Here is a 57,671-nt window from a genome sequence, read left to right as displayed (position 1 = left end):
ATTAACGAAGCCGACTTAGCAACAGCGCTTGAGCAAAACCTAATTGCCGGTGCGGGCGTTGATGTACTCACTAAAGAACCTGCTGAAGCTTCAAACCCACTTGCTAGTTACACAGGCAATAACTTATTGCTTACTCCACATATTGCATGGGCAAGTACTGAATCTATTGTGCGTCTAATTAATGAAGTAAGTTTAAATATTGCTGCATTTACTAAAGGTGAATCACGCAACCGCTTGGTTTAGCCATTTTATTGTAGTAATCAAATAAGCTAAAAAATGGCTGTTTTTACTAATATATTTAATATTTTATTAGATAAAAACAGCTTAACTCACTTAACAAACTGATTCATAACAACTTATCAATATGGTCTACTCTTTGCTTTAATACAGTTAATAACCAATTAAAAATCTTATTAAGGTAAATAAAAATGAAAAAATCACTTTTAGCAGCCGCTTTAATCGCTCCATTTTTAACAGGCTGTGTTATTGCCGTGTCAGATGGCGAAGCTGAGACTCATTGGGCAGGGAAAAACTCATCAAGCTGGCAAGCACAGCATAAAAATAATCGTGAAGTGATATCAGAGCTAAAAATGGATAGCAGCTACCAGTCTGTTTTAACGCAATTAAAAACGCCTAATTTCACTGAGCTATTAAAAAAAGATGACGATGTATACCAAGTACTTTTTTATGTAACGCATAGCAAGCATTCAGATTCAAAAACAACAAAAGATGAATGTACGCCACTAGTATTTAAAAATGATAAGTTAGTGGGCATTGGTGACACCGCTTTAGGTATGATCACGCAGTAACCAATAAAAAATGTTTGATACAAAAACGCCAATATATGAATATTGGCGTTTTTTGTATATTAAGTTTTTAGCGTGCGACTATTCTATCTCGTCCTGCGTCTTTAGCGGCATATAAGCCTAAATCGGCCTCTTCTAATAATGCTTGCTCAGCATATACTTTACCACTTTGTGTAGTGGCAATACCTATACTTATAGTGATGTGGTCTGCATTTAATGAAGCTTTATGTTCTATATTCAAAGCATTTACAGCATTGCGTAATTTATTAGCAAACTCCATAGCTTCATGCTTATCAATTCCTGGTAGCACAGCAGCAAATTCTTCTCCGCCATAACGAGCAATAAAGTCACTGCCACGTTCACATTGAGCCGCAAGTGCTTGCGCAACATTCTTTAAACACTCATCGCCAGCACGGTGTCCGTAGCAATCGTTGTAACGTTTAAAGTGGTCTATATCCATAAGTAACACCGATAGCGGTGTTCCACTTCGCTTGCTGCGGCGCCATTCTCGAGATAAGTTTTCATCAAGGTAGCGTCTATTTGGTATTTCAGTTAAGCCATCTATCGAAGCTAGCATTTCTAGCAAATCATTTTTTTGCTTTATGAGGAGTTGGTTGCGCACTCTAACGCGAACAATAGAAGGACTAAATGGCTTGGTTATGTAGTCCATTGCACCGAGCTCTAAGCCCTTTGCTTCATCATCATGGCTACGATTGGCTGATATAAATATAATAGGAATAGACTGAGTTATTGGGTTTTCTTTAAGCTCCACAAGTACTTGATAGCCGTCAAGTCCAGGCATAATTACATCAAGGATTATTAAATCAACTTGCGCTGTTTTTACAAAGGTCAGTGCTTTTTCGCCACTTTCAACTAAGAACACGTCATGTTCTGCTTTGAGTGTTTTTTCAAGTACTAATCTATTGATTGGATCATCATCCACAATAAGTACTTTAGCTCTTTTCGACATCCCTAACCCCTAGCCCTTTTATAAAAACAATTACCTGTTCTAGCTGTATGATAAGCTCTTGTAGTGTAATCTCAATAGGCTTATTAGTTGTTTTAAGCGTTCTTTCACACAATAAAGCACAATGTGATAATCGTCTAAAACCTAAATTACCTGCTACACCCTTGATACTATGCACTAAACGTACCAAATCATCCTTATTGGTTGTTTCTTCTAGTTGCGATAACTGGGTTTCACACAAGCTAGCAAACTTATCAATCATTGTATTAAGTAGCTTTTCATCCATACTAAACTGCGTTAAAGCAAATGATTTTTCAAAAAAGCTTGGTTTAACTAAGTTTAAATCAGCAATTGCATCAATAAGTACTTTAGCAACAACCGGTTTAGTTAAATGTTTATTCATGCCGCACTTTAAAGAACGTTCTACATCAGCAGGTTCACAATGAGCCGTTAAAGCAAAAATAGGCAGTTGCTTTGCGTCAAACTGTTGACGAATCAAAGCGGTTGCTTGACAACCATCTATTTTCGGCATTTGCACATCCATCAATATTAAGTCAGGCTTTAAAACTTGCAATAATTCCATGCCAATTGATGCGCTTAAAGCCGTAACAACATTTACGTTTGCTTGGCGCAGAACACTGCTAATTATTTCTAAGTTAAGCTGATTATCATCAATTGCTAATACAAGTAGACCCGATATATCAGCTTTACTTTCAGTTGCACTGTGAACTGCGGCACTTGTATTAACTATAGGCTTTTGCTGAGAGTTCAAACTAAATAGCCTTTGCCCTAATGCCGATGCTTTAACGTGATGCGCAGCTAAGTGCTCGCTTGTCGGTAAATTAAGTGTGTGCTGATGATTAATAATAATTACCGATGTTTCTTTAGCTGATAACGAATCATTAATCGCTTCAACATTTAAAAGTGCAGGTAAGTCAGCTGCATCAATTATTATTTTTTGAGTATTAGAGAGCTTAATTGGGTATTTTAGTACTTCATCTAAATTAATATTAGCAAGTTCGTTATATGCATTTGTCACCTGCTTAAGCTCTTTACTTTGATCAGATAAAATAGCCAATGTATTAGTCGGTAACACTGTGTTTTTAGTGGTATCAACTAAAAAGCTAATACTGAAATAAAATTCGCTGCCGTGGCCTTTTTTACTCTTTAAAGCAATCTCCCCACCCATTAACGATACTGCATGTTTAACAATAGCTAAACCTAGCCCAACCCCTTGGTGTATGCGGGTTGAAGATTCATCACCTTGAGTAAAAGCGTCGAATAAGCGACTTTGATCGGCTTCATCTATACCCATGCCAGTATCAATTACTTTAAAGCAAATATGCTGTTGCTCTAGGCTATCGCTTTCAATAAGTTCCATTTTTAAAGTAATGGAACCTGTTTTTGTAAACTTAACGGCATTAGTTAATAAGTTACCTAATATTTGCTGCAAACGTATACTGTCGCATATCAAATCAGGTGCTATTAGCGGGTCAATATCAATAAAAAATTCAATACCTTTTCCTTCGCACAATGGAGCCGTTAAGCTTTCACAAATATCTACTAGCTCAACCATGCTAAAAGACGCTTGTTTTAAATCGGTTTGCGAACCTTCAATACGTGCAAAATCAAGCATTCTATTAAGCATTAATAACAAGCTTTGTGCTGCATGCTTAGCTTGATCCGTTTGTTGTAATTGCTTTTGCGTTAAGCCTTGCTCAATTAACATATCAAGCAACCCTAAAACAGCGTTCAAAGGGGTGCGTATTTCATGACTTAAATTGGCTATAAAGCGGCTTTTAGCTAGGGTTGCTCGTTCGGCATCTAGTTTTGATTTAGTTAATGCACTCACATCCTGAATGTGTATAACATAATAAGCTGGATCGCGGTTTTCATCCCAGACAAGCGATACACTTAGTTGCAACCAGCTTGTTAAGCCCCCTTGAGCAAGCGTTAAATGATATACGCGTTTTTTGTCATCTAGCAATTGCGCTAAAGTGCTTTTTATTTGCTGCCATTGGGAGTCATCAAATAATGCTTTTAACTGCTCCCCAACTAGTACTGGCTGATCAGAAAACTGCTTTCTCGCTGCTTTATTTACTTGTAATATGGTGTGTTCAAGCGAGAGTAAAACCACGCAGTTAGCCGCAAATTCAATTGCACTTCTAAATTTAGATTCAGATGATTTTAAGGCCAATAATGTTTGTTGCTGCTCGGTAATATCGCGGCCAATGCCCATGGTTCCTAACAGGTGTTGGTGCTCGTTATAAAAAGGTGCAATAGTAAGTTGATACGATTTTGTATCGGTTTCTATTCGCTGTTCAACACTATTTCTATTTTGTAATACTTGTTTTTCAAGCGCATTTATTTGCTGATCATTGTCACCTAAATCATCTACATATTTACCAACTAATGCAGTTTGATCTTTACCGATATACGCCTCAAATGCTTTATTGCATCCTAAGAATGATCCATCAATGTTTTTAAAGTAAATAAGATCTGGCACACTGTTTAGCATAGTGTTGAGTAAAGCTAAGTGGCGCTCTTTCGCTTCGTAACTGCGGCTTAGTTTTTCTGATTGCAGCTGAACTTGGTCGTCCAGAGCTTTATTTGCACTTTGTAATGAATCAACTAACTGTTTGTTTTTATTAAATACACGCTTCACTTTAGAAAACCAAGGTTGCCAGCTCAATGGTACTTTGTAATTTAGCTGCTCTTGGGGTTGTGTACCGTTACTCTCAAGGTATGACATTAAGTGAGTCATCGGCTTTATAAAAATGCGCTGACTTAACCAAAAAAACACGCCAAACATAATACTTAAAAATAGCGTTAAAAATGCAAACTCTAGTAATATCTCATACTTAATTGAACTTATTAATTGGGGTTTGTGCTCGTAAAATGCCGCGTGAATAGGTAACTCATCCATAGGCTGCATAAAGTAATTACTATCACTAGTTAATACTGTTTTTTGACTCTGATGCTCGGCCAAGTCTGGCCAATAATTTTTTAACGCAGTCGCTTGCTCTATTATCTGTTTAGAGCTGGCGATAATTTGATGCGATTGGTTCATAAAAACGTATTCACCACTGTTCGGTGACACCTTTTTTAACCACCCAGAAATTGCTTGAACATCATAAATTAAAATAATGTAATCGGCTGAGCCAGTGCTTCGTTGTCGACCAATAGCAAAATACGAATTGTCATTCACTTTAACAATAGGGCTTGAAGTAAGTTTGTTTTGCGCAAATTTTGGCTTAAATTTTCCATTTAAAATTTCAGTAAGCATTAAACTTTGGCTTTTGTTGTGCCTGCTTACATAAGCAAAACCATTATCATCAACATATGCTACAGCAGATAACGACTGCATTAACGCAAGCGTTGTATTAAACGAAGGCCCTAATTTAATAGCCTGCTGCCACTGCATTAATGCCTTAGCAGATAACGCAAACTCACCTTTACCTACAATTTCCGTACTTTGATCAATAAAATGACGATAATAGTAACCATCATATTGATTTATGCCTTCGAGCAAATCTTGATTTATTTTGGGATAAGTCACTTGCTCGTATAAGTTAAACATGGTGGTAAGTAGATTACTCACCGAGTCCATCCCGTGAGTAACCTGTGCTGAAACATTTGTAAAATCAGCTTGGCGTTTTTCAACCGTCCGCTCAAGCTTTATATTATATAAGTGCAAGCACAGTAAAAAAGCGACAATCAATGGCACTAACAGCGCAATAAATAATGAACGATAATAATGCTTCAGAGGTAAAAAATTCAATGTACTGCCTGCCATTTGGCTCGAAAATCAATCGATAGACTATCGAGCCAATTTGTTAAGCGCAAGTTATAAATTTTCTTCTGCAAATGACGCTAAGCGACTACGCACAACACCGTTGAGGTTTATTGTTGCGCTGCCTTCAAAGTTTTTAAAGCGCTCTACTATGTACGTCAAGCCCGATGTTACTGGCGTTAAATAGTTACTATCTATTTGCGCCAAGTTACCTGTACAAATTAATTTAGTACCTTCGCCGCAGCGAGTAATAATCGTTTTGAGCTGAGATGCCGTTAAATTTTGGCTCTCATCTAAAATTACCACTGCATTTTGAATGCTACGCCCGCGCATAAAGTTAACCGATTTAAACTGTACATTAGCCTTCTCCATTATGTAATTTCGACTCGATATTGGATTTTCGTCGCCTTTGTGCAATAACTCCAGCGTATCAGTGATAGCTGCAAGCCATGGCGCCATTTTTTCCTCCTCCGTGCCTGGTAAAAAACCAATGGACTCTGCTATTTCAGGGGTATTACGGGTGACTATTACTTTATCGTAAATACCTTTTTCGATTACCATTTCAAGGGCGCTGGCAAGTGCTAACAAGGTTTTACCACACCCTGCTGGTCCTGTTAAAATAACAAGTTCAATACCTGTATCCAGTAATGCATCTAATGCCATCCCTTGATAAATATTTTTGGGCTTAACGCCCCATGCTTGTTGATGCATTAAACGCTCAACACCAATATCTTTGAGCGTTATGTGCTCGTCATCGTACGATTTAACGCGCGCCGCAAACTGCTCCCCTCCATCAAGTAAATATTCATTACAAAATACATCTGGTATTAAGTTTTTAGGCACATGATGAAACGTATCGCGTCCGTGCTGCTGCGTATTACACTCCCCTACATGATCCCAAAAATCCCCTTCAATTTTTTTATAACCACTAGTGAGTAGGCTTATATCGTCAATAAGTTGGTCGGTACGATAATCCTCAACATATTTAAGCCCGGCGCCTTTGGCTTTTAAACGCATGTTTATATCTTTTGTAACAAGTATTACTTTTGAATCACTGTGCTGCTTTTGTAAGTACACGGCGCAATTGATAATACGATGGTCGTTTTCGTTACCAGGCAAACCAGAAATGGAGTCGGCAAATAAATGGTCGTTTACAATAATGAGGGTACCGGCAGAGCTCGCTTTTGCCTTTTTGTTACTCGGCAGCGCCACGCCTTGTAGCATTTGTTCGGGCGTTGCATTTTTAAGTACTTCATCTAATCCACGAATAGCGACGCGCGCATCGCGGCTTACGTCGTGTTTTCTGTCTTTTATGTGGTCAAGCTCTTCAAGCACTGTCATCGGAATTACAACGTCATGTTCTTGAAAAGACAAATAAGCGAGGGGTTCGTGAAGTAGTACGTTGGTATCTAGCACATACATTTTACTTTCAAGGTTCGAAGCTTTTTCCATAGCACTTTCCTTACGTTTTATGATTTTTATGCTATACCAAAATAACTAAGTAAAACGGGCAAAACTTAAACCTGCAATACTTAATTGCCAAGGCATAATGTAAGTTTAGTCTATTTGTCATAAAAGTCCGTTTTATTACAAACTGTAATTAGTTTTGATTTACCTAAAAAAGAGTCATAAACAAGTTGTTTTAATAGTAATAATTAACACTTACAAAATTAATTAAAAGTGAGCCAAATAGCGCCTTGCAGTGGTGTTAGCTTACAGGTAACATAGCCGCCTTTTTCATCATAGACGAGACATACATGAATTTTTCCTTAGGTCAGCGTTGGATCAGTGATACAGAGTCAGATTTAGGATTAGGCACCGTTGTTGCCATTGAAGGCCGTCAGGTCAGCATATTATTTCCTGCCAGTGGTGAGAGCCGTGTTTATTCTTCGGCAGAAGCACCTGTTACCCGTGTGGCATTTAATCCTGGCGATGTGATCAAAAGCGTTGAAGAATGGGAATTAGAAGTAGAGTCTATTGAAGTACAAGGTGAGTTACTGTGTTATCACGGCACCCGTGTTGATAACGGCGAAACTGCCAAACTTAAAGAAACCTTTTTAGATCATTTTATTAAGTTTAATAAACCACAAGATCGTTTATTTGCGGGCCAAGTCGATCGTTTTGATCGCTATACACTTCGCTACCAAACGTGGTTACATAAATTTGAACGTGAACAATCGCCTATTAAAGGCTTAATTGGTCAACGTGCTAATCTTATTCCGCACCAGCTTTATATTGCCCAAGAAGTGGGTAAACGTTTTGCACCACGCGTACTTTTATCAGATGAAGTAGGCCTTGGTAAAACAATTGAAGCAGGCATGATTTTACACCAACAAATTATTAGTGGTCGTGCGAGCCGCGTACTTATTGTTGTACCAGAAAATCTACAGCACCAATGGTTAGTAGAAATGCTACGCCGCTTTAACTTACATTTTTCTATTTTTGATGAAGAACGCTGCGACGAAGCGTTTGCAGATTCACCAAACGTGTTTGATACAGAGCAATTGGTACTTACCAGTCTTGAGTTTTTAACCAAGAAAAAACGCTGGTTTGAACAAGCAACACTTGCTGATTGGGACTTACTAGTTATAGATGAAGCCCATCACCTAAGTATAAATAACGGCAAGCCAAGCTCAGAGTACCAACGTATGGCAGAGCTTAGCCAAGATATTCCTGGCCTTATTTTACTTACCGCAACGCCTGATCAACTTGGTCACAGCAGCCACTTTGCACGTTTACAGTTACTCGATCCTGACCGTTTTTACGACTACGACGTGTTTAAAGAAGAAGAAGCAAATTATAAAGACGTTGCTGAAGCTGCAAATCAATTACTGCAAGAGCAAGGGCTAGACGACACAGCCAAAGCCACACTAATTGAGCTATTAAAAGAAACCGATATTACTGATATTCTTGAAAAAGCACAGCAAGGTGATTTACCAGCACGTAAAGAAATACTTAACATGCTGCTCGATCGCCACGGCACGGGTCGCATATTATTTCGAAACAGCCGCAGCGGCATTGATGGCTACCCTAGTCGTAAATTACACGCCTACCCAATGGCACTGCCAAAGCAGTATAAAACGGCTATGTCGGTTCTTGGTAACATGGGCGGCATTCAAAACCCTGAACTAAGTGCACACCGTGCTCTGTTTCCTGAAAAAATATTTCAAGAATTTGAAGGCGAAAGCGCAAGCTGGGGTTTATTCGATCCACGTGTAGATTGGTTAATCGACACCCTTAAAACACTTAAGCGAGAAAAAGTACTGCTTATATGTGCTAAAGCTGAAACAGCTATCAGCCTTGAGCAAATACTGCGTGAACGTGAAGCAATTAAAGCGTCGGTATTTCACGAAGGCATGTCGATTATTGAGCGTGACCGCGCTGCTGCATTTTTTGCAGACGAGTACGATAATGCACAAATATTACTGTGTTCAGAAATTGGCTCGGAAGGTCGTAACTTCCAGTTCTCGCATCACTTAGTGTTGTTTGATTTACCACTAAACCCAGATTTGCTCGAACAACGTATTGGTCGATTAGACCGTATAGGCCAAACACAAGATGTGAACATTCATGTGCCATATTTTGAAAACACCGCTCAAGAAGTACTGCTACGTTGGTATAACGAAGGTCTAGATGCATTCGAATCTACGTCAACAACGGGGCAAATGCTTTATAAAGAGTTCCGTGATGATCTACTTGAATATATTTCTGCGCATAACTGCGATGAAGACGACCTAGATCCATTACTTGAGCAAGTAGCACAGCAAAATGCAGTACTGCGTAAAAAAATGGAAAGCGGACGAGATCGTTTACTAGAGCTACATTCATCAGGTCAAGGTGCTGCAGATTCACTTGTAGCTGAAATCGAAAAACTCGACAATCAGTTTGAACTACCAAGTTACATGATCAACGTGTTCGACACATTTGGCGTAAGCCAAGAAGATAAAGGCGAAAATACCATTATCTTAAAGCCAACTGAGCATATGTTAAACCCATCATTCCCATCGCTTAAAGAAGACGGTATGACCGTTACCTTTGATCGTGACACGGCGCTTTCGCAAGAAGACGTGCACTTTGTTAGTTGGGATCACCCAATGGTGCAAGGCACCATGGATATGATTTGTGACGACGACTTTGGTAGCGCATCTGTTGCATTGCTTAAAAACAAAAAGTTACCGCCTGGTACCTTTTTTGTTGAGCTTATTTTTGTTGCAGAAGCAATGGCACCAAAAGTATTACAGGTTGGTCGCTTTTTACCGCCTACACCAATTCGTATATTGCTTGATAAAGCAGGTAATAATTTAGGTGAGAATGTGGCATTTGAAGGCTTCAATCAGCAGTTATCTGCCGTTGGCCGCCAAACAGCAAGTAAACTTGCGGGCGCATTGCAAAGTGCTGTTCACCCAATGATTACTACCGCTAAAGATATGGCACAAGAAAAACTTGAAGTTATTCGTGCAGCGTCGCTTGTTAAAATGCAAACGTCACTCAGTGAAGAGCAAGAGCGACTGGTAGCCCTTAAGCAGATTAACCCGAATATTCGCCAAGAAGAAATTACCTTCTACGATAAGCAACGCAACGACCTAACTACGTATATTGAAAAAACGCAGTTACAACTTGATGCAATTCGATTAATAGTAGTTTCACACTAGAGATTTTGGCTTTTAACCGCTAGCCTTCTAAGCTGACTCCAGAGTAAATTTGGAGTCGGCTATTAAAAGCTTAATTAACTAAATAGCTGTATCTTTTTAAACTTCATTTTAAAAACCACGTGCTCTTATTTAAATGTAAGCTAACCCTACCTCTTTAGCTTTATACTAAGTCCTTTGTTGTGCTATCTATTTTTCTCAACATCACCGTAGCTAAAAACTCAAGCTGCGCTCTATACAGCTATTGTGTGGGATAGTTGATAGGTTTATTTTCCCTTGCATAAAGTTGTTTTTTTGTTAACCTACTCGCCTTCCATTTTAGTCTTTTTGAGGTGTTTATGGCGTTTCTATCTCGTTCGATATTGGCGTTGTCCATAGCGCTCTCAAGCAGCAGTGTCTTTGCTCAAGCCCAATGCGATGTTGAATTACGTCATGGTTTAATTATTACTGACGATGCGATTCGCATATTAGATAAAGGCCAGACTCGTGTACAAATTAATAACAATAACCAACTATTTATTCGCGGTTATTGGGTTGATTTAAGCGATGACGAAAGCAAAGTACTCGAACAGTTTAGTAATGGTATTCGCCACACAGTCCCCGAATTAGTAAATCTGGCTACAGATGGTGTTAACTTAGGTTTAAGCGCTATTGAACACGTAGTTGAAGGTATGTCAGACAAAGAACCTGAAGTACTTAAAACACAATTGCAGTATGTAGAGCGCGCGCTAATGGATAAGTTTAAGCGCGGAGATGACTTCTTTTTTATAGCCCCTCAATCACTTTCGCAAATAGATGATTTTTTTACTAAAGAGATCAGCCAGCAAATTCACTCTGCTGTTCATGGATCGTTAGGTGCTATTTTGGTATCACTTGGCGATGCGTTTAAATCGCGTGAAGGTAATATAGAAGATCGCATTAACGACATGGGGCAACGCATGGATATTATCTCAAGAGAAATTGATAAATCACTACAAAAAAAGGCACATCAATTAGAGCTTAAGGCTTCTGAGTATTGCGAATGTTTAAATGCACTCGATGTAACCGAATCTCGCTTACAGGCAATAGTACCTGGTATGGCCGATTACGATTTAGTGCAAATAAAGTCTTAGAGTACGTATTCGTTTTTAGAATAAAATAACACCGAGTATAAATATACTCGGTGTTTTGCTTTATGATTGATTAAATGATTGATTTAAAATAAGCGCTTCTACTTTTTATTCTAAATTGGTGAGCCTGGTGGGATTGGCAGCACTTTAAAGTTGTTTGGCCATTGCCCTTTAATTAAAAACTGATTTACTTGTTCAGCTAAATATTGCTTAAACGCGCTCTCGCCAGTACTTGTATGGCTCAGCATTGAGTTTTGGTTAAAGTCTTCACTCAACTTAACTAAGTAGTAACGTAACTGCGCCTGCACTTCAGGGCTTGCACTATCGCTTGCTACTATATCAGCCATGGCTTTTGCAGTTAAAAATTGCACGCGCTGAGTTATTTTACCTGTCATTGTATTAGGTGATGACGCGTTAAACACTTGGCCATATAGCTCCTCAAGTAACTCATCTAAACTATAAAAGTCATTACTACGTGCTTGCTGCTGCGCTAAGCGATTTAAACGCTGTGCATTTAATAAAAGCGACAAGCTGTGCTGCACTGCAACCTCGGGTAATGCCATTGCATCGAGCGTTAACCCTGTGCGCCCAACTATGCTCTCGCGCGACTTAGACTCGCCATACGCTTTTGGCGGAATTAGCGATAGTACCGATTCAGGAAGTAACAAGTTACTTGGCTTAAGCGTTGCAAAAATAGCGTTTACCGCTTCTTGCTGTGTTTTTTTATTAACGACTTGTGCACCTTTTACAGGTGAATCACCACGTGTTTCATATTCGTAATCAACACCGGCTATAAGCTTCACTGCAGCCTCAACCTGAAAACGGTGAAACAGATAAAGCGGAACTAATTTTTCCTCTAATTGCGATAATGAATCGCCCGTTTTAATATTATTAATACCAAACTGCGAAAGCGCTTTTTTACGTACGTCGAGTACTCGTAAAAGCTCCTGAGAAGGATTAGTGCCGTTATCCCATAAATGAGCAGTTGGATGCGCGCCACCTTTAGCACGAGCGTCGCTATCGGATATAAACTCAAGGCCTTTGGCCTTGTTCTCCTTTAAAATAGCAGCAAGTTCTGCGCTTTCATCTTGGTTAGTAAAATCGCTATAGCCATATTTAATTACTTGGGTATCCCATACGCCCATGCCTGTTGCATATCCGCGCGTTACATCAAGCTTACCTTGTTCATTAAAACTAAGTAGCGGATGTGGGTAATCCATTACAGAAGCTCTATCCCCTACCGATGCAGCAAAGTTATGAGCAATACCTAACGTGTGGCCAATTTCATGCGCGCTTAATTGGCGAATCCGATCAAGCGCCATTGCTTGCAAATTTTTAGCAACTTCATTGCCTTTTAAATAAGGAGCAGCGAGTGCTTCAGCTATTAAAATATCTTGGCGAACACGCAATGAGCCGAGTGTTACGTGTCCCTTTAGTATTTCACCCGTACGCGGGTCAATTACAGAACTTCCGTATGACCAACCACGCGTTGCACGGTGTACCCATTGAATGACGTTGTAACGAATATCCATAGGGTCGGCGCTACTTGGCAGCACTTTTACTATAAATGCATTTTTATATCCTGCAGCAGTAAATGCGTCGTTCCACCATTTCCCACCTTCAAGCAAAGCGCTTTTAACGGGCTCTGGTACGCCAGGATCAAGGTAATAAACAATTGGTTTAACAGGTTCACTAATAGGTAAACTTGAGTCTTTTTTAGTTAAACGATGGCGCGGTATATAACGCACGTACATAGAGTCACCAAGCGGCGCTGCGTAATCTTTATGTTCTATACTCCAAAAACCTGATTGCGGATTAAACTTACGAGGTGTGTAGTTATCATCTGGTAATTGAATAAGTGAATGATGCATATGAACAGTAAGCGCATAAGGGTCGACACTTACTTGGCGAACAAATTCACCTGGTTTTGTGCCCTTAAATGTAAGTACGGCTTCAAGCTCGGTGTTTTTTACAAATGCTTTTGAGCGATTCATATAAACGGCGCTACGTGATTCATCAAGGCTAAAGTTCCCTTGCTTACGTGCAGCAAGCTTGCGACTTACGCCATGTACATCACTTAATAAATAAGGCGTATAATCAATAAGTGCTGTGGCTTTATCTTCTGCGACTACTTTAAAACCAGCAAGTATACTTGATGCAAACGCTTCTTTAATACTTTGCTGTTCGGCCTTGTTACTTGTGTTAGCACGATAGTAAGTATTTACAGCCCGCAGCATTACTTTGTCGCCAAAACGCTCAAACTGCACAAGGTGAGTATTACCAAGCTGACCTCTATCAAGGCCTATATCGTTAGAGCCGATACCGTAAGGCAAGCTTTGCTGCAGTAAAAATTGTTGTTCAAACTTATCAACTTTTAAATATACTTTTCCGTTTTGGGTGTCGTAAAAAAACGAATAATAGCCCGGAAAATGATTCATTTGCGTAGTAAATTCATCAATTGACTTAATTGCTGCGTGCGCTTGAGTTATGATAGAGCACAGCACAGTAAAGAATATGTAACTTAGTAGTGGTATTTTTTTCATAATCTTATCTTTGTTATTTGTGTTTTAAGTACGATTAGGTGGTCCCATTATAGGGTGCTATTTAAACAATACAGTTATTTAAGACGAATTTCAGCGCTCTAAGCTAATCTCTCTCACATTATGATTGGTTTTAACACGTTATCAGGAAAATAGAATGCGTAGACTCCCTCCAGTATTACTTGAAGATGGTTGTTCAAGAGAACTTTTATCATTAATTCGAACAATTTTAGCAGCATGTAAAGAAATTTCGTTTCGCGTTGGTCAAGGCGCGCTTTCTGGCGTATTAGGCTCAACCCTTGATGAAAACATTCAAGGTGAAACTCAAAAAAAGCTCGATGTATTATCTAATCAGTTGTTAAAAGATATTTTACTGGAATCAGGTACGGTTAAAGCAATCGCCTCTGAAGAAGAAGACTACACAGTAGCAGGTAACCCAGACGCTAAATTTATAGTAGCATTTGACCCACTCGATGGCTCGTCAAATACGGACATTAACTCACTTGTGGGTACTATATTTTCTATTATGGAAGCGCCTGAAGGTTCTGACGCTGCTGATCAAAGCATATTTATGCAGCCCGGCCATAAGCAAGTTGCAGCTGGTTACGTACTTTACGGGCCATCAACAATGCTTGCGCTGACTACAGGTAAAGGCACGCGCATGTTTACTCTTGATAAAACACAAGGCAGCTTTTTACTTACACAAGATTTTGCCGAAATCCCTGCTGATACAAACGAATTTGCCATTAATACGTCTAACCAACGCCATTGGCAGCCAGCTATGCAAAACTATATCAATGATTTGCTAGCAGGCGATACAGGCCCGCGCGCTAAAAACTTTAATATGCGCTGGATTGCAGCAATGGTGGGCGATGTACATCGCGTGCTTAGCCGTGGCGGTTTATTTACTTACCCTACCGACACTAAAGATCCTAAAAAGCCAAATAAATTACGCCTACTTTATGAAGCAAACCCAATGGCTATGTTAGTAGAGCAAGCTGGCGGTATCGCATCAACCGGTACCGAGCGTATTATGGATATTCAGCCTGATGCAATCCACCAGCGAGTAGCCGTTATTTTAGGTTCTAAAAACGAAGTAGAAACGTGCTTGGGATATCATAAATAATCGCTTAAAACGGTTGTCCTCAATTTAAAAAACCGCATTCAATTGAAGTGCGGTTTTTTTTAGGTGAGGTTTTACACCTCGCTTTTTAAACAAATCAAACTTTTACTAACGCAACTATTTGAGCAAGCTTTTGATGATTAAGCTCTCCCATTTGCTCGCTATTACTGAGCGCATAAATAAAACCTTCATGCTCAGTACAATCAATGTCATCTCGCGATTCAATTACGTTTGCCCAAAGCTCCAAATCATCTAAGTCTATTTCGTTACTTAAACAGCGTTTAAGCACATCAATTAAAACCTCGGTTGAGAGAGTATAGTGAGCTTTATTACTATCAGCAGGGCTTGAAACGATAACCGATATAGCTTCGTCCCTTTGCTCTCCAAATGTAATAAATTCAGCTAATGCTTTTTGTGTATTCATAATATTTGTTATTCTTGGCTCACTGTTACTAAAAAGAATTATAATGACTCAACTTAACTGCACTCAATGCCACAGCACTCTAACGTGTAATGTAGACGATATATCAGCGTGTTGGTGCAATGAGCTGCCGGCTATTTTACCGCTTGATATCACAGCAACAAGTTGTTTATGCCGCAAGTGCACGCTTAATAAAATGAATACTTTTTTAGAGGGTGTTTATACACAACCTATTAAAACCCAAATAGACTTTGCAAAGCAATTTAGAGGTAACGACAATTTAATTGAAGGGCTCGACTACACCATGCAAAGTGGTTACATGATATTTAGTAAGTGGTTTTTTTTAAAGCGTGGTTCGTGCTGCAAAAATGGTTGTAAAAACTGCCCTTATGGTTTTAGAAAGTAAAAGCTGTTTAATACAAATACGAGTAAGCACTGGTTTTTACCTTCTCATTTTCTTCTCTTTCACTTCTCCTTGTGAATAATATTTTTAAGTACTGTTATTCACAAGAAGGTTTAGAGGCGCTGCGCTTTTAGAGTAAGTGATTGTATAAAAAGAGTATTCAAATACGAGCAAGCACTGGTTTTTACCTTCTCATTTTCTTCTCTTTCACTTCTCCTTGTGAGTAATATTTTTAAATACTGTTATTTACAAAGAGGTTTAGAGGCGCTGCGGCTTTAACGTGAGCAAGCTCTAAACCCACAACACATCTACTTTTCTCCTGTGGCGATGGGTAATGAATCACTTGCACCCCACTCACTCCACGAGCCATCATAAACGCTTAAATTACTGTAACCACATTCGGTAGCAAATAACGCTAAAGCACACGCTGTAATACCTGAGCCACAGCTAAACTGTAACTGCCGCGCATCATCAACCACGTCAATAAATATTGCTTTAATTTCGGCAAGTGGTTTGGCTTCACCTTTATTAAGTAAATCCATAAAAGGCAACGAGCGACTATTTGGGATATGCCCGCTACGTATGCCTTTTCGGGGTTCACTTTCTTCGCCTGTAAAACGCTTATAAGCACGTGCATCTAGCAATACAATGCTGGGCTCATCAATTGCGTCAACCACTTGTTGGCTATTGATAAAATACTCAGGATTATAGCTTGCCGTAAAATCACCTTTACCTAACGATTTACTATAACCTTGCTGTGTGGCGTAACCACTCTCTAACCACTTTTTAAGGCCACCACTGAGTACTTTTACGTTGTGATGCCCCATAGCTTTAAACATCCACCACGCTCTTGCTGCGCTAAATAAACCGCCATCTTCGTATACAACTATGAACGAATCGTTATTTACGCCTGCATTTTGCATAACATGAGTAAATTGCTGCTCGCTGCATACCGTACTTGGTAAGGGGTTAGATCTATCGGCCAACTCGTTTTTTATGTCAAAACGTTTAGCGTTGGGCAGCATTGCTTGTGGCGAATAAGTACCCAAAACACCTGGGCGCAGCATACCTGCATCAAATATCACTAATGCAGGATTATTAATTTGCTCGTGTAATTGCTGACAGCTAATTAGGTTTTTCACTACGATTCCTTATCACCATGATACTTAGCAAACTCGTCATTACCCGTAAAACGCGCTTCAATCGCTTTAATGTGTTTATCTTCAGTGTGTTTCCAAACGCCAGGAATACAATATACATGTTCAATAAAGCTAAAAAACTTATCCTTTAATAATGTATTTGGTTGCCAGCCCTGCATTACTTCGTTCAGATTTGCTGCAAGCTGCTCTGCAGTGCTCGCATGCTTTACCAAACCCTCAATGTTGTAACAGGCTTGTCCAAGAGTTAAAACTCGTTTATTTAGCAGTAATGCTTCTAAGCCGACCGTTGAATTAATCGTTAATACGGCTTCTGCGCACTTAATCAAATCACTCGTTTGATTTCCATTAGCAAAAATTGCAATCGGATCTTTTTCATAAAGATGAGCGTAATGTTTATGCCACGACGGATGCTCTTTAAAAACCACTTTTAAACTTGGATCATTTAAGCTTTTGACGGCTTTAATCACCTCGTCGTAAAACATGTCCATAGAGTTTATCCACGGAGAAAAGCTAGCTAATTGAGTATCGTGAGGTACTTGAAAAGGCGCAAATATATAGCGTTGTGGCACATCGGCGCACTCAAATTCACAGCGCTTTTTATGATCAGCTCTTGGAATTAAATCCGGCGCAGAAAAGTTTAACTTATTTTGTGGGTCAAAATTTAGGTAAAAAGAAGGGTCACGACTTAACGACGCATTATAGTTAATACCATTAGGGTCTAAACTGCTTGTACCGGGTAGTAAACCATTTTCATAATAAAACTGCTTTACACCTAATGCTTTTGCAGCCATAGCAACGGTTGTATTTGGAAGTTTATTGCCGTTCCAAATGACAATGTATTCAGGATTAGTCTCGGTTAATAAGGCTAAATACTTGGCGTATCGTAATCGTTCAAATAAAACTAAACCAGCACTATAAACCGCAGTAACGATAGAATTATTCCAAGTTGTATTACGTGCTCTTTTACGTTTTAGTTGAGAGTTGACTACACCAGTAAAATTAACTTGGAACGCATCTTTTAAATATTTCACAGCAGAAAGTTTAGGCGCTCCCATGATGTGTAATTGGCAATTCATCGACAATCTTTTGATTATTTTTTTATAGTATTTTGCGTGTACATTTTTGCGAGAAATAAATAGATAAGCCATACAAGCTATATTTGCCAATTGTTGTTTTTATGAAATAATTCTATGTGGACAATGCAATCAAAGCAAGGTTCCCTTTACTTAATAATTACTTTGAAAGCTTTATAGTTACATTTTTATAATTTCATCACGAAGTGGCGCCATTCTAGAAAGAATATCGTTTTGTAAGCTATGGCTAACATCTTGCTCATTCATTGCATTTATAAGCAAATCAACAACATGATTAAAATCTTTCTCTGTAATATGCATACCAGTATGAATTGCCACCATAGAGTCACCATCGTATGTACACGGGCCCTCTACTAACATGCACATATGATTAATAAATCCTTGGCGGAAATGCGCTATATTACTGTGTTCAAAGTAATGAATTATCTGCTCGTCATTGCCTATTTGATAGATAAAGCTATCAACAATTCTGCCTATCCCAGCTTTACCATCCAGCTTTTGATAAAGTGAGAGCTTAGTAGAATTTGCACACCCACTAAGCAACCCTAAACAAATCAAAAAAATACCAACGCTTTTCATTACCAATACCCTGTAACCGATAAATACCAACCTGTTTGATCGTCAGCCCCTGCAATGCTTCCTAAATCAAGGTAAGCCGCAGTCACACTCACATGCTTGTTAGGCATCCACGCTACAAATAAGTCTTTCCAATCTTGTTCGCCTAAGTTTAAGTTATTTGATTTTTGACGATACTCAACACCTACGGCTATTTCGCGACTCAAAAATAGTGCTGTGCTGCCTTCAAATAATACTTTTCCGCTAGTATTTTCTCCACCGTAACCAAGTAAACCAAGTTGATTAGCTTCACTGTATCTTGTAGTTACGTTCCAAAACCAGTTATAGCCAGCAATAGCCCCTAAATGTAATTTACTAGCAGCGAGGTAGTAGTCAGTACCGCTAGTCTCTTCTGCGCCTACAAGTGTTGCAATACTGCCATCATCCAGTGATTTATGCTGAATCCCTAAGCTAAGCTGTGGCCAATCACTGTAAACAATATCGCCGTACAAACGTATTTTAGCACCTGTAATTGATTGCTCTATTTCAGCATCAAGTGCTGGTACATCAAAGCGCTGTTGGGCATAACTAAGCTCAACACGATTAAATAAATTAAGTTGTGCACCACATACGTCAAGTGTGTAGTCGGTTACATCTGCGCGACTACAAAAGCCATTTACCGAAAATTCATCATCACTTGCGTACCCAGCAAGTTGTGCCCACGGTACAATCCCCCCGCCGCCACTGCCTTCAATTTGAGAAACTCCCGGCGTAGCTAGCAGTTTTCCATTGCTTGCAATGCTCGGCACACTAACTATTAAAAACAAACTTGCTAATAAGTATTTAATTTTTTGCATAGTATTCCTCCAGCCATTCTTCTAATAGTTCTGCTTTTAAAGGCCTACTTAAGTAATAGCCTTGTGCATGGTCGCACTGCATGCCTCTAAGTAAATTTAATGAGCCAAGCGTTTCAACCCCTTCAGCTACAACCGAGAAACCTAGCTGATGTCCCAACGTAATTGATGATTGCACTATAAATTGATCTTTTTGCGATTCATCAAGTTTTAGGATAAAGCACTTATCTAGCTTAAGCTCATCAATAGGCAGCATTTTTAATCTACCAAGTGATGTTTGCCCTACACCATAATCATCTAATGATATTTTAACGCCAATTGCCTTTAGGTTTTCGAGCGCTTTAATACCTTTTTCTTCGTTTTCGATCATATCGCGCTCAGTAAGCTCAATAGTGATCAGCTTAGAATCTAATTTGTACTTTTTAAGCGTGCGAACTAATGCAGCGTGAAAGCCCGGAAATGCTATATCTTGCGCAGATACATTTATTGCAGCCTGTAAGTTTATATTTTTAGACTGCCAATCAGCTACTTGTGCTACAACCGTATTAACAACCCACCCAGTAAGCTCAACAATAAGCCCCGACTGCTCGGCTAAGTCAATAAACAGTTCAGGATTAACCCAGCTACCATCTTTTCGCTGCCAGCGAATAAGCGACTCAACTTTATCTATTTTTTGCGATTTCAAATGTAATTTTGGCTGATAAGTCATAAACAATTGACCATCGTCATCACTAATAGCCTGCTTTAGTTCATCAAGCATTATTAAGCGCTCTAAGTGCGCCTCGTCTTCACCGTTTTGATAGTAATGTATGCTCTCTTGTGTGTTTGCAGCACTTTCAACTGCAATTAGCACACGGCGCATTAAGTCATCACTTGCAATTCCTTGGGTAGGATACTGCACAATGCCCGCACTAAAACGTAAATTAATTTTGAGTGTTTGAATGGTATAACAAGCTTGTAATTGAGCCATTAATCCTACAATACCGCTTTTTTGCTCGCGCGCTGCCGCAGTCGGAAACACAGTTAAAAACTCATCGCCGCCAATACGAGCATGAAAGCCCCCTAACTCATCCGAAAACTCACTTATTCTGCAAGCAACCGCCTTTAGGCAGTCATCACCAATACGCGGACCCAGCTTATCGTTTATATGACGAAGACCTTTTATGTCTATTGCAACGAGCGTGTACTCGGCTGATGAATCTAACTCATCATCAAGCACCTCAAGCATGGCTGAGCGGTTATAAAAGCCTGTTAGGGAGTCGTGTCTGGCTTGAAAGCTAATTTGTTGCTCGCGCTGATTAATATCATTACCCATGCTATCAAACGCTGCGACTAGCGTGTCTATTTCGGTACTTTGCCTTTGGCCTTTAAATTCAAATGCATAATTACCTTGTGCAAATTGCCTTGCTATTACAGCTAGTTGAGTAAGTGGCGTAGTTAAATTATTTGCAAATATGCTGCTCGTAATAACACCTACAAACATAGTTAAAATAGCTAAAATAATAAGTGTAAAAAGCAGTTTTTCGAAATCACTATAACTTTGTGTTAAATCGGCACTCAGCAAAATAATTATGGGATGGGTCAACAACGATGGTAAATCTATTTCTCGGTTACGAAACACTAAATACTCACCAAAAAACCGCGATGTGGTTACGGTACTAAAATAGCTAACAGGTTCAAATTGCTCAGGACGATTAGCTAATGAGCTAATAACAATATCGTCAGCACTGCCTATAAAACTTACATCCATGCCTGTTAAGCTTTTTAGTTCATGGGCTACATTGTCGTCAATTTTAAAGCCCACCAAACTATAGGCTACTGTACGTGGCGCTTTTACAGGTAATAAAATAATTTGATACAGCTCGTTATTAAGCACCACAAAACTAGACTCTTCTGGCGCACTTAAAAGCTCTTCCATCAAGGGCTTTAAGTTGTGTGCAAAAACGTCTTCGTCAGTATTGGCGGAAATTAGCTTACCCGATAAATCAAGTAACAACATTAATTCGGCATCAATACGCTGACTGTGATTAAACAACACGCTGCTGATTGTACCTGCATCTCGCGTTGCTACAGCTTGCTTAAAACCAAAATCGGAGGTGAGTACTTTTGCAGCGGTTAACAGTAGGCTTTCTTTTGACTTTAAATATTGCTTATAAACATTTTGCGCTACGGTAATATCTTGATTTACTTTTTCTTCTTGAAATTTACTCGTAGACCACCAAAAACTAAACAAGCTGACCATAGTGGTTAATAACACTAAGCCAACACATAAAATGGTTATGCGATTTCGTAAACTATTAGTCATTACCAGCCTTAAACTTACTACCAAAGGTATTTCTGGGTGCTGGAGTTGATGTGTTTACTGTTATCTGTAACTGTTTTTGAGAATTAATTGTTATCATTTTTTTATTCTCCAATGGTGCTGTTTGTAATGGATGCCACACACTCACTTGTGCAGGCAGTGTATTAATAGGCAAATTTACATAGCCTTTTTTATCTGTTTTATATACGAATTCGCTGTTAGCTACATAAATATAGCCAACCATAGAGTCATGTATATTACACCCCAAAACAACAACCCCTTGTTGCTCAAACGTAATGGGCTCTTTTGGTTGGCCTGAATATAATCTTAGTTGAAAAGGCTTAGCTTGTGAAAAAGAATAAACATGATGGCGAATATTATCGCTGTTAGGAAAGTTAACTTTTTGACCCTGTTGTACAACTAATAATTCGGGTAAAAACTGCTTATGGACTTGATCCATTATAGCAATGGGCAAATTTGATGGTGTGGCTTGTTTACCAGCAATATTAAGCTCAACCACAGCACCTGATAACTTTTGGCCGTGTTGATCTTCTATTACTAATTCAACATTTGCACTTAAAGCAAACTGACTAAAAAACAAACCTATAGCTAAAAAGTAATGACTTTTAGCAAACTTTTGCAATGCCCGTTCAAACATAACAATACCTAAACATTAATATTAGGTTAAGTTAATTAGAGACGAGCACTAATTGCAAGAATTATAGCCCAGTAACTAAAAATAAAGATTTAGTTACTGGCTTTATTAGCACTTAAGTGCTGTTATTTAACAATTAATCCGTAATCGTTATCTAAAATAGTAATAACTTCTTGGCGAGGATCTTCAGGGATCACGATATCTCTGCCAACAATTTTACTCGCTATGCCAACATAGGTATTTGACACTTCAAGCATTACTGATTCTGGTAAAATATAACCTTTAGCTAACTGCTCACGCTCACTCATGCGATCTTTATTTAATAATACGTCGCTCTCTGGCACGTTATTAATCAGTAATTGACGAAAGCCTTCTTTAGAATTTTCAACAATTTTACCGTCTTTGTAAGCGGCTTCATCCCAAATACGTGACGAATCAGGCGTGCCTACTTCATCAATATATATAAGCTGTTGCGCGCCATTTAAACCCTCTACATAACCAAACTCAAATTTTGTATCTACAAAAATTTGGTTAAGCTTCGCTAGTTCATCACTAATTAATTTAAAACCTTCAACTAACAGCTTTTCGTATTTGGTTACGTCATCTACCGATTTAAAGTTAAATACGTCTAAGTTATTAGTAATGTTAGCGCGAGTAATATTTACATCATCAACTGGCGGAATATCAGCAACGCCTTTAATAATACCTTTTGTTGATGGCGTAATTAAAACGTTATCAAGCTTTTGGTTCGCTTTTAAGCCTTCAGGCAAGTCAATACCACAAAAGTTACGTATGCCTTTAGCGTAGTCACGCCACATGCTACCCGTAATATATTGGCGAGCAATTGCCTCTACTTTTACTGTACTGGCTTTGCGTACAATCCACACATACGGATGTGGAATATCAACAATATGATTACCCGCAAGGCCTGCTTTATCAAATAACTTAAACCAATGGGCTGCCACTGAGTTTAACGCTATACCTTTACCTGGTACGCCATTTAAACCATTTTCGCCTTGCCAAATGCAATCGAATGCAGAAATTCGGTCTGAAATAACCATAATAGCAAGCTCAGTACCTGTCGGTACTTGGTAGCCTTTGTCTTTAATTAATCGTGCGCTGTCTTCATCAGTTAACCAATAAACTGAACGAACTTTACCGCTGTGTACTTCACCTTTGGTACGAATGGGTAAATCATCGTTTACGTCTAAAACTTTATAGCTAGTCATGCTATCTCCGGGGTTAGGGATGCTCTTTGAGCAAAGTATGGTATGGGGTTATATGGGCTGTATAATAATCTAGCCAACCTCAAAGCTCAATCGGATGCTTAAAACAAATAAAGGCATATATTTATAAGCGAGTCGCAATGGGGTAAACTTAATGTGCTAACCAGCCTGAGGAGATAGCTTGAACTACTTAACTGCCACTAAAAATAAAAAATACTTAATGTATATTTCTCAAAACTATTCATACGCTATCTTGAGACCTTTGCAGGCGCAAATATTGGCACATGGTGGTGAAGTACGCTGGTTTTTAGCGGGTAGCGAAGTAAACCCTGATTTTTTAACCACAGACGAGCCACGTTTACATACCATAAAAGATGTAAAAAGCTGGGCTCCAAACATTACATTTATACCGGGTAATATAGTACCTAGCTTTATTCCAGGTAAAAAAGTAGCTGTATTTCATGGTTTTAATTCTGAAAAGCGCAGCTCTGAAGGTAATCGTGGTCATTTTACTATTCGTGGTTGTTACGATTTATATTGTACGCAAGGCCCAAATACAACAACCCGATTTAAAGAGCTAGCTAAGCAGCATGGTTTCTTTAAAGTAACTGAAACTGGCTGGCCAACACTCGATCCACTTTTTAGTAATACTTCAAATAATCCTTATGTAAGCGACGACCCTCGCCCTACTTTACTTATATGCTCTACTTTCTCACGAAAGCTATCACTTGCTCCTAAATTATATGAGCAAATAAAACATTTTAGTGAACAAGGTAAGTGGCGTATTTTGATGCAGTTTCATCCTAAAATGCCTGCCGAATGGGTTAATAAATATAAAGCGCTGAGTAACGAAAATCTAACATTTATTGAAACCGATAACGTTTTGCCGTTACTGAAAACTGCTGATGTTATGCTGTGCGATACATCGTCAGTTCTTTTAATGTTTTTACTACTACGTAAACCGGTAGTCACGTTTTGTAATCAAAAACCCCTTCCTCATTTACTTGATATTACCGACGCAGATGAAGTAGAAGCAGCTATTGAACACGCGCTTACTAAACCTAGTGATTTAATGCAAAATATTGAAAGCTATTGCCAGGAACTTCATCCGTATACCGATGGCCAATCTAGCCAACGCGTATTAAATGCAGCTAATGAATTTTTACAAAGTAACGAAAAACTAAAACCCAAGCCATTAAATATAATAAGACAGCTAAAAATGCGTAAAGATCTAAACTACTGGGGTTGGTAATCGGATAATGATAAACCTGAAAAACGTAACTTTTAAGTGGCATAAAAGCGATAGCTCACCCACGCTCAACATAAAAGAGTTAGTTATAGAAAAAGGTGAGCATATTTTTTTACACGGTCCTAGTGGCTCAGGTAAATCGACCTTATTAGCGATTCTTGCTGGCATTAATACAGCCACTAGCGGTGAGGTATCAATTTTAAACCAAAACCTAACTAAATTAAGCAATACCACCCGTGATGTTTTTAGAGCGGATCACATTGGCTACATTTTTCAAAACTTTAACCTGCTTCCTTATTTAACTCCTATTGAAAATATAACGCTTGGGTGTGAGTTTTCAAAAAGCCGAAAACAAAAAATATTAAAGCAATCATCAAATAAAAACTCTGCCTTACAAAAAGAAGCGATACGGTTATTAAATGCTTTAGGCCTTACAGCCCAGTATCACCATAAAGATGTAGCAGAGCTTAGTATTGGACAACAACAGCGCGTTGCTGCCGCTCGTGCATTTATAGGCAGCCCTGAACTAATAATTGCAGATGAGCCCACATCAGCACTCGATACAAATAACCGTGAAAGCTTTATAAAGTTACTGTTTGAACAAGCAAAGTTATCTGATAGTACGCTGGTATTTGTGAGCCACGATGAAACACTAAAGCCTTTATTTAACCGCTCCATTGACCTTATAAATTTGCAGGAGCAGGTATGATCATCGCTAAACTTGCTTACAAAAGCTTATTAAATCGCCGCGCAAGTGTACTGCTTACATTATTTACTATCGCAATTAGTGTAATGCTACTTTTGAGTATTGAACGTGTACGAATTGATGCTAAAAGTAGTTTTAGTAATACTATTTCGGACACTGATTTAATTGTTGGTGCGCGTACCGGCGACATACAGTTGCTGCTTTCTTCGGTATTTAGAATTGGCCATACTAATAACGGCGTAAGTTGGAAAAGTTATGAATACATAACAAGTCAGCGAGGCGTAAAATGGAGCATACCTATAAGCCTAGGCGACAGCCATAAAGGCCAAGCGGTACTAGGCACAACACTTGATTACTTTAGCCATTATCGTTTTGCAAAAAAACAAAATTTAACCTTTAACAAAGGCCACCCTTTTGCCGCAATTAACGAAGTGGTGCTAGGTAGCGAAGTTGCAAATAAACTAGGCTACAAACTTAACGACTCTATTGTTATATCGCACGGCATGGGGAATACCAGTTTTCATCATCATGACGATAACCCATTTAAAGTCGTCGGCATTTTAAACCCTACAGGCACGCCAGTCGATAAAACGCTGCATATTCCTTTGGCTGCAATCGATTTAATTCACGGCGGTAAAGCGAGCCTTGAGCATGAGCATGAGCATGACGAACATAACAACCTAGTTGGTCATCCTAAGCAAATTACAGCATTTTTAATGGGATTTAATTCGCCTTTGTACACATTACAAATTAGGCGCAATATAAATCAATATAAGCCAGAAGCCCTGCTTGGCATTATGCCAACCGTAACACTTAAAGAGTTATGGGAAATGCTCGCCATAGTAGAAAAAATACTATTACTATTCTCAGCTGTTGTCGTGTTAGTTAGCTTACTTGGTATGTTAACGACATTGCTTGCAAATCTGAGCCAGCGACGTCGCGAACTTGCTATATTGCGCTCAGTAGGCGCTCGCCCTTGGCATTTATTTACACTTATAAGTATTGAATCATTACTGACAACTTTACTTGGTTGCCTAGTGGGTAGTGCGCTTTACTATTTAGTTATTTTTTCAGCCGGCGGTTACTTACAAAGCCATGCCGGTATAAGCGTAAATATCACAATACTCTCTTACTATGAACTGGGCTTAATCGGCGTTATTATGGCAGCCGGTTTTATTATTGGCTTAATACCCGCTACTCGCGCTTATTTTTATTCACTCAGCGATGGTATGAGTATAAAAGCATAATTTTTAGGTATTTTATGACATTTTTTAAAACAGCTTTTCAGTACATTGCTGCTATTAACTTATTATTTATAAGCGTAGCGAGCTATGCCAATCCACCAAAAGAAATTTTTTGGGAAGACTTAATTCCCAAAGGTCATATGCAAATAGACACTCAAGCACAAGCTAATCACGAAGGCAGCGATCAAAACTGGGTGCAACCCGATTTAGATGCTCCAGTGGTAAAAGCGCTTGATGGTCAATCGGTGAGTTTGCCAGGTTTTGTTGTGCCATTAGAAGGCGATAGCGAAGTCATTACTGAGTTTTTACTCGTGCCTTACTTTGGTGCCTGTATACACGTACCACCACCACCGCCAAATCAAATAGTCCATGTAACGATTAAAGGTGGCGTGCCTATAGATAGCTTGTACGACGCAATCGTTGTAACCGGAATAATAAGTACAGAAACATGGTCGGGCGAAATCGCGCAGGTAGGATATAAAATGAAAGCGGTCGGTGTAGCACCGTTTGAGCTTTAAAATTAAGGGCCCGCTTTTAAAGCTGGCCCTTAAATCTCATTAAATTTAGAATCGATAAAATTCAAATAGCTGAATACTCAAATAACTAGATAACTAGATAACTACTTTTGACAATTTGAGCAAAAAATAGTACTGCGCTGCCCCAATCTAATTTCTTCCAATTCGTTTTCACACGTCATACATGGCTTGCCTTTGCGCCCATATACTAATAACTCTTGAGCAAAATACCCTGGCTTACCATCACTTTGTGCAAAGTCTTTAAGCGTTGTACCACCTTGCATAATGGCCGCAGCAAGCGTGTCTTTTATAATAGGGATAAGTGCTTGATAACGTTTGAGCGATACTTTTCCCGCTTCTCGCTTGGGATGTATACCCGCTTTAAATAGCGATTCATTCGCGTAAATATTACCAACACCAACCACCACTGCGTTATCCATAATAAATTGCTTTACGGGTACTTTTTTATTGCGCGATTGTTCGTACACGCGTTTAGCAAAAAAGTCATCAGTAAGCGGCTCAGGACCAAGCTTAGAGAGTAGCTTATGCACTTCACCAGGCTCTTGCCATAAGCAGCAACCAAAGCGACGAGGATCGTTTAAGCGCAGTGCTTTACCGTTGCCAAAAATAAACTCTACATGGTCATGCTTTTTAAGCGGCTCACTTTTATCTACAACACGTAAATTACCTGACATACCCAAATGTAAAATAGTGCTTCCAAGCTCACAGTGTAAAAGTAAGTATTTAGCTCGTCGTTCAATACTAGTAACAATTAGCCCTTCAAGTTGATACACGTCATCTGGCACTGGCCAGCGCATACTGGCATTGTAAATATTTACCTTTGTAACTACTTGGTTTTGTACGTGGGGAGTGATGCCCATTCGGCTCACTTCTACCTCTGGTAATTCAGGCATTAATTAGACTCACTTTGTGAAAAATCAAAACTAGGAAATAACTGCTGTGCAGTTTTTAAATCGAGTGCGAGTATTCGTTGGCTACTCTTTTCGAGTAAGTAATATTGCCCATCGCCTTTATAAAGCAAATAAACCCAAGGTAAACTCTCGCCAGCCAACTCAAATGTAGCAACATATAAAGGTGCATTAGGATTAAAAACAACAGATTCGTTAACACCCATTAACTGCGCGCTTTGCCACTGATTAATTAAATCACTAAGCTGCTGCTCAGATGCTTGCCACACAAGCGGTATGTCTTTTTGTAGTGGGGTTGTACGCCAGCTTGTTCCTATTCGCTCAATTTTTTGATCGACAAATTGCAGTGTGAGTACAAAACTTTGTCCGGGGAGTATGGCTTGTAATGTTGGTTTATCCTCCCCTCCCAAAAGTTGCTTATGCCAGCCATTTAAAAAGAAGATCATAATCAACATCGAAAATATTATAACGTTGTTCCAACCTTTACGGCCCAGTCGCATATTAATACACCTAGTAAATTCAAGATTTTAAAGTGTAACTAAAACTTAATTGCGCTGTCTATATGTTAAAGGCCGCAGACTTTGTTAGAATATCGGCAAATTTAAAGGAGTTCCGTCAATGTCTATGTATGTAGTGGGCCATAAAATCCCAGATTCAGATTCTATTTGTGGTGCAATTGCACTGGCTTATTTAAAAAACCAAATCGATGAGCCTGCAATTCCAACTCGTCTTGGTGAAATTTCACCTGAAACTCAATTTATCCTTGATAAATTTGGCTTCGAGGCACCAGAGCTTAAATTAAGCTACGCGGGTGAAGATGTGTATATTGTAGATCACACAGAAAAAACACAAGCACCTGATGATATCGACCAAGCCCGCGTTGTTGGCGTGGTAGATCACCATAAATTAGGTGACTTAACATCATCTACTCCGCTTGAATGCTGGATTCGTCCTGTTGGTTGTTCAAACACCATTATTAAAATGATGTACGACTTCTACAGCGTAGAAATCCCTAAAGATATCGCGGGTATTATGATGTGTGCAATTTTAAGCGACACCGTAATATTTAAATCACCAACATGTACCACTGCCGATATTAAATGTGTTGAAGCGCTTGCAGAAATTGCAGGTATCGAAGACTTTAAAGAGCTTGGTATGGATATGTTCCGTGTTAAATCTGCGGTTGAAGACACACCTGCACGTGATCTAGTAATGCGTGACTTTAAAGATTTCAACATGAACGGTAACCTAGTAGGCATTGGCCAACTAGAAGTAATCGACCTTGCTGTTTTTGACGATATTAAAGCAGATCTTGCAGCCGATATTGCTAAGCTAAAAGTTGAGGGCAACCGCCACTCTGTATTTTTACTGCTTACCGATATAATGAAAAAAGGCTCAGAAATGCTAATTGTATCTGACGATGCAAACTTAGTTGAGCAGGCTTACGGTGTAAAACCAGAGAATGATAAAGTATGGTTAGATGGTGTACTGAGCCGTAAAAAGCAAGTAGTACCACCACTACAAGATGCATTCACAAAAATTTAATTGTGCTTTCATTTATTGATTTAAAAGCCTTGTTGGTTATGCCAACGAGGTTTTTTATGTCAATTCGCTAATCATAGTTTAAAAACAAAAAACCCAGCCTAAGCTGGGTTTTTAAATTCTAAAAGAGATAAAATTACTTAATTTTAGCTTCTTTAAAAAGAACATGTTTACGAATCTTTGGATCAAACTTTTTGATTTCCATCTTCTCAGGCATGTTACGTTTGTTTTTGTCAGTAGTGTAGAAAAAACCAGTACCGGCAGTTGAAACTAAACGGATTTTATCGCGCATGATTCAGATCCTTAAACTTTTTCGCCGCGAGCACGGATTTCTGTAAGAACCGTGTCGATGCCTTTTTTATCGATAATACGCATACCTTTAGTAGTAGTGCGTAATGTTACAAAACGTTTTTCACTTTCAACCCAGAAACGGTGTGTTTGTAGGTTAGGTAGGAAACGACGTCTAGTCGCGTTTCTCGCGTGTGAACGGTGATTACCAACCGCAGGACGCTTACCTGTAACTTGACATACTTTAGACATGTCTATATATCTCCAATAACTTCGCTCGAGCTTAATTTAATCTAAGGCCGTGTATTTCCGCCCTAGAGATAAATCGAAGGGCGCTCTTTATACAGCTTTTACAGGCAAAGATCAAACACTGATCTATCCAATCAGCTCATATATGTAAATTTGATAGCGGCTAATTATAAAGATCGAATGCCCTCAGGGAAAGTAAAAACTGCATTTAAATTAAACTAATTTGCCAAAACACGTTAAACAGCTCATTTTTAACACACTTCTGTATCTAACAAAGCTAAATCAGGCCTCGTTCGGCAAACGAAACACACGTTTCTCCACCAACAATGATGTGATCGAGCACACTTATGTCGACCAATTGCAGTGCTTGCTGCAATTTATTAGTAATAAGTTTGTCTGCTTGGCTCGGTTCTGCAATACCACTTGGGTGATTATGCGCAAAAATAACAGCTGCTGCATTATTTTTAAGGGCAGCCTTTACCACTTCACGCGGATAAACACTGGCAGAATTAATTGTGCCATAAAAAAGTATTTCGTCTTTTACTAATCTATTTTGACTATCTAGGTATAACACCATAAATACTTCTTGCTGCAAGCCTCGCATTTGAATGGTCAGGTAATCGTAAACTGAGTTTGGCGAATTAAACACCGCATCTCGTTGACAACGCTCCTGCATATAACGTTGGCTTAGCTCTAATACAGCTTGTAGTTGTACATATTTAGCAGTTCCTAATCCCTTTTGAGAGCAAAACTCCTCAATACTGGCATTAAACAAATTATGCAGTGTTTTATTCTCGTTTAATAAATGCTGAGCCAACTCAATTACATTCATTCCTGGCAACCCTGTTCGTAAAAATATAGCAAGAAGCTCTGCGTCACTGAGCGCTTTAGCCCCTTTCGCGATGAGCTTTTCACGAGGTCGAAGTGAGTTTGGTAGTGAAGTAAGTTGCATTATTCATCCTTGAGAGGCGAAAGTGTCTTATAAATGTAATGCAAATTTAAAATTTAGCCTGTTATTTCGAATTAAAAAACTTCGCTGTACGGGTAAAGATTTGTTATTTTAAGCGCAATATTTAATAAGACTGATGAACAACCATGACTAACTTAACAAACAAAAAAATTGTACTAGGTATTACCGGCGGCATTGCAGCTTATAAATGTGCAGAGCTCGTTAGGCGATTAAAAGACGCTGGTTGTGAAGTAAAAGTAGTTATGACTGAATCAGCTAAGCACTTTATTACCCCTTTAACTATGCAAGCCGTTAGTGGCGAAACTGTCTCAGACTCGTTACTTGACCCTTCTGCTGAAGCTTCAATGGGACATATTGAATTTGCAAAATGGGCTGACTTAATTTTAGTCGCCCCAGCTACCTGTAATATTATTGCTAAAATGGCAGCCGGCATTGCTGACGACCTACTAACAACGTTACTGCTAGCAACGCCTGCAAAAGTCGCAGTTGCACCTGCCATGAACCAGCAAATGTATGCACACTCAGCGACACAAGCCAATTTGGCCACATTAAAAGCACGCAACGTACTTATTTGGGGCCCAGGTAAAGGTGAGCAAGCATGTGGCGATGTAGGCGCTGGACGTATGCTAGAGCCACATGACCTAGTTGCGCTATGTACAGCAAAAGAGCAACCGCAATTACTTGCAGGAAAGACAATTACAATAACAGCAGGCCCAACGCGTGAGCCTCTCGATCCGGTACGTTTTATATCAAATCACAGCTCTGGAAAAATGGCTTATGCACTGGCAGAAGCCGCTTTGCAACTCGGTGCTAAGGTTAATTTAATTTCGGGTCCGGTCACTATAAAAGCCCCTACTGGCGTAAACCTTATCAATATAGAAAGCGCTGAGGAGCTATTAACTGAGTCACTTACCTATGCACCACAATCAGATGCATTTATTGGCTGCGCTGCTGTAGCAGATTATCGAGCTGCAAACATTGCGACTCAAAAAATGAAAAAGCAAGGCGACGAACTCACTCTTACTTTAACTAAAAACCCTGACGTAATTGCAGCTATTGCCAACCTTAAACAAAACCGTCCTTATACTGTGGGGTTTGCCGCCGAAACTCAAAATGTAGAAAGCTATGCTAAAGGTAAACTACAAAATAAAAATCTAGATATGATTTGCGCTAATGACGTATCAAAGAGCGGCTTAGGGTTTAATTCCGATCATAATGCTTTAACACTGTACTGGCACAATGAACAACTAGAATTACCAACAACAAGTAAAATAGAAATAGCTCGCAAGGTGATCGAACAGCTGGCTAAACATCTATAAAAAGGCTGGAAACAAACTGAATAAAACATTAACATACGCCAATCATTTGAACAAAAAATGACTAGGGTTCTTAACTGCGCCACTAAGAATAACTAATAAAAAGGAATGTTCATGCCTGCGACAAAAAGAAGTAATCGCAAAGAGCAAATACTGCAAGCACTCGCACAAATGTTAGAAACTAATTTAGGCCAACGTATCACCACAGCAAAACTAGCTGCTGAGGTGGGTGTGTCTGAAGCCGCGCTATACCGTCATTTTCCGAGCAAGGCGCGTATGTTTGAGGGCTTAATTGAGTTTATTGAAGATACCCTTTTATCTCGTATAAATATTATTATTGAAAACGAAAAAGAAAGCCAAACGCGCATTTATAACATTCTATTATTACTTTTAACCTTTGCTGAAAAAAACCCAGGTATTACTCGTATTTTAACGGGCGATGCTCTGCAAGGTGAGCAGGAACGTTTACGCGAACGTGTACAAACCTTGTTTGAAAAACTAGAAACTCAGTTTAAACAAGTGCTTCGTGAGCGCAAATTACGTGAAGGTAAAAACTTTCAAAGTGATGAGCTTACACTTGCAAACTTTTTACTTGCCTACGTTGAAGGCAAAATGAATCAGTTTGTACGTAGCGACTTTAAAGCAAAACCAAGTGTTCAATTTGAAAAACAATGGCTTGAGCTACAAAAAATTTGGCTGTAATGTTTGCTAAATTAATAAATTAAATACTAAAAAACGACCTGCGGGTCGTTTTGTCGTATGTAGCTGCCATTTATCTGATCCGCTCGAATTATGAACCAAACTCGTTACAATGAAACAATGTCATAATACGAGAATCAATAATGAAAACAAAACTCACCTTATTAAGCACGGCACTCATTGCCAGCTTAACTAGCACCGGCATACACGCCAAAGAATCGCTACAATTTAAAGACGTATTTAGTTTTAAATCAGCTAAAAGCACGCAACTATCTGACAATGGTCAAGTACTCACTTTTAGTGCAACGCCGTATCGTGGAAATGCAACTGGTCAAGTTTACTCACTACAAAGCAATACACTCATCGCAGAAATAGAACGCGGCACTAAGCCTCATATTAATAAAGCCGCTAACTGGGTCGCTTTTACACAAGTACCTACCTTACTTGAAAAAGAAACAACCAAAAAAAAAGACACACTTAAAAGCAATCTGGTACTCGTAAACACACAATCAGGTGCCCAACAAAGCTTTGCTGATGTAAAAGATTACACGTTATCTGATGACGGTATGTGGCTTGCTTATCGTTTAAATAAAAAAGACGATGACGCAAAAGTAGAAGATAAAACCGATAGCACTAAAAACGAAGAAGACAACGCCATCACGCCCGATAAAAAAGATAAGAGCTATGCGCTTGTTATCGTAAATTTATCTGATAAACGCACTCATACAATAGAAAACGTATTTAGCTACGCTATTAACTCAGCTAACAGCCAGCTATTAGTGAGTCAAAGTTACAGCGATGGTAATAACAACCAAATAGCGCTGATTGAGCTAAGTAACTTTAATAGCAGCGTATTAATTGATGAACCGGGCGTAATCGCAAATAAAATAGCGTGGCACCCCACTGACAATATTGCAGCGTTTATATTGGGTAACTATGTAAATGATGACACCCGCCGTCGAAGCTACACTTTACAGCTATATAAAAACGAGAAGCTCTCAACTATAGATTCACCTAATAAAGCATGGACGTTAGGGAAAACAGCCACCCTTGAATGGTCAGAAAATGGCGAGCGCTTATATTTTGAAAACCACCCTAAATTGACAGCCAAAGTAAAAACTAAAGAATATACCGACGAAGCCTCACTATACGACTTTGATACCATACGTGAACACAAAGGTCTTAATGTATGGCACAACAACGATGCGCAAATAAAACCACGTGAAGAGCAGCAATGGAATGAAGTTAATAAAAATCGCCATTACAGTGCGGTGTATCACGTTAACTCGCAAAAAGTTGCGCAACTTAGTACACCAAACATGCCTGAGGTTGCACTAAACCCTCAGCGAGATGTGTCTTTACTTGGCTCATCTAACATCCCCTACCTAGAAAAAATAATGTACGGCGGTTTTTTTGCTGATTACTTTGCAGTAAATATAAATACCGGTAAACAAACTCCAATTATAAGTAACTACCCGTTTAGACCGAGCCTTGCCCCTAATGGTGAGTTTGCAGCTTATTTTAGCGATAGCCAAATACAATTAAAAGATTTAAAAAATAATAAAGTAACACCGCTTACAAAAGCGATTCAGGCAACCTTTGCTGATGATAAACACGACTACCCATCTACTCAACCTGGTTATGGTTTTGCAGGTTGGATGACCGATAGCAGCCAAGTGCTTGCTTATAGTAAATACGATATTTGGGCGTTTGATGTAAAAACTAAGCAAGCTAAACGCCTAACTAATGGTAAGCAAAGCAATACGCAGTACCGTGTTATTAAGCTTGATAAAACCAGAGTGGGCTTTAAAAAAGGCGATACATTACTTGTCTCTGCTATTAACTTACAAACTAAACAAAGCGAAGTTGCAAAGCTCGACTTAACCACTAACACACTAACTAAGGTGCTTAGCGGTGATAAACGCTTTGATATGGTTAAAAAAGCCAAAAAGGCTGACAAGTACTTATTTACCTCGCAAACTTATAGCCAATTTCCTGATTACTACCAAACAGATTTTAGCTTTAGTTCACCAAAACAAGTGACCACGCTAAACCCACAAATTAGTAATTTTGCCTGGGGCGAAAAGCCAGAGCTGATAAGCTATAAAGGTTTTGATGGCGAAGACTTACAAGGCGTACTAATAAAACCTGCGGGATATAAAAAAGGCGATAAAGTGCCTGTGGTTGTGTATTTTTACCGTTACATGAGCCAGCGTATGTTTGATTTTCCAAAAATGGAATTAAACCATCGCCCTAATTTCCCTATGTTTACCTCAAACGGTTATGCGGTATTTTTACCTGATATTCGTTTTGAAATAGGTCACCCGGGTAAATCGTCAACGCAAACCATGATAAACGCCACCCAAAAATTAATAGATTTAGGCATAGCCGACCCTGATAAAATAGGTTTACAAGGTCACTCTTGGGCGGGCTATCAAAGTGCGTTTATGATAACCCAAACAGATATGTTTAAAGCGGTTGTATCTGGCGCGCCAGTATCAAACATGACCAGTGCTTATAGTGGCATACGTTTAAAATCAGGTCTTGCTCGTCAGTTTCAATACGAAACAGGGCAAAGCCGTATAGGTAAAAACTTATTTGAAGCACCAGATCTATACATAGAAAACTCACCGGTGTTTTTTGCAGATAAAGTAAATACCCCTATTTTAATTATGTTTGGCGATAAAGACGATGCAGTGCCTTGGCACGAAGGCGTGCAGTACTACTTAGCACTTCGCCGCGCTGGTAAAGATGCAACCTTTTTACAATACGAAGGTGAACCACACCACTTGAAAAAGTTTCCTAATCAGGTCGATTTTTCAGTACGTATGATGCAGTACTTTGATCATTACTTAAAAGGCAAACCAGCTGCAAAGTGGATGACACAAGGCGAAGCATTTATAGAGGAATAGATATAGCATTTATTCAGAGCTCTACGTAAGCGATAACGGCGAGCTCTGCGTCAATTAAATCAAGGCGAGGCATATTACATTTAAGTAATCAGTCACTACCTAGTCCTTCATACCTTTGAAAAATGCTGTAATGATCTTTAAACTTTTATAAACACCACCGTATATAAGCGTTTTAATCAAAGTAAAAAACTATAATAAAAGCCTAATATAAGTAATAATCACTAAATTCAGAGGTTAAAGAGTCGTTCATTATGCTAGGTTTTTGGTATAAGGAGTTTCCACAATACCCAAAAGACCATAAGGATTTTTGGCGTACTCGCTTAATAGCCCACTCTTTACTAATAACTACATGTTACTTTTTAGTTTTAACACTCCTCAATCTTTTTTATTTTAAAAGCTATGACATTGCTTTAATTGATGCCTTAGGACTTACGATATCGTTAGGTATTTATACTTGGTTTAATAAAACAGCCAATGTAAATGCAGCAGCGTGGGCTGTTACCCTTATGGTCGTTAGCTTAATAATGATGTTTGTGGTTTCTGTAGGTGGGCATGCGCATTCTTTATTTTGGGCGACGTTAATCCCGCCTTTTAGCTTTTTTTTAGTTGGAAGAAACTGGGGAAGCCTATTTAGTGCAGTCGCTTTTGCTATTTGTGCGTATCTTGTGTATTTACAACAACAGCAAACTGTAACAATTGGCTTAGGCTCTTTATTTAATCTTATAGAGGTAAGCCTTGCTCATATTTTAATTTTTAGGTTTTACGAAAAAACACGGTTTTCGGCATACACTCGATTATCTATCCGTAACTTAGAAATTCAACACTTAGCAGAAACCGATAAGTTAACGGGGCTTTATAACAGGCAAAAATTTGATTTTGAATTATCACAGTTAATTGCTAAAAATGACGTTTTTAAAACCCCACATTGCTTACTTATTTGCGATATAGACCACTTCAAAAATATAAACGATACCTACGGGCTGACGAATCCCCAAAACGTGACAGGCACAGCAATTTATGATCTTATGTAAATCACCACAACCCACATAAGTCACAACTGCTATGCCTGAGACATCAGTTTGCCATAAGTACTTTAAACATGCATTAGCGCCATTCAATAATGCCAGAGTAAAAACATTACTAAGCTGCAGTAATGCATTAATTTCGGGCAATAAACTTACCCTAACTGAAATCGGCAGAAATTTGTCTGGCGCTGTGGATGTAAAACATAAAATAAAACGCGTTGATCGCTTCTTAAAAAATACTCACCTCTACAATGAAAGGGTCGCTATCTATGAAGCATTAGCTCATCCTATTATTGACTCTTTACCCATGCTTGCAATTGCCGTTGACTGGAGCGGTGCCTGTGGTCACGACTATCACTTACTGCGAGCAAGCTTACTTGTGGATGGGCGCTCTATCGTGATTTATAACATGATTGTTGAGCAGAAGGATTTTGATAGCCCAGCAACCAACAGCCTGTTTTTAGATGAACTTTATGAAGTGCTTGGACGACATCCTAGTGTCTATATTGTAACAGACGGCGGCTTTCTTACGCCTTGGTATAGTAAAGTACGCGAACTTGGTTGGCATATGATAGGTCGATTAAGAGGCTCAATGAAGTGTAAACTAGCCATGCAATCACAATGGCATACATTAAAACAACTTAGGGCTGGTGCCAGCGATATACCTAAGGCGTTAGGTCAAGCACTACTAACTCAGTCCAGCCCGACAGCATGCGATGCATTTTTACACGTATATCATGGAAAAAATAAAGGAAGAAAAGGAAAAAGCAGATTTACGAAAGATACAAAAATGTATCAAAACTTAGCTAAAGAGCCATGGTTACTCGCGACATCAGACAATACAATGACGAGTAAGCGAGTAGTTGGTTTATATAGTAAAAGAATGCAAATAGAGCAAAATTTCCGCGATGACAAAAGTTTGAGATATGGTTTTTCGTGGCGTTTTAGTAAAAGCACCGGCATAAATAGAATAGGAATATTATGCTTGATAGCCACAATAGCGAGCACTGCGTTATGGTTTATAGGGTGTGAAGCAGAAAAAAGAAAGTGGCATATAAAATTTCAAGCAAATAGCGTTAAGAATCGCCGAGTTCTTTCATTTTTAACCTTAGCCAAGCAAGTCATAAAGCTATGTAAGAGACGTATTACACAAAGCTATATAGAAAAAAGTTTAAAAAACTTTATTTTGAATTACGAAAAAGAGGCCGCTGGATAAAGTGGGGATCCCTCAGACCTACGGGCATTTGGTTGGTGATAACGTGCTAACTGAATTTGCAAAAATATTAAAAAGCCGTATGGGAAATGACGCACTTATTGCGCGATGGGGTGGAGAAGAATTCACTATTATTTTATCCAACACCTCTTTAAATGATAGCGCTAAAAAAGCCGATGACCTGAGAAAGTATATTGCCGAAAACACAGTTACAAATGTAGCATTTACTATAAGTATTGGATTAGCAACGATACAAAAAGACGATACAGTGCTAAAACTACTGGAGCGGGCTGATACAGCGCTATATAAGGCTAAAAATAATGGACGCAATAAAGTATATGTTAGTGTTAGCGATAACGATTCAACCGTTATCACTCAATCAACTTACTTAAATGAGTTTATAGCCTAAACTTAAGCGTACTGCCCACAAGCAAATCCACAGCTCCACGCATATTGGAAGTTGTAGCCTCCAAGCCACCCTGTTACGTCAGTTACTTCGCCTATAAAGTATAGGCCTTTAGCTTTTTTAGCTTCAAAGGTTTTTGAGCTCAACTCGTCGGTATCTACACCGCCCAATGTTACTTCTGCTGTTCTATAACCTTCTGTGCCATTGGGTTTAATTTGCCACGCATGAATATAATTTACTAACTCATTTATTTGAGCATGGGTAAGCTGATTAATATTACAATCTGGTATCGCTTTGCTTTCGTGCAGTATTTCTATAAAGCGTTTAGGTAAAATAGTCGCAAGGCTATTTTTTAACGACTTTTGTGCTTGCATTTCTCGCCAATCAGCAAGTTGCTGCCTTAAATCAATTTCAGGTAATAGGTTTATAGTTACAGCCTGCCCTGCTCGCCAAAATGAGCTTATTTGCAATATTGCTGGGCCCGATAACCCTCGGTGAGTAAAGAGGATGTTTTCTTTAAATACGGTGCCGTCTTCGCTTGAAACTTCACAAGGAATGCTAATTCCCGAGAGCCCTTCAAAACGCTCTTTATCATGCTGATGCAAAGTAAACGGCACAAGTGCAGCCATGGTTGGTAACACGCTTAAGCCAAACTGCTCTGCAATTTTATAACCTATTGGTGTAGCCCCTAGTTTTGGCATAGTTAAGCCACCTGATGCTATAACTAACGACTCACAGCTTAATGTTTCTTGCTCTGTGGTAACGCTATAGCCGGTTTCGGTTTTTGATACACTGATCACTTCACTGCGTAGCTTTATATTTACTCCGGCCCACTCACATTCTGTTAGTAAAATATCAACAATGTCTTGTGCATTGTTATCGCAAAAAAGCTGGCCTAGTGTTTTATGGTGATACGCCAAGCCATGTCTGTCCACCAGCTCAATAAAGTCATGCTGTGTATAACGACTTAAGCATGATTTAACAAAATGAGAGTTTGTGCATAAGTAGTTATCCGGGGTTGCATTTTCATTTGTAAAATTGCAACGCCCACCACCACTTATTAAAATTTTACGACCTGGTTTTTTCCCCATATCAAGTACTGTAACGCTTCGGCCACGGTATCCAGCTTGCGCTGCACACATTAATCCTGCTGCTCCCGCACCTATTACAATTACATCTACTTGGGTCATTTATTTATCTCATTAAAAAATTTGCTCGATTATAGCAAAGTTTAATAGCTAACAACGCAGCATTTGAATTATTAGTAATAACACAACAAAAACATATCAGTAATAAGTAGGGAATAATTACCCTCACAATAAAACAACCCTTTATGCTTATTTTTAATTTATATGACAAATACTAAACAACGAGTAAACCGCTAAAAACCTGGGTTATAACTAAATGAAAGAGGTACATAATAAATTGATATTTCAATCTAGTTAACAGATCGTTTACTTTTGTTCCCGCATCGTGATCTTATATCACGAAATAATAAATAAAAATCTAGGGATAATTATGACAACTAGTAAAACTTTTAAAAGATGCGCAATTGCAATTACAGTTAGTACGCTTTTTGCAGCAACATCTGGCATGGCTCAATCAGTTTCAAGTTCAATGGCTGAAACATCGGCTAAACTACAAAGCCAAGGCAGTTTCGAAACTCAGTTCATTATTAAATATAAAAATAATAACGAAATGGCGAGCTTTTCAACTGCTGACGCAAGCCCGTCTAGCATGAAAAAGCGCGCACAAAGCTTTGTTAAAAACTTCGCTTCTAAAAAAGGCAAAGTAAAAGCAAAATATATTCGTGCAATGGCACTTAATAACCACCACGTAATGCGTGCTGATAAAAAATTAAGTGCGGCAGAAGCCCAAGAGTTTATGCAAGAAATGGTTGATTCTGGCAATGTTGAATACATTGAAGTGGATCAAATGTTAAAGCCGTTTTCAACTCCTAACGATCCACGCTTTGATGACCAATGGCACTACTACGAGCAAGCCGGTGGTTTAAACTTACCGACCGCATGGGATACCGCAACGGGTAGCGGTGTAGTTGTAGCTGTACTAGATACGGGCTACCGCCCTCATGCTGATTTAAACGCTAATATTTTACCGGGTTACGATATGATCTCTAACCTTTCGGTAGCTAATGACGGTGGTGGTCGCGATAGCGATGCACGTGATCCTGGTGATGCAGTTGCTGCGAATGAATGTGGTACTAACGGTGCACAAAACTCTAGCTGGCATGGCACGCACGTAGCCGGCACAGTTGCTGCGGTAACCAATAACGGTGAAGGTGTTGCAGGCGTAGCTTATAACGCAAAAGTAGTTCCTGTTCGTGTACTAGGTAAGTGTGGTGGTTTAACCTCTGATATTGCAGACGGTATTATTTGGGCATCTGGTGGAAGTGTTTCAGGTATTCCTGCTAACTCAAACCCTGCTGATGTAATTAATATGAGTTTAGGTGGGAGCGGTTCATGTAGCTCTACAACTCAAAATGCAATTAACACAGCACGTAGTAACGGCACTGTGGTAGTTATTGCTGCAGGTAACGATAACGATAACTCAGCAAACTACAACCCAGGTAACTGTAATGGTGTAGTAAACGTAGCATCAGTAGGTCGTAATGGCGGTCGAGCTTATTACTCAAACTACGGTAGCAATATTGATGTTGCAGCACCGGGTGGCGCGCAAAGTTTTGCAAACGACTCTGAAGGTGTTCTATCAACTTACAATTCAGGTTCGTCTACACCTTCAAGCGACAGCTACGGTTATTCGCAAGGTACATCAATGGCTGCGCCTCACGTAGCAGGTGTTGCGGCACTTATTAAGCAAGCAAAACCAGATGCAACGCCTGACGAAATAGAAAGTATTTTAAAATCAACAACCCGTTCATTCCCTGCTACATGTACTAGCTGTGGTACGGGTATTGTTGATGCAGCCGCAGCTGTTGCAGCAGCAAGTGGTGACACTACTCCGCCTACAGGCGGTGATAGCGAGCTTATTAATGGTGAAGCTAAAACAGGTTTAAGTGGGGCTGCAAATGCACAAGCATTTTACACGATGACAGTACCAAGCGGTGCAACTAACGTAACATTCACTATGAGTGGTGGTACTGGCGATGCTGATTTATACGTACGTGCAGGCAGTAAACCTACAACTACTACCTATGATTGTCGTCCATATAAAGGCGGTAATAGCGAAGAGTGTTCTATTGATAACCCTACTGCGGGAACTTACCACGTAATGCTTAACGGCTACTCTGCGTATTCAGCTGTTACCTTGGTAGGTAATATTACTGGTGGTTCATCATCGGGTGGCGGTTCAGGTACTCCACAAGCAGGTGGCGGCACTATAAGCGATGTGTCAGCCAATACTGGGCAGTGGAAACATTACACGTTAGATGTACCAGCTGGAATGACTACGTTTACAGTAACAACATCGGGTGGCAGTGGCGATGCTGATTTATTTGTAAAATACGGTAGCCAACCAACAGCAAGCTCATACGATTGTCGCCCTTATAAAAATGGCAACGCAGAAACATGTACATTTACCAATCCACAAGCAGGTACTTGGCACTTAAGCGTTAACGCTTATAGCACTTTCTCTGGTTTAACACTTAGCGGACAATACCAACCGTAATTTAAAATTTGAGCCGTAAATAAAAAACCGATGTTGTTTCCAACATCGGTTTTTAAATAGTAAGTAGCTGATTAATTAAAGCTAAAACCTACACTTTATTACTGTTATAGCTTCTCTAGTACTGATTCTGCACGGCTTACAACAAACTCTTTGTCTTGCTCTACAAATAAACCAGTTACTACTGCATTTTCAACAATCATAGCGTAACGCGTTGAGCGTAAACCACCAAAACTAGCGGTATCTTTATCAAGCCCTAACGATTTAGTAAAACTTCCATCGCCATCAGCAAGCATTGTAATTTCTTGCGCGTTCTGCGAGTCGCCCCATGCTTTCATAACAAATGCGTCATTAACAGATACACAGTAAATAGCATCAACACCTTTTGCTTTAATTTTATCAGCAAGGGTAATAAATTCAGGTAAATGTGCATTTGAACACGTTGGTGTAAATGCACCTGGCACTGCAAATAACACGACTTTTTTACCTTCAAACAACTCTTTATTTGTAAGAGATTGCATACCGTCGTCAGTTAATTGCGTTAACGTAACCGATGGTAATTCTTGGCCTTGCTCAATCATGGTGGTTCCTTTAAAAGATCAATACAGAATAAGTAACAATCATACTACGTAACCTATTACAGTGTAGGTAAAGTGTAACTAACTTAGTAACTCAGAGTAGTCTAGCAAAGGTTTGTAGACCGTGTTCACTACATTTTATGAAAACTATTTTAGCTTCTATAGTTTTCATAAAATTTATTGCTCTGTAGTTAAGGCAAATTCAAATCATTTATAAAGCGAGAAAAGTCATTACCTAACTTTTCGTCACGCATACTGTACTCAACTATAGCTTTTAAATAACCAAGTTTGTCTCCACAATCATGTGAACGCCCACTCATATGGAATGCTTCAACGGTTTCTTGTGCCATTAATGCATCAATAGAGTCTGTAAGTTGTATTTCACCGCCAGCACCTACTGTCGTTTTTGCGAGTAGAGGCCAAATATTCTTACTCAGTACATATCGCCCTACAACAGCAAGATTTGAAGGTGCTAAGTCTGCATCAGGTTTTTCAACCATCGCTTTAATTGCAGCACTTTTACCTGGCATTAACTCAACACCGTTTATATCAGCAATACCATATTTACTAACGTCTTCTTTAGCTACTGGCTCAAGCATTATTTGACTTGCTTGAGTTTCTTTAAAGCGTTTAATCATAGCCACTAAGTTTTCAGTTTTTTGATCGGCAGTATAAGCATCAAGTATCACATCTGGCAGGAGTACGACAAAGTTATCGTCACCAACTATTGGTTTAGCGCACAAGATAGCATGCCCCAGCCCTTTAGCTTCACCTTGGCGAACACTCATAATAGTTACGTCAGGCGGACAAATAGAGCGTATTTCATCTAATAAAGCACGTTTAACCCGCTTTTCAAGAGTCGCTTCTAGCTCGTAACTTGTATCAAAATGGTTTTCGATTGCATTTTTAGAGCTATGCGTCACTAATACGATATCTTTAATACCAGCAGACACACATTCGCTGACAATATATTGGATAAGAGGTTTATCGACTATAGGGAGCATTTCTTTTGGAATAGCTTTTGTCATAGGGAGCATTCTTGTCCCTAAGCCTGCCACTGGAATTACAGCTTTCATATCTATCCTTAGTGATTAAGTTTGTACATAAACTAGCAGATACAAAATAGATACTAGCTGAACAAAGTTACCTCTTTTGAAGAAGTAAATTTGAAGCTGCTTTTAAAGTGAAGTCTCTACACTTTGGGTATATAAAATAGATAGGTAAATAGTGAATTTATTAATGATTTTGTTGGGAAGTGAGATTAGATTAGCTAAGAGAAACCAGTCTAGGTTTGTTATTAATAACAAACCTAGACCAATCAATTTTTCAACAATACTTATTGGAAGTAGAGCTGTAAAATCTATTTATGATTAAAGACCAGCGCGATCTTTAATTACTGCAATAAGTGGTGAACTGGCAAAGTTGCCTTCAGCCCAAGCAATATCGGCACCATCTGTTAAAGCACTTTTTGATAAGTTTTTAACTATATACTCACCAGTATCCACTGCATTACTAGCAACAGCATGGCGTAATAAATTATTACCATTACATTGTACTGCATCATAAATATTACGGATTTTTACACGAGAGCTTTTAAGCTTGCTGCGTAATCGGTTTTTATCATCAGCAGCAATATACTCACAAATAGATACCGCTAATTGATCTTCAGCACTTGCAGGTGCTGTGTACGAAAATGAACTTACAGCGATAACAGCAGTAAGTACAACTAGCTTTGATAATTTAAACATGACAAACCCTTTATGGTACTTTATTCTTATATAGACTGTTTAATATTATACCAACCTACTAAAAATTACGCAATAATGTTAACGTGCTTTATATAAGGTTACGAAGTTATAACTAGATTTGTTTTTTTCATCAGGGAGGTTTTCTTGCTCTTCTCTCACGTCCCAATTAGCAACTTTATTGTAATCGGGAAACTGTGTATCGCCTTTAATATCTAAATCAATAAAGGTTAAATACAAGCGTTCTGCTTTTGGTAAAAATTGCTCATAAATATTACCGCCACCAATAATCATTACTTCTTCAACAGCACAAACTAACTCTAGTGCAGCCTCTGGTGTAGTTACCACTTCAATACCCTCTGCAGTATATTCGCTGTTTCGAGTAATAATAATATTACGACGCCCAGGTAAAGGACGGCCTATTGACTCAAACGTTTTACGACCCATGATCACAGGTTTACCCGTAGTTACTTTTTTAAAATGCTGAAGATCCGCTGGTAAATGCCATGGCATTTTATTATCTAGGCCAATTACACGGTTATTTGCCATTGCTGCAATCATTGAAATTATCATAATAAACACCTAGTACTTTATTCTTAAACAAAGAAAAAGGAGCATAAGCTCCTTTTTAATAAATTCTATTTAATTAACGCTCGTAGACTACTTCTACGTCGTAATCATCTTCATCCCAGTCGTCCCAATCATCATCATTGCCCTTACCTTTAGTGGCTTTTTCATGATAGGTATCCCACTTGAATTCAACTTCTTCATCCTCAACTTGTACAAACTTCTCTTTAGGCATGCTATCAAGGAGCGTCATTATGTTGTGGATTAAAGGTTGAGTATTAAGTTTATTAATTGCTGAGATGTGATAAATATTTTCAGTTTCGCCCAGTTCTTCTGCAATCGCTTCGCATAGCGCTTTTGCTTCGTCTTCTGGTAATAAATCTATTTTATTAAACACTAACCAGCGTGGCTTTTCAGCTAATTTAGGGCTGTATTGGTGTAGCTCGTTAATAATCGAGAATGCATTATCAACAGGGTTTGAACCATCTACCGGCATTACATCAATAATGTGTAATAACACACGACAACGCTCTAAATGCTTCAAGAAGCGAATACCAAGGCCTGCACCATCAGATGCACCTTCAATTAGACCTGGAATATCGGCTATAACAAATGATTTATTTGCTTCAGGACGTACCACACCTAAATTAGGAATAAGCGTCGTGAATGGGTAATCAGCTACTTTTGGTCTCGCTGCAGATACACTGCGGATAAACGTAGATTTACCTGCATTAGGTAATCCGAGTAAGCCTACATCAGCTAATAATAGTAACTCTAATTTTAAGTTACGTACTTCACCAGGTGTGCCCAATGTTTTTTGACGAGGTGCTCGGTTAGTACTTGATTTAAAACGTGCATTCCCCAAGCCGTGGAAACCACCTTTTGCAACCAAAATTCGTTGACCATGTTGAGTTAAGTCGCCAAGTCCCTCTTGGGTATCAACATCCATGATGCGTGTGCCTACAGGCACCATAACAAATAAGTCGTCGGCTTTTCGGCCTGTACAGTTACGGCTACGACCGTTAGTGCCACGTTCAGCCCTATGGAAACGCTCAAACTGATAATCTATTAGGGTATTTAAGTTTTCATCAGCTTGTAGATAAACACTACCACCGTCTCCACCGTCACCGCCGTCTGGTCCACCATCTGGAACATATTTTTCACGACGGAAAGACACGATGCCGCTGCCACCGTCTCCAGCTTCTGCGCGAATTTCTACTTCATCTACAAACTTCATGATTACTCACTTTAGGGATTGGCTTGTTTAATAACTCTATTATATACCCAAGCCAACACAAATGCAGGCTTGGGTATATATTGGCTGACTACAAAACAAAAAACCCCGCAAAGGCGGGGTTTTTAACTACCTTACTGATTACTCAGTTACGATAGTTACGTATTTACGGTTTAAAGGACCTTTTTGTTCAAACTGAACTTTACCATCTGCTTTTGCGAAGATAGTGTGGTCTTTACCGATACCTACGTTAGTACCAGGGTGGAAACGAGTTCCACGCTGACGAACAATGATGCTACCCGCTAGAACTGATTCGCCACCAAAACGCTTAACACCAAGGCGTTTGCTTTCTGAATCGCGACCGTTACGAGTACTACCAGCTGCTTTTTTATGTGCCATTTCTAAGTACCTCTAATTAAGCGCTAATGCTAGTGATTTTAACTTCAGTGAACCATTGACGATGGCCCATTTGCTTACGAGAATGCTTACGGCGTCTAAATTTAACAACCTTAATCTTCTCACCGCGACCATGTGAAACAACCTCAGCTGTTATCTTGCCACCGTTTACGAACGGTACACCGATCTCGATTTTCTCACCATCAGCAACTAAAAGTACTGAATCAAATTCTACTGCCGCACCAGTTTCAACGTCTAATTTTTCAAGACGAATCGTTTGACCTTCAGTCACACGATGCTGTTTACCACCACTTTGGAAAACCGCGTACATAATTAACTCCGTCTGTGCACCCTCAAATCGGCGCAACTAAAATATTCTTCGATAGGGCGCGAAGTTTACGCTAACGCGAAATAACTAGCAAGCCTATTTTGTAATTAAAATGAATAAAAAGTAGCTGCTTTGAGAGCAATTCAATATTTACCCCATTTTATATTAATTAGCCCTTTTGCCAAGCGCTTTTTAACTCTTAGTCGAAATAAATTAATGTACTCAAATATGACCCTCACAGCTTAATATCTAAGCACACCATAAACTGTATATTGATTATCAATTAATCAGTTATCTTGGCTAATTCAGTCTAAATTAAGTACTTTAATAGTGTTTTTTCAATCAATCGTCACAAAATATCGAGCTAGTGCATTTTTTGTTGTACAATCTGCGCCGTTCACACATAAAAATTGGCTCGGAGATCAATGGATATAAAAGCTATCCAGGCGTTAATCGAAAGCGATATGAATGACGTCAATCAACTTATACATGCGCAAATGCGCTCAGATGTGGCGTTAGTTAATCAGCTTGGTTTATATATAGTTAGCAGTGGCGGCAAACGCGTTCGTCCAATGCTGGCTATTTTAGCAGCCAAAGCGCTCGGTTATCAGGGTAAAGATCACATAACACTTGCAACAATTGTTGAGTTTATTCATACAGCAACGCTATTGCATGATGATGTTGTAGATGAATCAAACTTACGACGTGGCACGCCTACAGCAAATGCTGAATTTGGTAATGCTGCTAGCGTATTGGTTGGTGACTTTATTTACACTCGTTCATTTCAGCTTATGGTTGGCCTTGGCAAAATGCAGGTTATGCAAGTACTTGCCGATGCAACAAACATTATTGCTGAAGGTGAAGTATTGCAATTAATGAACTGCAACGACCCAGATACGACCGAAGCCAGTTATATGCAGGTTATTTACTCTAAAACAGCTAAGTTGTTTGAAGCAGCGACAGGGCTTGCAGCCATTATTACTGAGCAAGATCAAAGTACTCTCGATGCACTAAACCTGTACGGTATGCATTTAGGTACTGCATTTCAGTTAGTGGATGACGTACTTGATTACAATGCAGATGCTGAACAGTTGGGTAAAAACATTGGTGATGATTTAGCTGAAGGCAAACCAACCCTTCCGCTTATTTATGCTATGCAACATGGTAGCGAGCAGCAAACACAGCTCATTCGTGATGCAATAGAGCACAGTAATGGTATGGAGCATTTAGAAGAAATTTTAACTGCACTAAAACAAACTAATGCGCTTGAGTTTACAATGCAAAAAGCAGAGCTTGAGGCCGAAAAAGCCATTGCCTGTTTAGACTTTTTAGCTGAGTCTGACTATAAGCAAGCACTTATAAGCCTTGCCCGTATTGCGGTTGACCGCGACCACTAGTTTTAACTAGTTACACAGTGTGACATTAATTCTGAGCAATAAAAAAGCCTGCAAATGCAGGCTTTTTTGTTGCTTAAACCGGCTATTACGCCATGAAATCAACACCTTCTTTGATGTCTTTTTTCAGAGTTTCAAGCATGTCATTTTTTGCTTTTGTTTCAAATGCGCTTAGTTCGCCGTAAGAAAGAATTTCTTCTACACCGTTTTTACCTAAACGTACTGGATGTGCAAAGTACTCTGCATCGCCATTTTCAACAGCAACGTAAGCGTAATCTACAACTTCTTCACCTTGTAGGCCTTTAACTAAAGACATACAAAAACGAGCTGCAGCAGCACCCATAGATAGCGTAGCTGAACCACCGCCTGCTTTAGCATTTACAACTTCAGTACCCGCATTTTGGATACGTGGAGTAAGTGCAGCAACTTCTTCATCAGTGAAAGAAACACCTTCAACTTGAGAAAGTAGAGGCAGAATAGTTGTGCCTGAGTGACCACCAATTACTGGTACTTTTACAGTTGCTACGTCTACGCCTTTAAGTTCAGCAACAAATGCTTCTGAACGAATAACGTCAAGCGTAGTAATACCGAATACGCGTTTAGCGTCGTAAGTACCTGCTTTTTTGAATACTTCAGCAACAATTGGAACTGTGCCATTTACTGGGTTAGTAATAATACCTACTAACGCTTTAGGACAGCTGGCAACAATGCCTTCTGCTAAAGTTTTGATGATGCCAGCATTTACATTGAATAAATCAGCACGATCCATACCTGGTTTACGTGGCATACCCGCTGGGATAAGAACGATGTCAGAACCTTCAAGCGCTTTATTTAAATCGTCTGCGCCAAAGCCTGCAACTTTAACATCTGTTGGGATGTGAGAAAGGTCAACCGCAACACCTGGTACTACTGGTGCAACATCATAAAGTGATAATTCAGAGCCAGCTGGTAAGCCTGTTTTTAATAATAAAGACAACGCTTGGCCGATACCGCCTGCAGCACCTAATACAGCAACTTTCATTGGAATTCTCCGTAATTTGAGGTAGGAAACATTTGTGGCTCTTAAGATAATGAAATTAGCGACTAAAAACAAATTTATCCTGTCTATTTCAAGTATATTTTCGACCATAGTCGTAAACTTTTGTGATTTAACGCATCAAACTGGCAAGTTAACTAAACAACTGCTGCATAATTATTCATTTTTGTGTAGAATTTGCAGCATAAATAACAAAAACGAATAAAGACTATGCAACCACAAGATAAACAAGAAGCACTGGTAAAAGCATTTAAATCACTATTAAAAGAAGAAAATTTTGGATCTCAAGGCGAAATAGTTGATGCGTTAAAAGATCAAGGCTTTGACAATATAAGCCAAAGTAAAGTATCACGCATGTTAAGTAAATTTGGCGCTGTACGCACGCGTAATGCCAAGCAAGAAATGGTTTACTGCTTACCTGCTGAAATGGGTGTACCTACGGCTAAAAGCCCATTACGCCAATTAGTAATCGACATTATGCACAACGAAATGATGATCATCATTCGTACCAGCCCAGGTGCTGCTCAGCTTATTGCACGTTTATTAGATTCATTAGGTAAAGCAGATGGCGTACTAGGAACTATTGCCGGCGATGACACTATTTTTATCGCTCCTGCTAAAATATCTGAAATAGATGTAACACTTGAACGTGTTCGCATTTTATTTGATACGGTTTAATAGCAAACTAAATTTGTTTTAAAAACCCGACTGAAGGCGCAAAGAAAGCAGAGCCCATATCGGCTTGAGTAAAATCAAGCCAGTGGTCGTAGCAATCCCCTTCCCCTAAACGACTATTAAGTACTTTTTCAAATGCGGTGCCCGTACAAGCGCATGTAATTGATAACATTCCCTGCTCATACACGTCGCCATAAGGCATGCTTTGATTTAATAGTAGCGGTTGTCCGTCTTCGTCTTTTAGCTCACTTCGCGAAGCATGGCTGGTTTCGACCGCTGGAGTAATTAGCGTGTTATCAAGACGCGTACGTCCCATTATTTGCTCTTGCTCACTCAATGATAAATGCTGCCACATAGTTAAATCATGTTTATAACGCTGAACATGAATATAACTCCCCTGATCTTCAAAGCTACCAGGGTTGCTAATTAAAGCCGTAGCGCGCTTTTTTCTTCCATGAGCTGTATCGCCACCATAAATAAAACCGTTAAAATCACGACCATCTAAAAAGCGAAAATTACGAATTTGCTCCACCAGCTCAACATCGGGGGCAAATAATTTTAAAATTTGCAGCGCAAATAAATGGTTAACATCTTCACGGTCAGAGCGAATTTGCACAAATAAATCGCACGGTTGTACGCTCATTTGGTGATCGCTATGGGTTATATTGGGAAAGCTCTGTAATTCGCTTGGAATGTATTCAGGGAGGATATGCGGCCAGTATTGCGCACCAATAGCAACCATACAAGAGAGCATTGATTCTGAAAATTGATCGCTAAACTCTTCTTCTATAGCGCTTACTTGTTTTAACTTTGCGCGAAGTGATTCGTCTTGACCATCAAACACATTAAAAAATAAGTGCAAACCGTGTAAGTTTGCTTCAGCACAAATCCCTGATTGCGCTTGCGCCATTGTTATTCCTTAGTTTTACAGATAAAAACACAGCGAATAACAAATTAATTACGATTCGAAAAAATTCACCGTGTGAGGTTTTATTTTTATTATAACCTGATCATTATTTTCAAATGACTGGCCATATTGTGCTGCAACTTCAATTTCTTGTTCATCAATAACAAGCGAATAAACATACGCCGAACCAATAAAGCGACGACTTATGATTGTAGCTCGCTTGCTGAATTTGTCACTTTGGTTATCTGCCACTAATTCTATTTGATGAGGGCGCACATATATAAGCCCTGCACTTACATTATGCTTACTCTCAACATAAGATTCGACTAAACCAAATGGTGTTTTATATTCAGTTGCGGTTAACACTTCTGCGCTTAAGTATATGCCCTGACCCAGAAACTCTGCAACCTCCTTTGAACATGGAGCTGCAAAAAGCTGCTCAGGCGTGCCTTGTTGCTCAATTTTACCGCGATGCATAATGGCCAGTGTATCTGAAAACGCAAACGCCTCTTCTTTTGAATGTGTAACAAACACAGCAGATACTTGAGTTGCCTTAATAATTCGACGTATATCGGCAATTAATTCAAAGCGTACTTGTGTGTCGATGTTTGAAAAAGGCTCATCAAGGAGTAATAAACTAGGTTTATAAGCTAATGCACGAGCAATCGCTACGCGTTGCTGTTGGCCACCCGATAACTGATGTGGAAACCTGTCAGCACAGCCAATTAAATGTACCAGCTTAAGCATTTCATCAACGCGTTGCTGCTTTTGAGCTTTACTCATTTTACTAAGCCCAAATGCAATATTATTTGCCACCGTTAAATGCGGAAACAACGCATAGTCTTGAAACATCATGCCGATGTTACGGTGCTCAGGCGAGACAAACGATTGCTCATCACTCACTAATTTACCGTCTATAAAAATAGACCCTTGCTTAGCTTCAATTAAACCTGCAATCGCTTTTAACGTGGTCGTTTTGCCGCACCCACTCGCTCCGAGTAGACAAACAATTTCATCTTTACCCACTGTTAAATCTAAATCGTGAATAACCTTTGTACCGTTATAGTGATAGCTCACGCCTTGTAAAATTAAACTACTCATTTAACTACGCTGCTCCATAGAACGATTAATAAAATACAAAGGAATAAACCCAACAATAACAATAAATAATGCCGATATAGAAGCAAGCTCTAACTGCTCGTCACTCACATACTGAAATACATGAGTAGCTAAGCTTTCAAAATTAAACGGCCTGAGCAATAGCGCAGCCGGCAGTTCTTTCATGCACTCAATAAATACCAATAACGCAGCAGTAAGCAATCCTCTTCGCAGTAAAGGTAGGTGCACTAAACGCAGTGTTTGTCCTTGGCTTTTACCCATTGATTGGCTTGCCATATCAAGTGATGGGCTAATACGTAAAAAACTCGACTCAATTGCTCCGTGTGCAATGGCGTAAAACCTAACAATATAAGCAATAATAATAGTAAGAATGCTACCTGTAAGCAGTAAGCCAATATCTAAATTATACGGCTCGAGCGCTGTGTTAATGGTGTTCTCTAATAATGTAAGTGGTAACAAAACCGCAATAGCGAGTACTGTGCCAGGCAACGCATATCCTGTGCTTGCTAAACGCCCAGGAATAAGCGGATACGTTTGCTTTGCCACACGCTGATAAAAAACGACAAAAATACTCAACGTAATCGTTATTAGGCTCACAACCCCAGCCACTTTTAAACTTTGCCAAGCGTAACTAAAAAACTCTACATTCCATGCTTTATCAAAGTAGGTAATGGCGTAATTTATAAGTACTGCAATAGGGATTACAAACGCGATAAATAAAATAAAGCTGCAAAATGCCGTTGCGAGCCAAGCTGACTTTCCTTTTAATACATAGAGAGATTCACTATTTACACTTGATTGGCGCTCAAATACCGCTTGGTTACGACGACTAAAGCGCTCTGCCATTAATGCTAAAAATAACAGTAATAACATCACACCCGATATTTTAGCTGCCGCTGTAAGTGAGTAATAACCAAACCACGTATCGTATACGGCAGTCGTTAATGTACTTACGGCAAAATAACTCACTGTTGCAAAGTCAGCCATGGTTTCCATACTTATAAGCGCAAGAGCCGCCACAATAGCCCCACGAGAGAGTACTAAGCTTACTTTAAAGAAACTTTGCCAAGAAGATAATCCCATTAACTGGCTAGCTTGTACTAATTTGAATGACTGCTCGCGAAGAGCCGTTTTAAAAATCAAAAATAAATACGGATAAAGCACCAAGGCAATCATAACGATGGCCCCGGGTAATGTACGTATATCAAAAAACCAATAGTCATTAGGCGATTGCCAGCCAAACCATTCTCTCAGCGCTATTTGCACCGGGCCCGCATAATCTAATAAATCAGTGTATACATAGGCAATAATATAGGTGGGCATAGCAAGGGGCAGCATAAGTGCCCATTCAAACTGTTTTTTACCCGGGAAACTACAGTAAGCCGTTAGCCACCCAAGTGGCAAAGCTATGGCGCAGCTAAGGACGCAAACACCTAAAACAAGCAATACGGTATTGGTTATGTAATCCCAAAGCACGGTATCCCACAGGTGAGAAAACACCTCAGAGCTACCTTGTAGAGATTCAAAAAGAAGAAAAAACAACGGGGCCGATAGAATTAAGCCAGTCGACCACGCAAAGAGCTGCCATTTAGACAGCTTAAATTTATTAGTCATTAAAGATCGAACTTCACCTCATCAATTAGCTTAAGTGCTAACGGACGATATTTACTAATCTCATCAAGTGGCAAGCTGTCTTCTTTAAAGCTACCCCAAGAGGCAACCAAACTTGATAGTTCAACACCCGACTTAACTGGATACTCCATATTTAATGAGGCATACATGTTTTGTGCTTTGCTGTCGGTCATATATTCTATGAGCTTTAATGCATTTTCAGGGTTTTTAGCATATTTGGTAATAACCGCACCCGATACATTTATGTGTGAGCCACGATTAGTTTGATTCGGAAAGTTAATATTTACGGCTTCAGCCCAACCTTTTTGTTCTTTATCTTCTAGCATTTTACCAAGGTAGTAACTATTACCTAATGCCAAGTTACATAAACCTTCTTTAACGGCTTTAACTTGAGCACGATCGTTACCTTGAGGCTTGCGTGCTAAATTAGCCTTAACACCTTCAAGCCACTCTTTAGTTTGCGCTTCACCATGGTGTGCAATCATAGAAGCCACTAAACCTAAATTATATGGATGTTTGCCAGAGCGCGTACAAATTTGTCCTTTGTATTTAGGGTCTGCTAAATCTTCATAAGTGAGCTTAGGTAACTCACCAACTCGCTCTTTTGATGAATACACATTACGCACTCGCTTAGTAAGCGCAACCCATTGGCCATCACCGTCACGAAAGGCGGCTGGAACATTATTATTTACACTGTCACTTTTTATAGTTTGTGTTAATTTTAAATCTTCTAATTGAATAAGCGCGCTAAAGTTAGAGGTTAATACTAAATCAGCTTTACTGTGCTTGCCTTCGCGTTTAACACGCTCAATTAGCCCTTTTTTAGCAAAAACAACATTGGTTTTTATTCCCGTTTGTTTTGTAAAATCTTCTAAAATTGGCTGAATCAAAAACGGCTGACGAAAAGAATAGATATTAACAACGTCACTTGCAAAGGCTGGTGCCGATGCTGCTAATCCTAAAACAAGTGTAAATACTGTCTTCATTATTTCACCTAAATAATTGTTATTATCATCGAATTCTACCGCGCTCATTCAAAAAGCGCACACTTTAAATAAATGTAAATATGTAAATAACGCCCAAAAAGGAAATGCAGTGTAAGAGATGTCTCACGGATGTGACAGCTAATGAGTAAAAATCAAGATAAAAAACACAAAAAAACAACCTAACAACCTGTATTAATTTAACTTTTACATTATTACTATTGCATAAATACTAATTGAACGTAGTTTTATCCCTATTTTAGTTGCTCTATTGCACTATAATTTACGCATCAACCAAGCAATGACGCTTATTGAGTAAAAGGAAATGGATTGCTTACTCAACCAACCAATGATTAGGTTATCAGGACAACACGGATTTTAGGACAGGCTCAGGATGAGTATCACAACGCAATGTTGTAAAAAGGATAGCGTCAGGAAGATGCAAAAAGGATAACAACACGGCTAAGTTGTTTAACAGGATGTTGAAGGAATAAATGGACAGGCCTTCAAGGCAACACAATGGATTGGTTAAAATAGGGATACACTAGGAAGTGTAATTAAGGATTTGGTAATGGTATTTACCCTACAGGATGTTCAGGAATTTAAGGATACAGGCCCGGACGGTCTACATTACATAGAACTAAAAAGTAATATAGTAATAAACATGGATTAGTGAAAATTGGAGTTGATTAAGTTCAATTGCAGGATGCAGAAAATTAGAAGATTCCGCAAGCGCGCCTAGAGATAGAGCGCGCTTTTCTTTGCCTAAAATTTGGGTGAGTAAAGCACTGAGCAACTATCACTAATCTTTACTGAGTAATATCGCGTCACAGCAAATCAATGCTAAGACCTTAAAATACTTTATTAATATTTTAAATTTCGCTAAGTTTTTTATTAATTGCGCCGATAACTAAATAACGCAAGGATCATAAATACTCAATGGATATGAATTTTAAAACATCTCAAAGTAATACCTTTTTATGTAAAGTATCAGACGCAAGTACAGCAAAACCAATTGGTGTATTTAGTGCCCAAACCCCCAGCGTAAATCCCTATAAAGCTTTATTTAACCCCAAAGGTTATAACTTTTTAAATATGCCAATGAGTGAGTTTAAAAATATACTTAACGAAATTATTCAGTTAGAACGCGATATTTCTATTAGTAAATGGGGGGAAGGTGCTCGTCCTGATGAGTTTAGTTATCAACTTAATAGAATAGCAGACGCAATTGCAACGACTCAATTTAATGGCAAAATAGACATTAACTGCTACTTTTTAAAACGAGTTGAAGAAGCAAAAGAAATGATTGGTGAAGACTGTATCTCGTTTATTCAAGTGCATAATAGTATAAGTCAATTGTATAATACTGTTTTACAATTAACATCTGAAGAAGGCTTCAGAGCAATTCAAAATAAAGCACTTGCTCACTTAAAAAATCAGCAAGCATTTGCTTAACTTCGTAAAATTAACCTTCTAGCGGTCGGCCTTTATTGCGCTTACCCAATAAATACGCATCACGAAACTTAATAAAATGCTGCTCTAATTTTGTCGATGCATCCATTTCGCCCGCAAGTGCTAATACCATAATAGCCACTTCAGCAGTGCCTAGTTGATGCGCATGAGGGGCTACACGTAATCGGTAATCAGATAGTTTATCAGCAGTAACAGAAAGTACAGGCAAGTTATCTAAATAAGGGCTTTTGCGAATCATTTTTTTAGCTTCGCGCCACGTACCATCTAAGAATATAAATAGCGGCTTTTTACCTGATTCAATACTCACTTCTGTAATGGCTCTGCCCTCTTCTACATCTTCAGCAGGAAAGACGACCATAGGCTGATACTGCGAATCATTTATTAAAGCTAAAAGAGCGGGGTTAGGATCTGTTCTATCCCATCTAAAGGCGTGGTTATCTGGCACTATTTCAGCAATTAAACGCCCTGTATTAGAAGGTTTAAAGCTTTCATTATGATACATCAGTAAGCACACAGCGGCCTTACAATCTGCATGCTCAACACCTTTGCAAATACAGTAGTGCTTAGCAATCAGGCATTGTTCACAGCGATCTAATTTACCGCCTCGAGCATTAAACTCTCGACGAGATTCACTTATTTGTTGAGCGCGTAATGCTAAAACTGAGTTTTTCACTGTATTTACCTTCAATTAATTAAGCGCGCATTGTAACGACTTCTTGTTATTTAATCTTATATTTATCTAAGTTAAAAATAGACATAAAAAAACCCAACCGAAGTTGGGTTTTTTAAGCAAATACTAAGAAGTTAAATTACTTCTTTTTAGCTGCTTTTTTGTTTGGTAAATCAGTGATTGAACCTTCAAAAATTTCAGCTGCAAGGCCGATTGATTCATTCAATGTTGGGTGAGCATGAATTGTAAGCGCTAAGTCTTCACCATCAGCACCCATTTCAATACCTAAACCGATTTCGCCAAGCATTTCGCCCGCGTTAATACCGATCATAGCACCACCGATTATACGGCCACTTTCTTTATCAAAGATAA

The 57,671-nt window shown here is 39.1% G+C and carries 53 protein-coding genes (2 of these 53 cut by a window edge); 21 read left to right on the top strand and 32 right to left on the bottom strand.

Annotation, left to right across the window (positions count from 1 at the left end; all coding sequences use genetic code 11):
• Together H4J63_RS01665 and H4J63_RS01660 are read left to right on the top strand one after the other, a co-directional pair.
• Positions 1–243, top strand: partial view of a D-2-hydroxyacid dehydrogenase gene (locus tag H4J63_RS01665; protein WP_182194045.1) — the end only. 702 nt of this gene lie to the left of the window's left edge; 243 of the gene's 945 nt are visible here — the last part of the coding sequence; the start codon falls outside the window, past its left edge; it ends in the stop codon at positions 241–243.
• A 185-nt stretch (positions 244–428) separates the two neighbouring features.
• The gene (locus H4J63_RS01660; RefSeq protein WP_024596200.1) at positions 429–809 is read left to right on the top strand and encodes a DUF3192 domain-containing protein; all 381 of its coding nucleotides are present in this window, start codon (positions 429–431) and stop codon (positions 807–809) included.
• A 67-nt stretch (positions 810–876) separates the two neighbouring features.
• Here the strand turns inward: H4J63_RS01660 and H4J63_RS01655 are convergent, their stop codons facing one another.
• The 3 genes from H4J63_RS01655 to H4J63_RS01645 are packed head-to-tail and all read right to left on the bottom strand — an operon-like array spanning position 877 to position 7,018.
• Positions 877–1,776, bottom strand: a complete 900-nt coding sequence (locus tag H4J63_RS01655; protein WP_182194042.1) for a diguanylate cyclase — start codon at positions 1,774–1,776, stop codon at positions 877–879.
• Positions 1,760–5,569 (bottom strand): PAS domain-containing hybrid sensor histidine kinase/response regulator, encoded by a 3,810-nt coding sequence (locus H4J63_RS01650; protein WP_182194039.1) that lies wholly within the window; start codon positions 5,567–5,569, stop codon positions 1,760–1,762. The genes H4J63_RS01655 and H4J63_RS01650 overlap by 17 nt, the downstream gene beginning before the upstream one ends.
• 51 nt (positions 5,570–5,620) lie before the next feature.
• Positions 5,621–7,018: a PhoH family protein gene (locus H4J63_RS01645; protein ID WP_182194037.1), complete on the bottom strand. Its 1,398-nt coding sequence runs from the start codon at positions 7,016–7,018 to the stop codon at positions 5,621–5,623.
• 305 nt (positions 7,019–7,323) lie between these two features.
• Here H4J63_RS01645 and rapA point away from each other — a divergent pair, with 305 nt between their 5' ends.
• Together rapA and H4J63_RS01635 are read left to right on the top strand one after the other, a co-directional pair.
• Positions 7,324–10,218: an RNA polymerase-associated protein RapA gene (rapA, locus tag H4J63_RS01640; RefSeq protein ID WP_182194034.1), complete on the top strand. Its 2,895-nt coding sequence runs from the start codon at positions 7,324–7,326 to the stop codon at positions 10,216–10,218.
• A gap of 335 nt (positions 10,219–10,553) precedes the next feature.
• The gene (locus tag H4J63_RS01635; RefSeq protein WP_149593885.1) at positions 10,554–11,327 is read left to right on the top strand and encodes a YggN family protein; all 774 of its coding nucleotides are present in this window, start codon (positions 10,554–10,556) and stop codon (positions 11,325–11,327) included.
• 110 nt (positions 11,328–11,437) lie between these two features.
• Here H4J63_RS01635 and H4J63_RS01630 read toward each other — a convergent pair whose 3' ends face one another.
• A complete protein-coding gene (locus H4J63_RS01630) occupies positions 11,438–13,867 on the bottom strand; it encodes a zinc-dependent metalloprotease (protein WP_182194031.1) in 2,430 nt (809 codons plus the stop codon).
• A gap of 154 nt (positions 13,868–14,021) precedes the next feature.
• Here H4J63_RS01630 and H4J63_RS01625 point away from each other — a divergent pair, with 154 nt between their 5' ends.
• Positions 14,022–14,990 (top strand): class 1 fructose-bisphosphatase, encoded by a 969-nt coding sequence (locus H4J63_RS01625; protein WP_033038639.1) that lies wholly within the window; start codon positions 14,022–14,024, stop codon positions 14,988–14,990.
• Positions 14,991–15,084: 94 nt separating this feature from the next.
• Here H4J63_RS01625 and H4J63_RS01620 read toward each other — a convergent pair whose 3' ends face one another.
• Positions 15,085–15,411 (bottom strand): hypothetical protein, encoded by a 327-nt coding sequence (locus H4J63_RS01620; RefSeq protein ID WP_024596017.1) that lies wholly within the window; start codon positions 15,409–15,411, stop codon positions 15,085–15,087.
• 43 nt (positions 15,412–15,454) lie between these two features.
• On the opposite strand from H4J63_RS01620, the gene H4J63_RS01615 reads away from it, so the two are divergent.
• A complete protein-coding gene (locus tag H4J63_RS01615; RefSeq protein ID WP_182194029.1) occupies positions 15,455–15,814 on the top strand; it encodes a DUF5522 domain-containing protein in 360 nt (119 codons plus the stop codon).
• A gap of 305 nt (positions 15,815–16,119) precedes the next feature.
• On the opposite strand, the gene H4J63_RS01610 is transcribed toward H4J63_RS01615, so the two are convergent.
• The 7 genes from H4J63_RS01610 to H4J63_RS01580 form a co-directional block, all read right to left on the bottom strand.
• A complete protein-coding gene (locus tag H4J63_RS01610; RefSeq protein WP_182194026.1) occupies positions 16,120–16,953 on the bottom strand; it encodes a sulfurtransferase in 834 nt (277 codons plus the stop codon).
• A complete protein-coding gene (locus tag H4J63_RS01605; protein ID WP_259365550.1) occupies positions 16,953–18,047 on the bottom strand; it encodes a capsular biosynthesis protein in 1,095 nt (364 codons plus the stop codon). Before H4J63_RS01605 ends, H4J63_RS01610 begins: the two co-directional genes overlap by 1 nt.
• A 177-nt stretch (positions 18,048–18,224) precedes the next feature.
• Positions 18,225–18,644, bottom strand: coding sequence for a group 1 truncated hemoglobin (locus H4J63_RS01600; protein WP_024597015.1), 420 nt, complete (start codon positions 18,642–18,644; stop codon positions 18,225–18,227).
• Complete coding sequence (locus H4J63_RS01595; protein WP_024597016.1) at positions 18,644–19,477, bottom strand: DUF3034 family protein; 834 nt, start codon at positions 19,475–19,477, stop codon at positions 18,644–18,646. The genes H4J63_RS01600 and H4J63_RS01595 overlap by 1 nt, the downstream gene beginning before the upstream one ends.
• Positions 19,464–21,779 carry an EAL domain-containing protein gene (locus H4J63_RS01590; RefSeq protein WP_182194021.1) on the bottom strand — a complete coding sequence of 772 codons (2,316 nt, stop codon included), beginning with the start codon at positions 21,777–21,779 and terminating at the stop codon, positions 19,464–19,466. The genes H4J63_RS01595 and H4J63_RS01590 overlap by 14 nt, the downstream gene beginning before the upstream one ends.
• Entirely contained in the window at positions 21,772–22,434 is a 663-nt protein-coding gene (locus tag H4J63_RS01585) for a methylamine utilization protein (protein WP_182194018.1), read from the bottom strand. Before H4J63_RS01585 ends, H4J63_RS01590 begins: the two co-directional genes overlap by 8 nt.
• A gap of 122 nt (positions 22,435–22,556) precedes the next feature.
• Entirely contained in the window at positions 22,557–23,660 is a 1,104-nt protein-coding gene (locus H4J63_RS01580) for a phosphoribosylaminoimidazolesuccinocarboxamide synthase (RefSeq protein ID WP_182194015.1), read from the bottom strand.
• Positions 23,661–23,838: 178 nt separating this feature from the next.
• Between H4J63_RS01580 and H4J63_RS01575 the strand changes: the two genes are divergently transcribed.
• From H4J63_RS01575 to H4J63_RS01560, 4 genes are read left to right on the top strand one after another with little or no spacing between them, the layout of a single operon-like run.
• On the top strand, positions 23,839–24,909 hold the full coding sequence (locus tag H4J63_RS01575; protein WP_182194013.1) for a CDP-glycerol glycerophosphotransferase family protein: 1,071 nt from the start codon (positions 23,839–23,841) through the stop codon (positions 24,907–24,909).
• Positions 24,910–24,916: 7 nt separating this feature from the next.
• Positions 24,917–25,615 carry an ABC transporter ATP-binding protein gene (locus H4J63_RS01570; protein WP_182194010.1) on the top strand — a complete coding sequence of 233 codons (699 nt, stop codon included), beginning with the start codon at positions 24,917–24,919 and terminating at the stop codon, positions 25,613–25,615.
• Complete coding sequence (locus H4J63_RS01565; protein ID WP_182194007.1) at positions 25,612–26,859, top strand: ABC transporter permease; 1,248 nt, start codon at positions 25,612–25,614, stop codon at positions 26,857–26,859. Before H4J63_RS01570 ends, H4J63_RS01565 begins: the two co-directional genes overlap by 4 nt.
• A 14-nt stretch (positions 26,860–26,873) precedes the next feature.
• Positions 26,874–27,374, top strand: a complete 501-nt coding sequence (locus H4J63_RS01560; protein ID WP_182194005.1) for a DUF3299 domain-containing protein — start codon at positions 26,874–26,876, stop codon at positions 27,372–27,374.
• Between the two features lie 101 nt (positions 27,375–27,475).
• Here H4J63_RS01560 and mutM read toward each other — a convergent pair whose 3' ends face one another.
• Positions 27,476–28,285 (bottom strand): bifunctional DNA-formamidopyrimidine glycosylase/DNA-(apurinic or apyrimidinic site) lyase, encoded by an 810-nt coding sequence (mutM, locus tag H4J63_RS01555; protein WP_007581941.1) that lies wholly within the window; start codon positions 28,283–28,285, stop codon positions 27,476–27,478.
• On the bottom strand, positions 28,285–28,800 hold the full coding sequence (locus H4J63_RS01550; RefSeq protein WP_182194002.1) for a hypothetical protein: 516 nt from the start codon (positions 28,798–28,800) through the stop codon (positions 28,285–28,287). The genes mutM and H4J63_RS01550 overlap by 1 nt, the downstream gene beginning before the upstream one ends.
• 118 nt (positions 28,801–28,918) lie before the next feature.
• Here H4J63_RS01550 and H4J63_RS01545 point away from each other — a divergent pair, with 118 nt between their 5' ends.
• Complete coding sequence (locus H4J63_RS01545) at positions 28,919–29,845, top strand: manganese-dependent inorganic pyrophosphatase (protein WP_182194000.1); 927 nt, start codon at positions 28,919–28,921, stop codon at positions 29,843–29,845.
• A gap of 133 nt (positions 29,846–29,978) precedes the next feature.
• On the opposite strand, the gene rpmG is transcribed toward H4J63_RS01545, so the two are convergent.
• The 3 genes from rpmG to radC all read right to left on the bottom strand — a co-directional run bounded on the left by rpmG (position 29,979) and on the right by radC (position 31,331).
• Positions 29,979–30,134 carry a 50S ribosomal protein L33 gene (gene rpmG, locus H4J63_RS01540; RefSeq protein ID WP_004335545.1) on the bottom strand — a complete coding sequence of 52 codons (156 nt, stop codon included), beginning with the start codon at positions 30,132–30,134 and terminating at the stop codon, positions 29,979–29,981.
• Positions 30,135–30,145: 11 nt separating this feature from the next.
• Positions 30,146–30,382: a 50S ribosomal protein L28 gene (rpmB, locus tag H4J63_RS01535; protein ID WP_016708423.1), complete on the bottom strand. Its 237-nt coding sequence runs from the start codon at positions 30,380–30,382 to the stop codon at positions 30,146–30,148.
• Between the two features lie 274 nt (positions 30,383–30,656).
• The gene (gene radC / locus H4J63_RS01530) at positions 30,657–31,331 is read right to left on the bottom strand and encodes a RadC family protein (RefSeq protein ID WP_024598926.1); all 675 of its coding nucleotides are present in this window, start codon (positions 31,329–31,331) and stop codon (positions 30,657–30,659) included.
• Positions 31,332–31,474: 143 nt separating this feature from the next.
• Between radC and coaBC the strand changes: the two genes are divergently transcribed.
• From coaBC to H4J63_RS01500, 6 genes are all read left to right on the top strand, one after another.
• A complete protein-coding gene (gene coaBC, locus H4J63_RS01525; RefSeq protein WP_182193997.1) occupies positions 31,475–32,668 on the top strand; it encodes a bifunctional phosphopantothenoylcysteine decarboxylase/phosphopantothenate--cysteine ligase CoaBC in 1,194 nt (397 codons plus the stop codon).
• Positions 32,669–32,779: 111 nt separating this feature from the next.
• Positions 32,780–33,367: a nucleoid occlusion factor SlmA gene (gene slmA / locus H4J63_RS01520; protein WP_004335558.1), complete on the top strand. Its 588-nt coding sequence runs from the start codon at positions 32,780–32,782 to the stop codon at positions 33,365–33,367.
• Positions 33,368–33,507: 140 nt separating this feature from the next.
• Positions 33,508–36,276, top strand: coding sequence for a prolyl oligopeptidase family serine peptidase (locus H4J63_RS01515; RefSeq protein ID WP_182193994.1), 2,769 nt, complete (start codon positions 33,508–33,510; stop codon positions 36,274–36,276).
• Between the two features lie 251 nt (positions 36,277–36,527).
• Positions 36,528–37,307 (top strand): GGDEF domain-containing protein, encoded by a 780-nt coding sequence (locus tag H4J63_RS01510; RefSeq protein ID WP_310734655.1) that lies wholly within the window; start codon positions 36,528–36,530, stop codon positions 37,305–37,307.
• A gap of 31 nt (positions 37,308–37,338) precedes the next feature.
• Positions 37,339–38,517, top strand: coding sequence for an IS4 family transposase (locus H4J63_RS01505; protein WP_182193991.1), 1,179 nt, complete (start codon positions 37,339–37,341; stop codon positions 38,515–38,517).
• 1 nt (position 38,518) lies between these two features.
• Positions 38,519–38,923 carry a GGDEF domain-containing protein gene (locus tag H4J63_RS01500; protein WP_310734654.1) on the top strand — a complete coding sequence of 135 codons (405 nt, stop codon included), beginning with the start codon at positions 38,519–38,521 and terminating at the stop codon, positions 38,921–38,923.
• Between the two features lie 2 nt (positions 38,924–38,925).
• Here H4J63_RS01500 and H4J63_RS01495 read toward each other — a convergent pair whose 3' ends face one another.
• Positions 38,926–40,110 carry an NAD(P)/FAD-dependent oxidoreductase gene (locus tag H4J63_RS01495; protein WP_182193989.1) on the bottom strand — a complete coding sequence of 395 codons (1,185 nt, stop codon included), beginning with the start codon at positions 40,108–40,110 and terminating at the stop codon, positions 38,926–38,928.
• A 328-nt stretch (positions 40,111–40,438) separates the two neighbouring features.
• Here H4J63_RS01495 and H4J63_RS01490 point away from each other — a divergent pair, with 328 nt between their 5' ends.
• The gene (locus H4J63_RS01490) at positions 40,439–42,565 is read left to right on the top strand and encodes a S8 family peptidase (protein ID WP_182193986.1); all 2,127 of its coding nucleotides are present in this window, start codon (positions 40,439–40,441) and stop codon (positions 42,563–42,565) included.
• A 104-nt stretch (positions 42,566–42,669) separates the two neighbouring features.
• Here H4J63_RS01490 and H4J63_RS01485 read toward each other — a convergent pair whose 3' ends face one another.
• From H4J63_RS01485 to rplU, 7 genes are all read right to left on the bottom strand, one after another.
• Entirely contained in the window at positions 42,670–43,143 is a 474-nt protein-coding gene (locus H4J63_RS01485) for a peroxiredoxin (RefSeq protein ID WP_007586078.1), read from the bottom strand.
• A gap of 188 nt (positions 43,144–43,331) precedes the next feature.
• Complete coding sequence (gene galU, locus H4J63_RS01480; RefSeq protein ID WP_182193984.1) at positions 43,332–44,216, bottom strand: UTP--glucose-1-phosphate uridylyltransferase GalU; 885 nt, start codon at positions 44,214–44,216, stop codon at positions 43,332–43,334.
• 294 nt (positions 44,217–44,510) lie between these two features.
• Positions 44,511–44,888, bottom strand: a complete 378-nt coding sequence (locus H4J63_RS01475; RefSeq protein WP_182193981.1) for a DUF3718 domain-containing protein — start codon at positions 44,886–44,888, stop codon at positions 44,511–44,513.
• Between the two features lie 78 nt (positions 44,889–44,966).
• Positions 44,967–45,458 carry a type 3 dihydrofolate reductase gene (folA, locus tag H4J63_RS01470; RefSeq protein ID WP_182193978.1) on the bottom strand — a complete coding sequence of 164 codons (492 nt, stop codon included), beginning with the start codon at positions 45,456–45,458 and terminating at the stop codon, positions 44,967–44,969.
• A 73-nt stretch (positions 45,459–45,531) separates the two neighbouring features.
• Positions 45,532–46,689: an Obg family GTPase CgtA gene (gene cgtA / locus H4J63_RS01465; RefSeq protein ID WP_024604542.1), complete on the bottom strand. Its 1,158-nt coding sequence runs from the start codon at positions 46,687–46,689 to the stop codon at positions 45,532–45,534.
• A gap of 138 nt (positions 46,690–46,827) precedes the next feature.
• On the bottom strand, positions 46,828–47,085 hold the full coding sequence (rpmA, locus tag H4J63_RS01460; protein ID WP_002957747.1) for a 50S ribosomal protein L27: 258 nt from the start codon (positions 47,083–47,085) through the stop codon (positions 46,828–46,830).
• Between the two features lie 16 nt (positions 47,086–47,101).
• Positions 47,102–47,413, bottom strand: coding sequence for a 50S ribosomal protein L21 (gene rplU, locus H4J63_RS01455; RefSeq protein WP_002957748.1), 312 nt, complete (start codon positions 47,411–47,413; stop codon positions 47,102–47,104).
• A 422-nt stretch (positions 47,414–47,835) separates the two neighbouring features.
• Between rplU and ispB the strand changes: the two genes are divergently transcribed.
• Entirely contained in the window at positions 47,836–48,807 is a 972-nt protein-coding gene (gene ispB / locus H4J63_RS01450) for an octaprenyl diphosphate synthase (protein ID WP_182193975.1), read from the top strand.
• 85 nt (positions 48,808–48,892) lie between these two features.
• On the opposite strand, the gene mdh is transcribed toward ispB, so the two are convergent.
• The gene (gene mdh / locus H4J63_RS01445) at positions 48,893–49,825 is read right to left on the bottom strand and encodes a malate dehydrogenase (RefSeq protein ID WP_002957751.1); all 933 of its coding nucleotides are present in this window, start codon (positions 49,823–49,825) and stop codon (positions 48,893–48,895) included.
• Positions 49,826–50,050: 225 nt separating this feature from the next.
• On the opposite strand from mdh, the gene argR reads away from it, so the two are divergent.
• Positions 50,051–50,518, top strand: a complete 468-nt coding sequence (gene argR, locus H4J63_RS01440; RefSeq protein ID WP_002957753.1) for a transcriptional regulator ArgR — start codon at positions 50,051–50,053, stop codon at positions 50,516–50,518.
• A gap of 7 nt (positions 50,519–50,525) precedes the next feature.
• Here the strand turns inward: argR and H4J63_RS01435 are convergent, their stop codons facing one another.
• The 4 genes from H4J63_RS01435 to H4J63_RS01420 are packed head-to-tail and all read right to left on the bottom strand — an operon-like array spanning position 50,526 to position 55,159.
• Entirely contained in the window at positions 50,526–51,425 is a 900-nt protein-coding gene (locus H4J63_RS01435) for a Dyp-type peroxidase (RefSeq protein WP_182193972.1), read from the bottom strand.
• Positions 51,426–51,473: 48 nt separating this feature from the next.
• On the bottom strand, positions 51,474–52,523 hold the full coding sequence (locus tag H4J63_RS01430; RefSeq protein ID WP_182193971.1) for an ABC transporter ATP-binding protein: 1,050 nt from the start codon (positions 52,521–52,523) through the stop codon (positions 51,474–51,476).
• Positions 52,524–54,155 carry an iron ABC transporter permease gene (locus H4J63_RS01425; protein ID WP_182193968.1) on the bottom strand — a complete coding sequence of 544 codons (1,632 nt, stop codon included), beginning with the start codon at positions 54,153–54,155 and terminating at the stop codon, positions 52,524–52,526.
• Positions 54,155–55,159, bottom strand: a complete 1,005-nt coding sequence (locus tag H4J63_RS01420) for a Fe(3+) ABC transporter substrate-binding protein (RefSeq protein ID WP_165725142.1) — start codon at positions 55,157–55,159, stop codon at positions 54,155–54,157. Before H4J63_RS01420 ends, H4J63_RS01425 begins: the two co-directional genes overlap by 1 nt.
• Before the next feature lie 936 nt (positions 55,160–56,095).
• Here H4J63_RS01420 and H4J63_RS01415 point away from each other — a divergent pair.
• Complete coding sequence (locus tag H4J63_RS01415) at positions 56,096–56,611, top strand: hypothetical protein (RefSeq protein WP_182193965.1); 516 nt, start codon at positions 56,096–56,098, stop codon at positions 56,609–56,611.
• Between the two features lie 10 nt (positions 56,612–56,621).
• Here the strand turns inward: H4J63_RS01415 and H4J63_RS01410 are convergent, their stop codons facing one another.
• On the bottom strand, positions 56,622–57,302 hold the full coding sequence (locus H4J63_RS01410; RefSeq protein WP_024594643.1) for a tRNA-uridine aminocarboxypropyltransferase: 681 nt from the start codon (positions 57,300–57,302) through the stop codon (positions 56,622–56,624).
• Positions 57,303–57,438: 136 nt separating this feature from the next.
• Positions 57,439–57,671 carry the 3' portion of a dihydrolipoyl dehydrogenase gene (gene lpdA / locus H4J63_RS01405; RefSeq protein WP_182193963.1) on the bottom strand. 1,192 nt of this gene lie beyond the right edge of the window, so the window shows 233 of its 1,425 coding nt (coding positions 1,193–1,425); its start codon lies off the right edge, out of view; its stop codon occupies positions 57,439–57,441.

Origin of the sequence: Pseudoalteromonas sp. 5Ae-yellow, assembly GCF_014077565.1 — a bacterium.
Taxonomy (GTDB): domain Bacteria; phylum Pseudomonadota; class Gammaproteobacteria; order Enterobacterales; family Alteromonadaceae; genus Pseudoalteromonas.
The sequence above is the reverse complement of the archived record's forward strand: the minus strand, read 5'-3'. Positions and strand labels throughout refer to the sequence as shown.

Coding starts and splice junctions, on each gene's coding strand:
- H4J63_RS01660 (WP_024596200.1), top strand. CDS start 429: ATGAAAAAATCACTTTTAGCAGCCGCTTTAATCGCTCCATTTTTAACA.
- H4J63_RS01655 (WP_182194042.1), bottom strand. CDS start 1,776: ATGTCGAAAAGAGCTAAAGTACTTATTGTGGATGATGATCCAATCAAT.
- H4J63_RS01650 (WP_182194039.1), bottom strand. CDS start 5,569: ATGGCAGGCAGTACATTGAATTTTTTACCTCTGAAGCATTATTATCGT.
- H4J63_RS01645 (WP_182194037.1), bottom strand. CDS start 7,018: ATGGAAAAAGCTTCGAACCTTGAAAGTAAAATGTATGTGCTAGATACC.
- rapA (WP_182194034.1), top strand. CDS start 7,324: ATGAATTTTTCCTTAGGTCAGCGTTGGATCAGTGATACAGAGTCAGAT.
- H4J63_RS01635 (WP_149593885.1), top strand. CDS start 10,554: ATGGCGTTTCTATCTCGTTCGATATTGGCGTTGTCCATAGCGCTCTCA.
- H4J63_RS01630 (WP_182194031.1), bottom strand. CDS start 13,867: ATGAAAAAAATACCACTACTAAGTTACATATTCTTTACTGTGCTGTGC.
- H4J63_RS01625 (WP_033038639.1), top strand. CDS start 14,022: ATGCGTAGACTCCCTCCAGTATTACTTGAAGATGGTTGTTCAAGAGAA.
- H4J63_RS01620 (WP_024596017.1), bottom strand. CDS start 15,411: ATGAATACACAAAAAGCATTAGCTGAATTTATTACATTTGGAGAGCAA.
- H4J63_RS01615 (WP_182194029.1), top strand. CDS start 15,455: ATGACTCAACTTAACTGCACTCAATGCCACAGCACTCTAACGTGTAAT.
- H4J63_RS01605 (WP_259365550.1), bottom strand. CDS start 18,047: ATGAATTGCCAATTACACATCATGGGAGCGCCTAAACTTTCTGCTGTG.
- H4J63_RS01600 (WP_024597015.1), bottom strand. CDS start 18,644: ATGAAAAGCGTTGGTATTTTTTTGATTTGTTTAGGGTTGCTTAGTGGG.
- H4J63_RS01595 (WP_024597016.1), bottom strand. CDS start 19,477: ATGCAAAAAATTAAATACTTATTAGCAAGTTTGTTTTTAATAGTTAGT.
- H4J63_RS01590 (WP_182194021.1), bottom strand. CDS start 21,779: ATGACTAATAGTTTACGAAATCGCATAACCATTTTATGTGTTGGCTTA.
- H4J63_RS01585 (WP_182194018.1), bottom strand. CDS start 22,434: ATGTTTGAACGGGCATTGCAAAAGTTTGCTAAAAGTCATTACTTTTTA.
- H4J63_RS01580 (WP_182194015.1), bottom strand. CDS start 23,660: ATGACTAGCTATAAAGTTTTAGACGTAAACGATGATTTACCCATTCGT.
- H4J63_RS01570 (WP_182194010.1), top strand. CDS start 24,917: ATGATAAACCTGAAAAACGTAACTTTTAAGTGGCATAAAAGCGATAGC.
- H4J63_RS01565 (WP_182194007.1), top strand. CDS start 25,612: ATGATCATCGCTAAACTTGCTTACAAAAGCTTATTAAATCGCCGCGCA.
- H4J63_RS01560 (WP_182194005.1), top strand. CDS start 26,874: ATGACATTTTTTAAAACAGCTTTTCAGTACATTGCTGCTATTAACTTA.
- mutM (WP_007581941.1), bottom strand. CDS start 28,285: ATGCCTGAATTACCAGAGGTAGAAGTGAGCCGAATGGGCATCACTCCC.
- H4J63_RS01550 (WP_182194002.1), bottom strand. CDS start 28,800: ATGCGACTGGGCCGTAAAGGTTGGAACAACGTTATAATATTTTCGATG.
- H4J63_RS01545 (WP_182194000.1), top strand. CDS start 28,919: ATGTCTATGTATGTAGTGGGCCATAAAATCCCAGATTCAGATTCTATT.
- rpmG (WP_004335545.1), bottom strand. CDS start 30,134: ATGCGCGATAAAATCCGTTTAGTTTCAACTGCCGGTACTGGTTTTTTC.
- rpmB (WP_016708423.1), bottom strand. CDS start 30,382: ATGTCTAAAGTATGTCAAGTTACAGGTAAGCGTCCTGCGGTTGGTAAT.
- radC (WP_024598926.1), bottom strand. CDS start 31,331: ATGCAACTTACTTCACTACCAAACTCACTTCGACCTCGTGAAAAGCTC.
- coaBC (WP_182193997.1), top strand. CDS start 31,475: ATGACTAACTTAACAAACAAAAAAATTGTACTAGGTATTACCGGCGGC.
- slmA (WP_004335558.1), top strand. CDS start 32,780: ATGCCTGCGACAAAAAGAAGTAATCGCAAAGAGCAAATACTGCAAGCA.
- H4J63_RS01515 (WP_182193994.1), top strand. CDS start 33,508: ATGAAAACAAAACTCACCTTATTAAGCACGGCACTCATTGCCAGCTTA.
- H4J63_RS01510 (WP_310734655.1), top strand. CDS start 36,528: ATGCTAGGTTTTTGGTATAAGGAGTTTCCACAATACCCAAAAGACCAT.
- H4J63_RS01505 (WP_182193991.1), top strand. CDS start 37,339: ATGCCTGAGACATCAGTTTGCCATAAGTACTTTAAACATGCATTAGCG.
- H4J63_RS01495 (WP_182193989.1), bottom strand. CDS start 40,110: ATGACCCAAGTAGATGTAATTGTAATAGGTGCGGGAGCAGCAGGATTA.
- H4J63_RS01490 (WP_182193986.1), top strand. CDS start 40,439: ATGACAACTAGTAAAACTTTTAAAAGATGCGCAATTGCAATTACAGTT.
- H4J63_RS01485 (WP_007586078.1), bottom strand. CDS start 43,143: ATGATTGAGCAAGGCCAAGAATTACCATCGGTTACGTTAACGCAATTA.
- galU (WP_182193984.1), bottom strand. CDS start 44,216: ATGAAAGCTGTAATTCCAGTGGCAGGCTTAGGGACAAGAATGCTCCCT.
- H4J63_RS01475 (WP_182193981.1), bottom strand. CDS start 44,888: ATGTTTAAATTATCAAAGCTAGTTGTACTTACTGCTGTTATCGCTGTA.
- folA (WP_182193978.1), bottom strand. CDS start 45,458: ATGATAATTTCAATGATTGCAGCAATGGCAAATAACCGTGTAATTGGC.
- cgtA (WP_024604542.1), bottom strand. CDS start 46,689: ATGAAGTTTGTAGATGAAGTAGAAATTCGCGCAGAAGCTGGAGACGGT.
- rpmA (WP_002957747.1), bottom strand. CDS start 47,085: ATGGCACATAAAAAAGCAGCTGGTAGTACTCGTAACGGTCGCGATTCA.
- rplU (WP_002957748.1), bottom strand. CDS start 47,413: ATGTACGCGGTTTTCCAAAGTGGTGGTAAACAGCATCGTGTGACTGAA.
- ispB (WP_182193975.1), top strand. CDS start 47,836: ATGGATATAAAAGCTATCCAGGCGTTAATCGAAAGCGATATGAATGAC.
- mdh (WP_002957751.1), bottom strand. CDS start 49,825: ATGAAAGTTGCTGTATTAGGTGCTGCAGGCGGTATCGGCCAAGCGTTG.
- argR (WP_002957753.1), top strand. CDS start 50,051: ATGCAACCACAAGATAAACAAGAAGCACTGGTAAAAGCATTTAAATCA.
- H4J63_RS01435 (WP_182193972.1), bottom strand. CDS start 51,425: ATGGCGCAAGCGCAATCAGGGATTTGTGCTGAAGCAAACTTACACGGT.
- H4J63_RS01430 (WP_182193971.1), bottom strand. CDS start 52,523: ATGAGTAGTTTAATTTTACAAGGCGTGAGCTATCACTATAACGGTACA.
- H4J63_RS01425 (WP_182193968.1), bottom strand. CDS start 54,155: ATGACTAATAAATTTAAGCTGTCTAAATGGCAGCTCTTTGCGTGGTCG.
- H4J63_RS01420 (WP_165725142.1), bottom strand. CDS start 55,159: ATGAAGACAGTATTTACACTTGTTTTAGGATTAGCAGCATCGGCACCA.
- H4J63_RS01415 (WP_182193965.1), top strand. CDS start 56,096: ATGGATATGAATTTTAAAACATCTCAAAGTAATACCTTTTTATGTAAA.